This window comes from Variovorax sp. Varisp36, assembly GCF_047304235.1.
In the GTDB taxonomy this organism is placed as follows: Bacteria; Pseudomonadota; Gammaproteobacteria; order Burkholderiales; family Burkholderiaceae_C; genus Variovorax.
This window is the reverse complement of record NZ_JBGLYU010000020.1, coordinates 1-56,871: the sequence shown is the minus strand read 5'-3', so window position 1 is coordinate 56,871 and position 56,871 is coordinate 1. Positions and strand designations below refer to the sequence as shown.

Sequence of the window (56,871 nt, the reverse complement as noted above, 5' to 3'; positions counted from 1 at the left end):
AGGACGTGACGTTCATCGTGCGCGGCGCCAACCTCGAAGCCATCGGCAGGAACGGCATCAAGCTGGTCTCGGCCGAGGGCGAAGAACAGGTGGCGCGCAACGTCAAGGCCACCGACCGCTACGACGAGGCGGGTCCGCAGGACATCGTCGTGCTCGCCATGAAGGCCCACCAGGTCGAGGCGGTGGCGAACGACGTGCCCAAGCTGTTCGGGCCCGACACGGTGGTCGTGACGATGCAGAACGGCATCCCGTACTGGTACTTCCACCAGCACGGCGGCGCGCTCGCAGGCACGCCGGTGCGCAGCGTCGATCCCTCGGGGCTCGTCGCCACGAAGATCCCCGCGCAGCGCGTGATCGGCTGCGTGGTCTACCCGGCCTCGGAGCTGATCGCGCCCGGCGTGGTCAAGCACATCGAAGGCGACCGCTTCCCGGTCGGCGAGCTCGACGGCTCGGCGAGCGAACGCGTGAACCGCGTTGCCGCCTGCTTCACCGGCGCCGGCTTCAAGGCGCCCGTGCTCGACAACATCCGTGCCGAGATCTGGCTCAAGCTCTGGGGCAACCTGACCTTCAACCCGATCAGCAGCCTCTCGCACTCGACGCTGGTCGACATCTGCCAGTACCCGCCCTCGCGCGATCTCGCCGCTGCGATGATGCGTGAGGCGCAGGCCGTCGCGCACAAGCTCGGCATCGAGTTTCGCGTGACGCTCGAAAAGCGCATCGCGGGCGCAGAGAAGGTCGGCAAGCACAAGACCTCGATGCTGCAGGACGTGGAAGCAGGGCGTGCACCCGAGATCGACGCGCTGGTGGGTGCCGTGGTCGAGCTGGCCCGGCTCACCGAGACCCCGACGCCGCACATCGACACCGTTTACAGCCTGGTCAAGCTGCTCGCGCGGACCATGGAAGACCAGCGCGGCCGCGTCAAGCTCCATGAAATGACGACAGCATGAGACGCACACGCAGCGCAAAGATCGTCGCCACGCTCGGCCCGGCCACCACCGGCGAGCCGGCCATCCGTGCGCTGTTCGAGCGTGGCGTGGACGTGTTCCGGCTCAACTTCAGCCACGGCACGCAGCACGACCACGCGCGGCGTCTCGAAACCATCCGCCGCCTCGAGAAGGAATTCGGCCGGCCCATCGGCATCCTGCTGGACCTGCAGGGGCCGAAGCTGCGGCTGGGCACCTTCGAAGGCGGCCGCGCGCAGCTCGAGGCGGGCGCGCGCTTCCGGCTCGACATGGACAGCAAGACCAGCGGCAGCGCACGCCGCGCGCCGCTGCCGCATCCGGAAATCTTCGCCGCGCTGCAGGAAGGCACCGAGCTGCTGCTCGACGACGGCAAGCTGCGGCTGCGCGTGGACAGTCGCGGCGCCGACTTTGCCGAGACCACGGTGCTGGTCGGCGGGCCGATCTCGGACCGCAAGGGTGTCAACGTGCCCAGCGTGCTGCTGCCGATCTCGCCGCTGACGCCGAAGGACCGCGACGACCTGGCCTTCGGCCTGTCGATCGGTGTCGACTGGGTTGCGCTCTCGTTCGTGCAGCGTCCCGAGGACATCGAGGAGGCGCGCGCCATCATTGGCACGCGCGCCTGGATCATGGCCAAGCTCGAGAAGCCCGCGGCCATCGAGCATCTCGACGCCATCGTCGCGCTGTGCGACGGCATCATGGTGGCGCGCGGCGATCTCGGCGTGGAGCTGCCGCCCGAGCAGGTGCCCGAGCTGCAGCGCCTGATCGTGCGCGCCTGCCGCAAGGGCGGCAAGCCGGTGGTGGTGGCGACGCAGATGCTCGAATCGATGATCGCCTCGCCGGTGCCCACGCGCGCCGAGGTGTCCGACGTCGCGACGGCCATCTACGACGGCGTCGATGCGGTGATGCTCTCGGCCGAATCGGCCTCGGGCAGGTACCCGCTCGAAGCGGTCGCGATGATGGACCGCATCATCGCGCGCGTCGAGGCCGATCCCTCGTACCGTGCGGGCATCGACGCCACGCATGACGCGGCGCTGTCGACCACGGCCGACGCGGTCTGCGCCTCGCTGCGCCAGGTGGCCGCGCTGCTCGCGCCGGCCGCCACCGTGACGTATACCTCCTCGGGCTTCACAAGCCTGCGCGCTGCGCGCGAGCGTCCGGCGGTGCCCATCCTGAGCCTCACGCCCGACACCGCCGCAGCACGCCGCATGGCGATGGTCTGGGGCGTGCATGCGGTGCTCGTCGAGGACGTGCACGATGTGGCCGAGATGATCGAGTGCGCCTGCCGCACGGCGCGCGCCGAGGGTTTTGCGAAGGCGGGCGACGACGTGGTGGTGGTGGCGGGCCTGCCCTTCGGTCAATCGGGCACGACGAACCTGCTGCACGTCGCGCGGATACCCGGCTGAGCGCGCGCCATCGGCGCAGGCGCGCTGTACGATGCCGCTCGACCGCAGCCACCTGTTCTCACCCGATGAAGCATGCGACCCTGCGCCAGTTGAAGGTCTTCGAAGCCGTGGCGCGGCTGCTGAGTTTTTCGCGGGCGGCCGAGGAGCTCCACCTCACGCAGCCCGCCGTCTCCACGCAGGTGCGCAAGCTCGAGGAACACGCCGGCAACGTGCTGTTCGAGCAGTTCGGCAAGAAGATCTACCTCACGCCCGCCGGCACCGAGCTGCTGCAGATCAGCCGCGCCATCATCCAGCAGTTCGAGGCGGCCGAGAACGCGATGATGCAGTTCAAGGGCGTCTCCGGCGGCAAGCTCAACGTGGGCGTGATCAGCGCGGGCGACTACTTCTTTCCGCGCCTGCTGGTCGAGTTCGCGAGCCGGCACCAGGGCGTGACGCTGAACTTCACGGTCCACAACCGCGCGCAGCTGCTGACGCACATCGCCGAGAACCTCACCGACCTTGCGATCATGGTGCGTCCGCCGACCGATCTCGACACCGTCAACCAGCCGTTCGCTCCGCACCCCTACGTGATCGTCGCGGCGCCGGGCCATCCGCTGGTGGGCGTGAAGAAGATCCCGCTCCAGCGGCTGATGCGCGAGCCCTTCGTGGTGCGCGAGAAAGCCTCCGACACCTGGCATTCGATGGAAGACGGCTTCGGCGGCGATCTCAGCGGCATCAACATCGCGATGGAAATCCGCAGCACCGAGACCATCAAGCAGGCCGTGATCGCAGGCATGGGCGTGAGCTTCGTGTCGGCGCACACGGTGAGCCAGGAGCTGCGCGCCGGCAGCCTTTGCGTGCTCGATGTCGAGGGCTTTCCGCTGATGCTCAACTGGTACGTGGTGCACCGTCGCAGCAAGCGCCTGCCGCCGGTGGCGCAGGCCTTCAAGGACTTCCTGCTGAGTGACGGACCGTCGCTGATCGCGCAGATCGTTCCATTCGAAAGCCCCAAAGGCAAAGAGCGCGGCGAGTAACTCGCGCGCGCTCTTCGGGGAGGATCGGTTCGGTGTGGAAGCTCAACGCCGTGCAGCCGGCGAACGCTGCATCAGCGCGGCACGCGCGGCCTTGTAGAAGATCACGATGGGCATGGCGGCGATCAGGTCGCGCAGCGCATCGTTGGCGGTGGACGAAGAGGCGGGAGTGCGCAGGGCGCTGGAATTCAGGGTGGTGTGGCTCATTGAGGGCTCCAAAGGATTGAAACTGAAAGACCGAAGGGATTACCCTGAATTTTAGGGTTTACCCTAGACGAGAGCAAACGCCATTTTCGCGTTTCTTGACCTGGGTCAATTTTTTCGACGACAGGCGGGTTCTTGCACAAGCGTGCAGCGTGGCCATACGAGCGCTTCGCAAAGCGGGCCTGCATCAGCGCAACGCGCATCGCGAAAGTCATTGCACGAACCGTCGAAGTTCCGCGAAGACCTTTGCGATCCAGCTGGGCAATTTTTCTTCCATTCACACCATGCCGCGGCATCGCGAGATGCATGTCGGATGCAGCGCAATGCGCGCGTGCGAAGAGGCCTCCTGCTAGGGATATCACGGGGGTCTTGCGAGTCCGCGATTCGTGTGAACTTGACTGAGGTCAAGAGTTTTTGAGTCGCTCCGACCGACAGTCATTCACGCGCAAAACCAGGTGATCTTCATGCGGTGTATCGATGTCAAGGAAGCCTCGTTGCCTGTCGATGCGTACCGATCGCGTGGCGTGTGTGGCGCATGGCGCAGCACCCCGTTTTATTTCCGCTGTTTGCACCGATCGCTCGATTGATTTATCTGCATTCGAAGTCTGTCGGACCTCACCGAAAAACCAAGGACAACACCATGAATCGGCCCACCTCAACGATCGCAGGTTCCACCCCCGCGATGTTCCCTCCATCCGAAACCCATGGCGCCACCGCGAGCCGATCCGAGGCATACCGATGGGGCCAGCTGCTGATCGGCATCGTCTGCATGGCGATGATCGCCAACCTGCAATACGGCTGGACGCTCTTCGTCAATCCGATCGCCGAGAAGCACGGCTGGAGCCGCGCCGCGATCCAGGTGGCGTTCACCATCTTCGTGCTCACCGAGACATGGCTGGTGCCGATCGAAGGCTACCTCGTCGACCGCTTCGGACCGCGTCCCGTGGTGCTGGTGGGCGGCTTGCTGTGCGGCCTCGGCTGGGTGCTCAACTCGGAGGCCGATTCGCTCACGTTGCTCTACATCGCGGCGGCCGTCGGCGGCATCGGCGCGGGCGCGGTCTACGGCACCTGTGTGGGCAATGCGCTCAAGTGGTTCCCCGATCGCCGGGGGCTTGCCGCGGGCATGACCGCCGCGGGCTTCGGCGCGGGCTCGGCGCTCACGATCATCCCGATCTCCGCGATGATCAAGTCGAGCGGCTACGAAGCGGCCTTCCTGTATTTTGGGATCGGGCAGGGACTCATCGTGTTCCTGCTCGCATGGATGCTGACCCGTGCGCCCCACCATGCCAAGGCGTCGAACAGCCGCAACGTGCAGCAGGCAGGCCGCGACTACGCACCTGCCGAGGTGCTGCGCTCGCCCGTGTTCTGGGTGATGTACGCGATGTTCGTGATGGTGGCCGCCGGCGGCCTGATGGCCACGGCGCAGCTCGCGCCGATCGCCAAGGACTTCAAGATCATCGACGTGCCGGTCAACATCATGGGCCTGGTGCTGCCCGCGCTGACCTTCGCGCTCGCCATCGATCGCGTGCTCAACGGCCTCACGCGGCCCTTCTTCGGCTGGGTGTCCGACAAGATCGGCCGCGAGCAGACGATGTTCATCGCCTTCGCGATGGAGTCGGTCGGCATCCTGCTGCTCTACCACTACGGCCAGAACCCGATCCTCTTCGTCGTCCTGACCGGCATCGTGTTCTTCGCCTGGGGCGAGATCTACAGCCTGTTCCCCTCGACCTGCGCCGATACCTTCGGCTCGAGGTATGCGGCATCGAACGCCGGCATGCTCTACACCGCGAAAGGCACCGCCTCGCTGCTGGTGCCGCTGTCGAGCGTGCTCGCCGCCGCCACCGGCAGCTGGCAGGCCGTCTTCATCGCCGCCAGCGCGGTCAATGCGCTGGCTGCGCTGATGGCGTGGTTCGTGTTGCGGCCGATGCGCCGCAGGCACATCGAGGCGAGCCGCGCCACCACCATCGAGTAAGCCGTCGGCTCTTCCGATACACGCGGCCCTGCCATGAAGATGGCAGGGCTTTTTGCCGCTGGGCCGCAGGGTTTGTGCGCATTGGCACCGCGCTTGTTTCCGCGGAAATTGACTTGCGTCAAGGCCCCTGTCGCTCGATTCATCGACATTGATCCTCAAGCGGATGAGCGCGGGATTCACGTCGGATTTCATGACGGCGGCCCGCGACGAAACCACGATGAAAACAGCTCCGCCGGCAGCAAGACAACGGCGGCGCAGGCGGCAACGGACCAGACCGGACGGGATCATGAAACTACAACAGGTGCAGCAGGGACACGAGGTACCGCATCCGGCCTCAGCTCCCATCGACAAGGACAGGGAGCTCGCCGCCGTGCAGCGCAGCCTGCTGCAGCATGCGGACGAACCCGGCGCGCTGCTGCCGATCCTGCACGACGTGCAGGACGCGCTGGGCTACATCCCCGCGCACACCGTGCCGGCGATTGCCGACGCACTGAACCTCTCGCGTGCGGAGGTCCATGGCGTCGTCACCTACTACCACCACTTCCGTGCCGAGCCCGCTGGCCGCCACGTGATCCAGATCTGCCGCGCCGAGGCCTGCCAGTCGATGGGTGCCGATGCGCTGCTCGCCCACGCGGAGTTGCGTCTCGGATGCAGCGCGCACGGCACCTCGAAGGACGGCGCGTTCACGCTGGAGCCCGCGTTCTGCCTCGGCCTGTGCGCCTCGTCGCCCGCGATGACGTTCGACGACCAGCCGCATGCACGCATGACACCCAGGGCATTCGACGCGCTGATCGCGCAGGACAACAACCCATGAGCACCATCACCGTCTACGTCCCGCGCGACTCGGCTGCGCTCGCAGCCGGCGCCGACCGCGTGGCCCAGCGCATCGCGAAGGAAGCCACGGCGCGCGGCATCATGCTCGAGCTTGTGCGCAACGGTTCGCGCGGCATGTTCTGGCTCGAACCGCTGGTCGAGGTGAACACACCGACCGGCCGCATCGCCTATGGGCCCGTGACGCACGACGACGTGGCCGGCCTGTTCGACGCCGGCTTTCTCACGGGCGGCAAGCACCCGCTCGCGCTCGGCCCGACCGAAGACATTCCCTATCTCAAGAAGCAGGAACGCCTGACCTTCGCGCGCATGGGCATCACCGACCCGGTGTCGCTGACCGACTACCAGGCCTACGAAGGCTTCGCCGGCCTGCGCCGTGCGCTGGCGCTCGCGCCCGAGGAGATCGTGCAGCAGGTGCTCGACTCGGGCCTGCGCGGGCGCGGCGGTGCGGCCTTTCCGGCCGGCATCAAGTGGAAGACGGTGCTGGGCACGGCCGCCGCGCAGAAGTACATCGTCTGCAATGCGGACGAAGGCGACTCGGGCACGTACTCCGACCGCATGACGATGGAGGGTGACCCCTTCATGCTGATCGAGGGCATGACCATCGCGGGCCTTGCCACGGGCGCGACGCAGGGCTACATCTACGTGCGCTCCGAGTACCCGCACGCGATCGCGGCCATGAACGAGGCCATCCGCGTCGCCGAGGCGGCGGGCTTCCTCGGTGACAACATCCTGCGTTCGGGCAAGCGCTTCTCGCTCGCGGTGCGCAAGGGCGCGGGCTCGTATGTGTGCGGCGAGGAAACGGCGCTGCTCGAAAGCCTCGAGGGCAAGCGCGGCATCGTGCGCGCCAAGCCACCGCTGCCGGCCATCGAGGGGCTGTTCGGCCAGCCCACGCTGATCAACAACGTGATCACGCTGGCCAGCGTGCCGCTGATCCTGGCGCGCGGCGCAGCTTTCTACCGCGACTACGGCGTGGGCCGTTCGCGCGGCACGCTGCCGATGCAGCTGGCCGGCAACATCAAGTACGGCGGCCTGGTCGAGAAGGCCTTCGGCGTCACGCTGCGCGAGTTGCTGTACGACTACGGTGGCGGCTCGGCGTCGGGACGGCCGATCAAGGCGGTGCAGGTGGGCGGGCCGCTGGGCGCCTACCTGCCCGAGTCGCAATGGGACCTGCCGCTCGACTACGAGGCCTATGCGGCCGTCGGCGGCACGGTGGGCCACGGCGGCATCGTGGTGCACGACGACACGGCCGACCTGTCGAAGCTCGCGCGTTATGCCATGGAGTTCTGCGCGCTCGAATCCTGCGGCAAGTGCACGCCGTGCCGCATCGGATCGACGCGCGGTGTCGAGGTGATCGACAAGATCCGCGCGAACCAGAACCGCGCACAGCAGGTGATCCTGCTGCGCGACCTGTGCGACGCCATGGTCCACGGATCGCTGTGCGCCATGGGCGGCATGACGCCGTTCCCGGTGCTTTCCGCGCTCGACCACTTTCCGCAGGACTTCGGTCTTGCGGTCCCCGATCGCAAGGCTGCTTGAGATGACGCCTTGCTTTCTGATTCTTCACGGTGAAGGTTATTCGGGGCGCGCTCACGCCGACGGGGTGCCTTGCTCCGCGAATGTCCCCCGGCCTGCGGCCTCCTCCTTTATTTCGCTGCGCAAGGCACCCCGCCAGCGTGATCGATCAGAGCACTTGTTGATCAGCCAGCACAAGCGCCGCGCTCATCGTGCACACGGCGCCGGGTGCTCCCCGCAGCGAAATAAAGGAGGAGCCGAAGGCGGGGGACATTCGCGGAGGGGAGTACCCGGTGGCCTGTGCACGCGCGCCGAACGCAAATGCTCCGAACGCCAGCCCACTGAATAAAAGCCCACCGAGGCACAGAGAGAAAGCAAAAGACATGTTGGACCATCTGAAAGAAACCGACTACGGCACCCCCAAGCGCGAATCCACGCGCGAGGTCACGCTGGAAATCGACGGTACCGAAGTCACCGTGCCCGCCGGCACCTCGCTGATGCGCGCCGCGGTGGATGCCGGCATCAACGTGCCCAAGCTCTGCGCCACCGACAGCCTCGAGCCCTTCGGCTCATGCCGCCTGTGCCTCGTCGAGATCGAGGGCCGCAAGGGTTTTCCGGCCTCGTGCACCACGCCCGCCGAGGCCGGCATGAAGGTGCGCACCCAGACGCCGAAGCTGCAGGATCTGCGCAAGGGCGTGATGGAGCTCTACATCTCCGACCATCCGCTCGATTGCCTCACCTGCTCGGCCAATGGCAACTGCGAACTGCAGGACATGGCGGGCGTCACCGGCCTGCGCAACGTGCGCTACGGCTTCGACGGCGCCAACCACCTGAAGGACCAGAAGGACGAGTCCAACCCGTACTTCAGCTACGACCCCTCCAAGTGCATCGTGTGCAACCGCTGCGTGCGCGCCTGCGAGGAAACGCAGGGCACCTTCGCGCTGACCATCAGCGGCCGCGGCTTCGAGTCGCGCGTGTCGCCGGGCCAGGACGAGGCCTTCATGGATTCGGAATGCGTGAGCTGCGGCGCCTGCGTCGAAGCCTGCCCCACAGCCACGCTGCAGGAAAAATCGGTGATCTGGCTCGGCCAGCCCGAGCACAGCGTGATCACCACCTGCGCCTACTGCGGCGTGGGCTGCGCCTTCAAGGCCGAGATGAAGGGCAACGAGGTCGTGCGCATGGTGCCCTGGAAGGACGGCAAGGCCAACGAAGGCCACTCCTGCGTCAAGGGCCGCTTCGCCTGGGGCTATGCGACGCACCAGGACCGCATGCTCAAGCCGATGATCCGCAAGAAGATCAGCGACCCATGGCAGGAGGTGAGCTGGGACACCGCGCTGAACTACGCCGCGGGCGAGTTCAAGCGCCTGCAGGCCAAGTACGGCAAGGACTCGATCGGCGGCATCACCTCCTCGCGCTGCACCAACGAAGAGACTTACCTCGTGCAGAAGCTGGTACGCGCCGCCTTCGGCAACAACAACGTCGACACCTGCGCGCGCGTGTGCCATTCGCCCACGGGCTACGGCCTGAAGCAGACGCTGGGCGAATCGGCCGGCACGCAGACCTTCGCCTCGGTCGACAAGGCCGACGTCATCATGGTGATCGGCGCGAACCCGACCGACGGGCACCCGGTGTTCGCCTCGCGCATGAAGAAGCGGCTGCGCCAGGGCGCGAAGCTGATCGTGGTCGATCCGCGCCGCATCGACATCGTGAAGTCGCCGCACGTCAAGGCCGCGCACCACCTGCAGCTGCGGCCCGGCACCAACGTGGCGGTGGTCACGGCGCTGGCGCACGTCATCGTCACCGAAGGCCTGATGGCCGACGACTTCGTGGCCGAGCGCTGCGACACGGCCTCGTTCAAGGAGTGGAAGTCGTACGTCGAGCGCCCGGAGCAATCGCCCGAAGCCACCGAGCAGGCCACGGGCGTGCCCGCGGCCGAGCTGCGCGCCGCCGCGCGCCTGTTCGCCACGGCCGGCAACGGCGCCATCTACTACGGCCTGGGCGTGACCGAGCACAGCCAGGGTTCGACCACCGTGATGGGCATCGCCAACCTCGCGATGGTCACCGGCAACGTCGGCCGCGAAGGCGTGGGCGTGAACCCGCTGCGCGGCCAGAACAACGTGCAGGGCGCCTGTGACATGGGCTCGTTCCCGCACGAGCTGCCGGGCTATCGGCATGTGTCCGACAGCACCACGCGCGCCTCGTTCGAGGCCGCCTGGGGCGTGCAGATCGACCCCGAGCCGGGCCTGCGCATTCCCAACATGTTCGAGGCCGCGATCGGCGGCAGCTTCAAGGGCCTTTACTGCGAGGGCGAGGACATCGTTCAGTCCGACCCGAACACGCAGCACGTGGCGGCCGCGATGATGGGCATGGAGTGCGTGGTGGTGCAGGACATGTTCCTCAACGAAACCGCCAAGTACGCACACGTGTTCCTGCCGGGCTCCTCGTTCCTGGAGAAGGACGGCACCTTCACCAACGCCGAGCGCCGCATCTCGCGCGTGCGCAAGGTGATGCCGCCGAAGGCCGGCTATGCCGACTGGGAAGTGACCGTGAAGCTTGCGCAGGCCCTCGGCTATCCGATGGACTACAGCAGCCCCGAAGAGATCATGGACGAGATCGCCGCGCTGACGCCGACCTTCCACGGCGTGAGCTACCAGCGCCTCGACGAGCTCGGCAGCATCCAGTGGCCCTGCAACGATGCCGCGCCCGAGGGCACGCCCACCATGCACATCGACCGCTTCGTGCGCGGCAAGGGCAAGTTCATCGTCACGCAGTACGTGGCGACCGACGAGAAGGTCACGCGCAAGTTCCCGCTGCTGCTGACCACGGGGCGCATCCTCTCGCAGTACAACGTGGGCGCGCAGACCCGGCGCACCGAGAACAACCAGTGGCACAGCGAGGACCGGCTGGAGATCCATCCGCACGATGCCGAGGAGCGCGGCGTGAAGGACGGCGACTGGGTCGGCATCCAGAGCCGCGCGGGCGAGACGGTGCTGCGCGCCACGGTGTCCGGGCGGATGCAGCCCGGCGTGGTCTACACCACCTTCCACTTCCCCGAATCGGGCGCCAACGTCATCACCACCGACAACTCCGACTGGGCCACCAACTGCCCGGAGTACAAGGTGACGGCCGTGCAGGTGGCGCCGGTGATGCAGCCCTCCGCCTGGCAGCAGGAGTACAGCCGCTTCAACAAGGTCCAGCTGGACCTTGCGACGGCCGGTTCGGCGCAGGCTCCGCGCAACGAGACGATCCCCGCCAAGTAGCGCAATGGCCATGGACATCGCCACCTTGCCGGCCGCGGACGGTGCCGACACCTTCTGCGAGGGCGCGCGCCTGCTGCCCGTGCACGGCGTGCGCGGCGGCGAGGCCTATGCGGTGCAGGACTGGGTGGCCGAGGAAGTGCCGGTGGCGCTGGAGTTCAACGGCATCTCGCATGCGGTGATGCTCGCGACGCCGCTGGACCTCGAGGACTTCGCGCTCGGCTTCTCGCTCAGCGAGGGCATCCTCGACCACGCGCACGAACTCTATGCGGTGGAGACGGGCGAATCGGAGCTCGGCATCACGGTGCGCCTGCAGGTGGCGAGCGTCGCCTTCGCGCGCCTGAAGCAGAGGCGCCGCACGATCGCGGGCCGCACCGGCTGCGGCCTGTGCGGCACCGAGAGCCTGGCGCACGTCTCGCGCGAGCTGCCGTTGCTCGCCGATCCGGCAGGGCCGCTCGAACGGCAGGCCATCGCGCGCGCGATGCTGCAGGTCCAGTCGCTGCAGACGCTGCAGCAGGCCACCGGAGCGGTGCACGCCGCGGCCTGGTGCTCGGCCGATGGCGAGGTGCAGTGGCTGCGCGAGGACGTGGGCCGCCACAACGCACTCGACAAGCTGATCGGCGCGCTCGCGAACAACGATGTCGACGCATCCGGCGGCTTCATCGCCGTGACCAGCCGCGCTAGCTTCGAGATGGTGCAGAAGACGGCGATGGCAGGCGTGCCGCTGCTGGCCGCGGTGTCCGCGCCGACTTCGTTCGCGGTGGCCACGGCCGAGCGCGCGCGGCTCACGCTGGTCGGTTTCGCGCGCAAGGACGACCTGGCGGTCTACAGCCACCCGGGGCGCCTGGCAGCGGCCGGGTACGGCGCGCACTGAAGCAGTCATCCATTCATTCCAAAGGCAGTGCATGCACGATCACGATCCGACGGCGCAACTGGTCAAGATGGCCAACCAGATCGGCACCTTCTTCCAGGCGCAATCGCCGAGCGACGCCACCATGGCCACGAACGCGATCGCCGCGCACCTGAAATCGTTCTGGGCGCCGAGCATGCGCGTGCAGCTGATCCGCGCGCTCGAAGCGGGCGCCGCCACGGGACTGCTGCCGATCGTTGCGTCCGCGGTTCGCAGCCACCGCGCGAATCTGCTGCCCGGTGGGGCGCGAGAGGCCGGCGAGGCGAGGGAGCAGTTTCCGCAGGGCGGCGGCGATGCGGGTTGAGCGCGAGGCCTAGACGCCCCAGCTGCGGCCGGCCTTGCGTTCTGCCTGCGACTTGAGCAGCGCCTCGTAGCAAAGGCACAGCGGCATGGCGACGAACACCATGCCCGCGACGTAGATCACCAGGCTCATCACGGGGAACTCGTTGCCGCCCCAATGAGGGATCGACGCGGCCAGTGCCGCGAGGGCGACGGCTGCGATCACCGCATGCATCGCGCTGCGCACGAGCGTGATCCTCGCAGACGCCGGCGGGCTGGATGTCTGACGGTCCGCTGCCGGGCTGTGGTCGCCCTTGTCTCCATCGTTGTTCATCGTCGCTCCTCGGTGAAGGCGTCGGCGATTCTTGATCGCGGTTGGGGCCGGGTCAAGATCGAAGTCCCTTGCCTGGCCGCTCGCGGCAGGCTCGGCCGTCAGTCGTACTTCACCGTGTAGATCAGGTCCAACCCGCTCGTCTGTCCCGCCTGGCCCCGCAGCGTGAGCCGGGTCGTCAGGTCGTAGAAGATGAAGAGCGTGCCGAAGGTCCCGCCGATGCTGCGTTCGTAGGTGAGGTAGAAATCCTTCGACAGCCGCTTGCCCAGCGTCACGGCCGACTCGCGCAGGTCGCCCCCGCTGCCCGGTCCCTTGAAGCCGAGTTCGTCCAGCCCGAAGCGGCTGGCCAGGCTGCCGCCGCTGCTGCTGCTGCCGATCTTGCCGATGAGCGAAAGCGCGGCCTGCTGCAGCAGCGCCGATTCGCCGCCGCTGGTGGCCGAGGCCCGGCCCAGGATCACCCACGACAGCGTCTCGGCGTCGGACAGCGCGGGCTCCGAGTAGAGCTTCACGCGCGGCGATTGCGCGGTGCCGGTGATTTGCACGCCCGCGCGCTGCGACAGGTTCGGGCGGATCGCCAGGATGTCCAGCGCCGGATTGTCGAACGGTCCGTTGAAGCGCGCGAGGCCGGTCTCCACGTCGAGCTGCTGGCCGTAGGCGCGGTATTGGCCCTTCACCGTCTTGACCTCGCCCGTGATGCGCGGCGGCGCATTGAGCCTGGTGCTGCGGATCTCCAGGTTGCCTTCGAGCCGCGTGGTGATGCCGCGGCCCTGCACGGCGAAGTCATCGCCCAGGTCGAAGTCGACGGCGATGTCCGGCGGCTTGGCGGTCTGCGGCTTGGCAGCCTGTGCGTTGGCGCTGGCGGATTCGCGCTGCGCCGCCTCGGCGGCCTCGCGGTCCTTGGCGGCGGAGCGTACGACGACGTCGCTGCCCAGGCTGGGCGCGGTCTCGTCGGGCAGGATGATGACGGCGCGGTCGGTCTTGAGCTTGCCGCGCACGCTGAACTGGCCGTTGTCGAGCTGCGCCTGCAGGTCGCCCGAGAGCGTGACCTGCCGGTCGGTGCGCACCAGCACGCGCAGCGCGCGCAGCTGGCCCTGCAGGGCCATGCGGATGCCCGAGGCCGAGCCGCTCGCCGGGCCCCAGCCGAGGTTGCCGCTGGCCGAGAGGGTGCCGCCGTCGGTGCGGGCCTCGCTGGCGGCGGTGCTGCGGTTGCCGCTCTGGCCGCCGATGCGCACGGAGCTGCCGGCGCCGCCCTTGAGCGTGAATTCGATGATGTCGACGCGCTCGCCCGAGAGCGTGGCGCGCAGGCGGCCGTCGTGCAGGTCCAGTCCTTCGACCGGCGCGCGCAGTGCAAGCTTGTCGGCGCCCAGCGTGCCGTTCCAGCGCGGCACGGCGCGGTTGCCCGACAGCCTGGCGCTGGCGTCGAGCGTGCCCGCGATGCGCCAGCCCGGCGGCGCGAGCATCGACCACACGCCGAGGTTGGGCAGCGCGGCCTTGATGGTGCCGCCCAGCGGTGCGTCGGGGGCCCACTGCCAGCCGCCGGCGCGCTGCTGCACGCGGGTGTCGATGGCGGCGTCGATCTTGCCGGCGCGTTCGCTGTCCCAAGCGAGGACGGCGCGCACGGCGTCGCCTTCGGCATCGAGCCGCAGCTCGGCCTGGCGCAGGCCAGCCGGCGTGCTGGGCGCGTCGCCGCTCGCGGAAGCCGCGTTCATCGTGCGCTCGCTTGCGGTGCCCGTGCCGGTGCTGGTGATGCGCGTGACGAGCGCAGCCTCGCCGGCCTGCACGCGGATGTCGCCGCTCTGGCGCGCGAGGCGGGCCTTGGCGCGCAGCGTGTCGCCGGCGTCGATGTCCCAGTCGCCGTTGAACAACAGGTCGCCGCTGATGCCGTATTCGCCCAGCGTGGCGTTCGCGCCGAACGCGCCGGCCCAGGCCATCGGCAGGCCCTGCAGCTGGCCCTTCGACTGCACGCGGAACACGCGGTTGGGCGCGGCGCCGCTCTGGCTGAAGCGCAGCGGCTGCCAGTCGATGCGCACGGTGCCGGGCACGGGGCCGCGCAGCGTGGCCGCGGCGGCGGAGGCTTCGACGTCGAGGCGGGGTGACGCATTGCCGGTGCTGCTGCGGATGGTCGCGGTCACTTCGCGGCTCAGTTCCAGCACCCAGGGGGCACCGGGGCGGGCGCTGTCCTGCGCCTGCAGCTTCAGGCTGGCGAGTGCCGCGCGCCATTGGCCGGCGCCTGCGATGCCGCCGCTGGCGCGGGTGTCGATGGCGAACTTCTGCGTGCCGGTGGCGGCTTCGCCCTTCAGCGTGAGCGTGGCCTGCGCGAGGCTGCCGGCGAGGTCGGCGTGCAGGTCGCGCAGCTGCACGGTGGTGGTGGCGCCGCCGGGTTGCTCGGAGGGCAGGCTCAGGTCGAGCCGCGGCACGCCGAGCACGGCCTTGATGCTGGGTTCGATGCCGCCGCGCGGCGCAGGCGCGTTGGGGCTCTGCAGCCGGCGCTGGAACGTTCGCCAGCCGCCCTGCCAGCTCGCATCGAGCTTCGCGGAGCCCTTGGCGCCCGCATTCGCGAACACGGCTGAGAGCCCCGGCAGGCTCTGCACCCAGCGCTGCACGGCGTCGGCGTCGTCGATGGCGGCCTGGATCTCGCCGCCGCCCGAATCGGGCGCAATGCGGCCTTCGACCTGCGCGCTGCCGCCGGGCAGCGCGAGGGCCAGCTTGCCGCTCGCGGCCTGCTCGGCCACGCGCACCTGCAAGCGGCCGTTGACGCTGGCACGCTGGGCCTCGATGCGCAGCGTGCGCAGGTCAAGCACCTGGTCTTTCCACTGGCCCTGGGCCAGCGCGCGGTCGAGCGCGAAGCCGGGCAGGGCCTTGCTGCCCGCGCCGCCTTCGGCGCGCAGGGCTGCGTCGAAGGTGATGGTGCTTTCCTTCTGCTCGGCCTTGAGCGTGCCGCTCACGGGCGCGCCCGAGAGTTCGCTGTACAGCGCGCCCGGCCGCACACCGCGTACGGTGGCCTGGGCCTGCCAGGGCGAGGGAGCGGGGCTCCATTTGCCGGCCGCGTCGATGCGGCCGCCGCCCGCGCGCACGGTGGCTTCGGGCAGGGACCAGTTGTTGCCGTCGAAGCCGACGCGCGCCTGCACCTGTTCGAGCGGCAGCTTTTTTTTGTCCCACGGGCCGGGCACGGCGTTGCGGATGTCGGCCGAGGCCTTCCACGCGGCGGGGCCGGTGTCGGCGTCGGGCTGCAGTTCGACCATGCCGGTGAGCCGCGTCTCGGGCGCACCGGGCCACAGGCTCGATGTGTCGACGTTGCGCAGGTCGGCCTTCGCGTCGATCACCGGCTGGGGCAGCCAGGGCGCGATCTGTGCCTGCAGTTTGGCTTCCATCGGCGCATCGGCGTTCTCTTCGGCGGGCTTCAGTTCGGCAGCCACCTGCAGCCGCGCGGCCGTGCCGGCGAGCGTGCCTTTCACCGCGGCGGCAGCCAGCACGTCGATGCCGCGGTCTTCGGCCAGCGGCGCCTTCACGCGGCCATCGAGCGCCGCGTCGATGGCCATGGGCGCGGGGCCCTGCAGTTTCACGCGGGCGCCGTAGTGGCCGTCGGCAACGTCGACGCCCTTGATCTCCAGCGCGTGCTCGGCGGCCTTGTTGTAGCTGTAGCTGCCCGACAGGTTGAGCGCCCGCAGCACGGGTGGGCCGGCCCAGCGCACTTCGTCGATGCGAAAGGGCAGTTCGACCTCGACCGGCAGCACGAGCTGCTCGAGCGGCTTGGTGGGCTCCTCGCTCGGCGGGCCGCGCTTTTCGATCAGCACCTGCTTCGCGTGCACCTCGCCGAGGTGCACCTTGCGCTGGAACAGCGGGGCCAGTGTCCAGCCGATGGTGGCGTCATTCACCTCGACGGCGATGCTCTCGCTCTGGTACTTGAGCCAGCCGATGTGGCCGCCGGTGCGCAGCGAACCGGTGACGTCGCGGCTCTCCAGGGTCTGTCCGGCCGGCAGCCGCTGCGCGGCCTGCGCGAGCGCGAAGGCGAGCGACTTGTCGGAGCCGATGTACCACCAGGCGCCGGCAGCAAGCAGCATCACGACCATCACCAGGCCGGCCACGGTCCAGGCCAGGGCACGCGCGGCGCGCCGTGCGCGCGAGCGCCGCACGGCGGGAGGCATGGGCGTCGGCGTAGGTTCGGTGTCGGTCTGCATCGGAAGCATCAGAAGGTGAAGCCGAGGCGAAAGTGCAGGCGGAACTTCTTCGAGTCCACGCCGTAGGCCAGGTCGGCCTGCACCGGCCCGACCGGGCTGCGCCAGCGCGCACCCACGCCCACGCCCACCTTGGGCTTGAGCTCGCCGGGCTTGTCGGCCACGGCGCCCGCATCGACGAACACCACGCTCTCCCAGTCGGTGAGCTTGTCGTTGTAGACGAAGGGACGCTGCCACTCCACGCTGGCCACGCCGAGGTAGCGGCCCGCAACGGTCTGGCCGTCGGCGCGCACGGTGCCGATCTGCTTGTAGCTGTAGCCGCGCACGGTGGTGTCGCCACCGGTCAGGAACATCAGCGTCGACGGGATCTGTGCGTTCTCCTTGGCTGACACCGCGCCGGCCTCGACGCGCAGCTGCAGCCGGCTGCGGCGCGCGCGCGTTTCCTTGTCCTCGGCCGAGCCCAGCGGCAGCACGCCGAGCCAGCGTGCGTAGGTGCGCGTGAAGGGCATCTGCTCGCCGGTGAGCGTGTAGCCCGCGGCCACTTCGAGCGCGAGGCCGAAGCCGCGCGAAGGCGCTGCGTTGTCATCGAAGTAGCGCCCCGTCCAGCCCCAGTTGGCCGTCACGGCCGAGGCCGAGGGCGGTGCGTTGGTGCCGCGGTTCTGCGCGTAGTCGTACTGCAGGAAGTAGCTGCGGTCGATGTGGTCGCCCGACTTGCTGCGCCCGCCGCGCAGCCGGCCGCTGTCGACCACGTAGCTGCCCGACTGCTCGCTCTTGAGCTCGGCGCCCGAGAACCAGCGCCAGCCGCGGTCGTCGGGAATCGCCTTCCATTCGGTGCCCAGCGACTTGATGTCGCGGTCGACCGACAGCCGCGAGACGGCGCGCCAGCCCAGCAGCGGGATCTGGTTGTGGATGTGGTCGATCGACAGGCGCGGGCCGTTGTCGGTGGTGAAGCCCACGCCGAGTACCACCTTCTGCAGCGGCGCTTCGCGCAGTTGCGCGATGACGGGCGCGGCCAGCGGGTTGCCGCTCTCGGTGTCGAGCGTGAGGAAGACCGAGTCGTAATAGCCGCTGCTGGCCAAGCGCTGCTGGGCATCGAGCAGCTTCTGCTGGTCGTAGTCGGTGCCGCTGGGCAGGCGCGCGATGCGGCGCGCGCCGTCGGGGTCGTAGCGCTGGATGCCGTTCAGCACCAGCGGGCCGAACTTGTAGGCCGGACCCGACTGGTAAGTGACGCTCAGGCGGGCCTCGCTGCGGTCGGCGTCCACTTCGGCACGGCTGATCTCGATGCTGCCGGTGGGAAAGCGGCTGGCCGTGAGGCTGCGCAGCGCGGTGGTCTTGGCGCTGTCCCAGGCTTGCTGCGTGAAGGGCTGGCCGGCGCGCAGGCCCCAGTTGGTGCGGATCGAGTCGCGCTGCGGCTCGGCGGCCGCGTCGTCGGCGATCGGGCCGCCGTAGCTGATCTGCACGTTGCTCACCTTGGTGGGCTCGCCCGGCGACACGGTGATGACGATCTCGCGCGGGGCCTTGGTGCTCTCGGGCGTCTCGTTGAGTTCGAGCGTCAGCGTGGGCGTGAAGTAGCCGAGGGTGCCGAGCAGTTCGCGGGCGTTGGCCTCGGCGGCCACCATGAGGCGCGAGATCTCGGTCGCGCCGAGGTCGTCGAGCTCGCGGTAGCGCTGGATCTCGAGGTGGAGCCTGAGGTAGTCGCGCACGGCCTCGGGACCGCGCACGTCGACGGTGAAGGCGTCGCGCTTGTCGGCCTTGGCCTTGTCGTCTTTTTCCTTGTCCTCTTGTGTAGTGGCGCTGCCGCTGCGCACGAGGCCGGCCGCAGGCTTGCTTTCGGTGCTTTCCTTTTTCGGCAGCAGGCTGCAGCCTTGCAGAAGCAGGACGCCGGAAAAAAGCAAAGCCGGCCACCACGCCGGCGAGGAAGCTGGAACCACCCTGACCATGGGCGGATTCTGACAGCAAGCTCTGCCGGTTCCCGAGGGCCCCGGCGACAGGCGGTTTCGTCCTACTTCGAGAGCATGCGCATGGCCTCTTCAAGGCCGCGCAGGGTCAGGGGGTACATGCGGTTGGACATCAGCTGCTGCATCACCGCGATGCTTTGGCGGTACTGCCACACGCCCTGCGGCTCGGGGTTGATCCACGCGAACTTCGGGAAGGTGTGCGTGAGGCGCTGGATCCACTCGGCGCCGGCCTCCTCGTTGTTGTATTCGACGCTGCCGCCGGGCTGCAGGATCTCGTAGGGGCTCATGGTCGCGTCGCCGACGAAGATGAGCTTGTAGTCCTTGTTGTACTTGCGCAGGATGTCCCAGGTGGCGAACTTCTCGGAGAAGCGGCGCTTGTTGTTCTTCCACATGAAGTCGTACACGCAGTTGTGGAAGTAGAAGAACTCCAGGTGCTTGAACTCGGTCTTCACGGCCGAGAACAGCTCTTCCACGCGCTGGATGTGCTCGTCCATCGTGCCGCCCACGTCCATCAGCAGCAGCACCTTGACGTTGTTGTGGCGCTCCGGCCGCATCTTGATGTCGAGGAAGCCCGCATTGGCCGCGGTGGAGTGGATGGTGTCGTCGAGGTCCAGTTCTTCGTCGTGGCCCTCGCGCGCGAACTTGCGCAGCCGCCGCAGCGCGACCTTGATGTTGCGCGTGCCGAGTTCCTGCGTGTCGTCGTAGTCCTTGTAGGCGCGCTGGTCCCACACCTTCACGGCGCTCTTGTTCTTGCCCGCGCCGCCGATGCGGATGCCCTGCGGGTTGTAGCCGCCGTGGCCGAAGGGCGAGGTGCCACCGGTGCCGATCCACTTGCTGCCGCCCTCGTGGCGTTCCTTCTGCTCCTCGAAGCGCTTCTTGAGCGTTTCCATGAGCTCGTCCCAGCCCATCTTCTCGATCTTGGCTTTTTCTTCGGCGGTGAATTCGCGCTCGAGCGTTTTCTTGAGCCAGTCGAGCGGCACTTCCTTGGTGAAGTCGGTGAGCATCTCCACGCCCTTGAAATAGGCGGCGAAGGCGCGGTCGAACTTGTCGTAGTGCTTCTCGTCCTTCACGAGCGCGGTGCGCGAGAGGTAGTAGAAGTCGTCGATGCCGTAGGCGCCGTCGGAGTTGGGCCCCACCACGTCGGCCTGCAGGGCTTCGAGCAGCGTGAGGTATTCCTTGACCGACACCGGCAGCTTGGCTGAGCGCAGCGTGTAGAAGAAGTCGATGAGCATGGGGCGCTCCTTGTGTGTCAGCCGCGTGGCTTGTCGAGCAGGTACAGCAGCTGGGCCTTCACCTCGGGCCATTCGCCCGCGCGCAGGCTGTACATGACGGTGTCGCGGATGGTGCCGTCGCGGCGCATCGCATGGCCGCGGATCACGCCGTCTTTTTTCGCGCCGAGCCGCTCGATGGCGCGCTGCGAGGCGAAGTTGAAATTGTCGGTGCGCCAGCCCACCACGTTGCAGCCGAGTGCGTCGAAGGCATGCGTGAGCATCAGCAGCTTGCAGGTGGTGTTGACGTGCGTGCGTTGGCAGCGCGCGGCGTACCACGTGTAGCCGATCTCCACGCGCTTCACGCCCGGCAGGATGTCATGGAAGCTGGTGGTGCCGAGCACGGTGCCGGTGGCCTCGTCGGTCACGGCGAAGGCGAAGCGGTCGGCGGTCTTGAGCGCGGTCTCGATGTAGGCGCGCGTGTCCTGCGGCTCGGGCACGGAGGTGACGCGCAGCTTCCACAGCTCGCCGTCCGCGGCTGCGGCGCGCAGGCCTTCTTCGTGGGCCAGCGACAACGGCACCAGCGCGATGCCGCGGGCCTTCAGCGTGGCAGGTTCGATGAACGCCATGGCGAAGCCTGTGCAGTTATCTGTTGTTGCGCTGCATGAAGACGAGCTTCTCGAACAAGGTCACGTCCTGTTCGTTCTTGAGCAGCGCGCCCACCAGCGGCGGCACGGCGACCTTGTCGTCCTTGCTCTGCAGCGCTTCGAGTGGAATGTCCTCGGCCACCAGCAGCTTGAGCCAGTCGAGCAGCTCGGAGGTCGAGGGCTTCTTCTTCAGGCCGGGCAGGTTGCGCACGTCGTAGAAGGTCTTCATCGCGGACGTGAGCAGCTCCTGCTTGAGGCCGGGGAAGTGCACGGCGACGATGTGTTTCATCGTCTCGGCATCGGGGAACTTGATGTAGTGGAAGAAGCAGCGGCGCAGGAAGGCGTCGGGCAGTTCCTTCTCGTTGTTCGAGGTGATGAACACCACCGGCCGGTGCTTGGCGCGGATGAGTTCGCGCGTCTCGTAGCAGTAGAACTCCATGCGGTCGATTTCGCGCAGCAGGTCGTTCGGGAATTCGATGTCGGCCTTGTCGATCTCGTCGATCAGCAATGCCACCGGCTGGTCGGCCGTGAAGGCCTGCCAGAGCACGCCCTTGACGATGTAGTTGTTGATGTCGCTCACGCGCTCGCCGCCGTCGAGGTCCTTGAGCTGCGAGTCGCGCAGGCGGCTCACGGCGTCGTATTCATACAGGCCCTGCTGCGCCTTGGTGGTCGACTTGATGTGCCATTGCAGCAGCGGCAGGCCGAGCGACTGGGCCACTTCCTCGGCCAGCATGGTCTTGCCGGTGCCGGGCTCGCCCTTGACGAGCAGCGGACGCTTCAGGGTGATGGCCGCGTTGACCGCGAGCATCAGGTCTTGCGTGGCGACGTAGTTGTCTGAGCCCTGGAATTTCATGAGTGAGATGAGTGAGGCGGAGGCTGGGGTGGAGAAAAGAACACACTCGACACGCGTTGTGCAGCCTCAGGGTTGGCCTGCACAGGGTTCCGGGGGACCCCTGCATATAATCGAATGTTGATTCGAAAAACTGTACTCTCCACGAGATTGTGCGCGCAAAATGAACAAGTTGTTGACCACGATGTTTGCCCTTGCTGTCGCTTGCGTGACGCTCTCGGCACAGGCCCAGCAAGTCACTGGCAAGGCCCAGGACGGCGCAAAGAAGGTTGCGATGTGCGTGGGCTGCCACGGCATCATCGGCTACCAGGCCAGCTTCCCTGAAATCCACAAGGTGCCAATGATCGCCGGCCAGAGCGCCACGTACATCACGGCAGCGCTCACCGCGTACAAGGGCGGCGACCGCAAGCATCCCACCATGCGCGCCATCGCCGACACGCTCACCGAGCAGGACATCGCCGACGTCGCCGCCTACTACAGCCAGCTGGGCGTGAAGCAGGACGATGCACCACCGGCCACGCTCGCCAAGGCCACGCCCGAGAACATCCAGGCGCTGATCTCTCGCGACAAGGACAACAACTGCACCAAGTGCCACGGCGCCAACTTCAACACGCCGAACGACGGTACCGTGCCCAAGCTGGCCGGCCAGCATGCCGACTACCTGTTCGTCGCGCTCAAGTCCTACCGCGTGAAGAACAACCCGCACCTCGGCCGCTCCAACGCGGTGATGGGCCAGCAGGTCGAACCCAAGAAGTTCACCAACGCCGAACTCAAGACGCTGGCCAGCTACATCAGCTCGCTGCCCGGCGAACTGAAGACGGTGCCCGAGTCGCGCATTCACCACGGCGCCGAATAAGCGCTTCGAAGCCGGCAATAAAAAAACCCGCTGCGAGCGGGTTTTTTTGTGTTCGGGATTTCCCTGAGATCAGACGTCGAAGAACGCCGTCTCGTCCGTGCCCTGCATGCGGATGTCGAAGCGGTACGTCACCGCGCCGCCTTGCTCCACGCGCTCGGCGATCAGCGTGTGGCGGCGCTCGGCGGGCACGCTCTGCAGCACCGCGTCCTTCGCGTTGGCCTCGGCCTCGTCGCTGAAGTACGCGCGCGTGAACGCGTGCAGCAGCAGCCCGCGCATCAGCACGATCACGTTGATGTGCGGCGCTTCGCCGGGCGCCTGCGCGCCGGGCTTCACGGTGTGGAACACGAAGCGGTTGCCCTCGGCGGTGCCGGTGCCGACACGGCCGAAAGCGCGAAAGCCCATGGCGCGCGCTTCTTCGGGCGTCTGCGGATAGCGGCCTTCGCCGTCGGGCTGGCTGATCTCCACCAGCGCGTCGTTGATCGGGTTGCCGTCGCCGTCGATCACGCGGCCCTCGAGGCGAATGCGCTGGCCGGCGGCGGCGTCGAGCGCCAGCACGGCGTCGAAGGGCTGGTCGAAGTCGTAGCCGTACTGCGTGGCGGTGAGGCCGTAGGCGAAGTAGGGGCCCACGGTTTGCGAGGGGGTCTGGCCGTAGTCGGCTTCCTGTGCGGTCATCAGCATGGTGTGTGTCTCCTGGCTCAGCGGTTCTCGAAGGGCGTCTCGTCGGCGCCGCGCAGCACGATGTCGAACTGGTAGCCCAGTGCGTAGCCTTCTTCGGTGATGTCGAGGCTGAAGTCGGCAATGAGGCGGTTGCGGTAGCGCTCGGGCGTGCCGGTGATCATCGGGTCGTACTGCAGCAGCGGGTCGCCGGGGAAGTACATCTGCGTGACCAGGCGGCTCGCAAAGCTCTGGCCGAACAGCGACATGTGGATGTGCTGCGGACGCCAGGCGTTCGGGTGGTTGCCCCAGGGATAGGCGCCGGGCTTGATGGTGAGGAAGCGATAGCGGCCTTCGCTGTCGGTCAGGCAGCGGCCCGCGCCGAGGAAGTTGGGGTCCAGCGGCGCGTCGTGCTGGTCGACCTTGTGCACGTAGCGGCCGGCGGCGTTGGCCTGCCACAGCTCGACCAGCGTGTTGGCCACCGGGCGGCGTCGCTCGTCGAGCACCTGGCCGGTGAGGATCATGCGTTCGCCCAGCGGCTCGCCGTTGCGGCGCGCGTTGCGCGTGAGGTCGTGGTCGAACTCGCCGATGCTGTCGTGGCCGTACACCGGCTGCTGCAGCTCGCCGAGCGAGGCCTTGAGCGGGATCAACGGCTTCTGGGGCCCGCGCTTCACGGTGGACTTGTAGCCCGGATAGACGTAGCTGGGATGGGCTTTCCAGTCGCGCGGGGTGAGGGTGGGCTGGGGCCCTTGGGTCTTGGTCGACATGTGCGTTGTCTCCTGCTGTCGTGGGACGAATCGGGAAGCCGCCACTTTAGAAGCGCCATCCGATGATGTAAATTGAAGAATTCTCCGTTCTCAATAACCAACAGGAATTGAAAGACTCCGCCGATCTTCGACAGGATTTCGTGCGCAGCGTGCAGCTGCGGCACCTGCGCTGCCTCGTGGCCGTGGCGCAGGAGCGCCATCTCGCGCGTGCGGCCGAGCGGTTGGCGCTGAGCCAGCCGGCGGTGTCCAAGACGCTGTCGGAGCTGGAGGCGATCGTCGGCACGCGGCTGGTCGAGCGCAGCAAGGCCGGCCGGCGCGGCGTGCAGGGGCTCACGGCGGCCGGCGAGCAACTGCTGGCGCATGCCCTGCGCGTGCTGGAGGCGCTCGACGCCAGCGCGCAGGCGGTGGCGCCGGCGTCGGGCGGGCGCATCGAGCGGCTGCGCATCGGCGCGTTGCCGAGCGTGGCGCCGGCGCTGCTGCCAGTCGCGCTGGCGCGGCTGCGCGACAGCCGGCCATCGGTGCAGATCGTGGTGAAGAGCGCCGCCAACGCCGTGCTGCTCGACGAACTGCGCGCCGGCGAGCTCGACCTGGTGGTCGGCCGCATGAGCGATCCGCGCCTGATGGGCGGCCTGAGCTTCGAGTTGCTGCACACCGAGCCGCTGGTGTTCGCCGTGCGCGCCGGCCACCCGCTCGCATCGAAGGCGGTGTCGGTGCAGGCGGTGCTGGCCTATCCGCTGGTGGTGTACGGCGAGGGCACGATCCCGCGCCACAACACCGAGAGCTTTCTGTCGGCGCGCGGCCTCGTGCTGCCGTCCAATGCATTGCAGACGCTCGACGTGGCGGTGGCGCGCGCGCTGGTGGCGGTGTCCGATGCGGTGTGGATCACGCCGCTGGGTGCCGCGCGCGGCGAGCTGGCGGACGGGCGCCTCGTGCGGCTGCGCATCGAGACCGCCGGCACCGAGGAGCCGGTCGGGCTGCTGCAGCGCAGCGATGCCGAGCCTTCGGCCCTGCGCGGCGCCATGGCCGCGCTGTTGCGCGAGGCAGCCAAGGAGCAGGGGGCGGTCCCCCCAGCGGCCCGGCGCAGGCGCGGCGGTTAGCCGGCTTTCACCAGGAACGCCGCGGAACCGGCTTTGCCGGGCCGCAGGTGTTGCCCCCTGCAAGGGGGTTGGCAAAGCGACACGAAGTGCGCCAAGCCTGGGGGTTAGTCCTTGGTCGCTCGCCGCTGCACGCAGGCGACGTAGCCCTCGCCGTCCGGCGGCCTGCCCGCCCGCTGGCTCTCCCACATCATCTGGCCCAGGCAGTCCATTGCCTCGTGATGCGCATGCAGCAGCGAGCCGCGGCGCGCAGCCAGCAGCTCGACGGCCTGGCGGATGCCGCGCGGCTGGTCGATGGAGCACTGCTCGCTGATCGACAAATGCATCGACAGATGAAGGAACGGGTTTTCGCGCCCGTTCGATCCGTCGTAGACCCGTGCCACCGCCGCGTCGGCATCGGCGAGATCCTCGTGGTACTCGGGATGCTCGTCGATCCAGCCGGCGGCGATGGTCTCGAGCGCTTCCATCGGCAAGCCCTGCCGGTGCTTGGCGTACACGTCGCAGAAGAAGCGGCGCACGTCTTCCTGGGAGGGATTGAACATATCTATAGAAGAGGAAGAAAGAAATAGAAGGAAGTGGGTCCCGCGCAAGAGCCGGTACGCAAGCCCGGAGCAAGACCTCGGATGTGCCGGACGTTCCGGGTACAGGGGGTTACGTCGTTACGTAACGAATCGCTGAATGACCTTCCTGCGGGCTGATTCCGAACTCCATCGGCAGGCCGGTTCAAAGAAAAATTTCCATACGAATCAACAAGTTGCGGTGCCTGAAGGCGGTTTGGCAAGGGGCGAGCAAAAAGCGGCACGCTAGTTGCCCCTGAGTAGGCATCTTTTGTCACAGAGGCTGCCATGACCGCTCAACAAGCATCGACGAATTCGACCGAAGGACTTGCCGCCGCAGGCGGTGCTCCCGTGGTCATTGCCCAGGCCACCGTTACTCCGCTAGGCGCTCCTGCCATGGCGAGTTCGGCGGCGCCCGCTGCAGCTGGCCCGTCCAGCATCGGCACATTATCGAATGCCACGCCGGGTGTCGCCGTGATGCGCGACGGTGTCCGCATTCCGGTCGATGGCAATCAGACACTGGTGGCCGGCGACCGCGTGATCGTTCCGCAGGACGGCCACGCCAACGTTCTCTTTCCCGGCTCGGCGACCAACAAGGCTCCGCTGGCCGGCGTGTTCACCGGCGGCACCGATGCCACCATCGGCTCGACCAAGCTGCCGGGCGGCCTCGAACAAGTGAATGTGGACGTCGCTTCGGGCGACCTGCAAGTGACCCCGCCGGACAGCGATGCGGATGCCGCTGCCCTGGCCGTGACCAAGAAGCTCGCAGCCGGCAGCGGCATCGGGCTGGGTGAATTCGCACTCGGTGCCCTGGGCGCCGCCGCACTCGGCGCCGCGCTCGGCGGCGGTGGCGGCGGCAGCGACAGCACGGTCCCGCTGCTCCTTTCGGGCGTGGGCGACTCCGATGCGGATGCCGACGCCGATGCGGACGCTGATGCGGATGCGGACGGTGATGCCGACGCCGACGCCGATGCGGATGCTGACGCCGATGCAGATGCAGATGCAGATGCCGATGCAGACGCAGATGCAGATGCCGATGCCGATGCAGATGCCGATGCCGATGCCGATGCCGATGCAGATGCCGATGCCGATGCCGATGCAGATGCCGATGCCGATGCCGATGCCGATGCCGACGCAGACGCCGATGCCGACGCAGATGCCGACGCAGATGCAGACGCCGATGCCGACGCAGATGCAGATGCCGACGCAGATGCAGACGGCGATCACCTGCTCGATCCGGGCGACGGCCTCGTCGGTGGCGCGGTCGGCGCGGTCGATAGCACTGCTGGCCTGGGCGGCGCGCTCGCTCCCGTGGCCCCGGTGGTCGACGGCGTGACCGACGTGGTCGACAGCGTGCTGGCACCGCTGCTCGGCTCCGAGTTCACCCGCGATGATCCCAACGCGCTGGACCCGGTCGACGAGGTCGTCGGCAACATCACCGACCCGCTCGGCAACAGCCTGAGTCCCATCGTGGACACCCTGCTCGGCGAGGGCGTGACCGATGCGCTGATCGGTCATCTGAACGGCCAGGTGGACTACCTGACCGACGGCCTGAACAACCTCCTTTCCAATGAAGGCCCGCTCGGTGGCCTGACCTCCAGCCTGGGCCTCGACAGCCTGCTGGCTGACGGCGGTGTGGTCGGCAACACGCTCGACGGCCTGCTCGGCGACAACGGGTTGGTCGGCAACCTGCTGGCAGACGATGGCCTGGTTGGAGGCCTGCTCGGTGAAGGCAGCCTCGTCGGCGACCTGATCGGCCAGGGCAGCGCCCTCGACGGCCTGCTTGGCGGAGTGGTCGGCGACGGCGGAGCCCTGGGTGGCGTGCTCGGCAACGACGGTCTTTCCGGTGGCTTGCTCGGCGGCGTTCTGGGTGAGGACGGCCTGGTCGGAAGCCTGCTCGGCGAAGGCACGCCCCTGGGTGGCTTGCTGGGTCCGGACGGCGCAGTTGGCTCGCTGCTCGGCACGAACGGCACGCTCTCCGACGTGCTGGGCGAAGACGGCCTCGCGGGCGGCCTGCTCGGTACCACCGGCCTGCTCGGCAGCTTGCTCGGCGAAAACGGCGTGCTGGGCGGCGTGCTCGGCGAAGAAGGCCCGTTGGGCGGCGTTCTCGGCGGCGAAGGTGGCCTGCTCGGCGGTGTGCTCGGCGACGGCGGCACCCCGGGCACGGGCGCTGGCCTGTTCGACCCGGCCGACGGCATGGCCGGCAACCTGGTCGATGGCCTGAACACCGGCCTGGTGGGCGAGCTTGGTCTCGCGAACACGCTCGGATCGGTGGTCGGCCTCGCGGACGGTCTGACCGACGCTGCCGGCGGCCTGCTGGCTCCGGTGCTCGGCAGCAGCTTCTCGGAGAACAACCCCAACGTGCTCGACCCGGTCGATGGCGTCGTGGGCGAAGTGGCGGCCGGCGCCGGTGGCCTGCTGAGCCCGCTGACCGATCAACTGCTCGGTGAGGGCACGACGACAGCACTGCTGAACGGTGTCACGGCGCAGGTCGACTACCTGACCGACGGCGTGGCCCACCTCGTGTCCGGCGACGGCCTGCTCGGCGGCGTGACCGATGGCGGCACGGGCGGCCTGCTCGATGGCGTGCTCGGCAGCGATGGCCTTCTGGGCGGCGTCCTTGGCGGCGTGACCGATGGCGGCACGGGCGGCCTGCTCGACGGCGTGCTCGGCAGCGACGGTCTTCTGGGCGGCGTTCTCGGCGGCGTGACCGATGGCGGCACAGGCGGCCTGCTCGACGGCGTGCTCGGCAGCGACGGTCTTCTGGGCGGCGTCCTCGGCGGCGTGACCGATGGCGGCACCGGCGGCCTGCTCGACGGCGTGCTCGGCAGCGACGGTCTTCTGGGCGGCGTCCTTGGCGGCGTGACCGATGGCGGCACAGGCGGCCTGCTCGACGGCGTGCTCGGCAGCGACGGCCTTCTGGGCAGTGTCCTCGGCGGCGCGACCGGTGGCGGCACCGGCGGCCTGCTCGATGGTGTGGTCGGCAACGACGGCCTCGTCGGCAGCCTCCTGGGCCAGGACGGCCTGGTGGGCAGCCTGCTCGGCGGCTTGTCGGGTGGCAGCAGCCCGGTGGCAAACATCCTGGAGCCCGTCACCAGCGTGGTGAGCGGCGTGACCGATGCTGCTCCGGTGGCATCGAACCCGACGAGCGCGGTTTCCGACCTGCTCGCCCCGGTGACCGACATCCTGGCCGGTTCGGGGGCCGCTTCCCCGGCCGGCGACCTGGTGGGCAGCGTCACGCACGCGGCCACTCCGCTGGTGACCGACGTCGTGACCCCGATCACCAGCCTGGTCGATCACAGCCCGACCGGCACCGCCCTGTCGCCCGTGACGAACGTGCTGCACGGCCTGCTGGGCTGAACGGCAACAAGAACGCAGAAGGAGCAGTGGGGGAGCGCAGCACCAGGGACAGGCCGCCACCGGCCTGTCCCCCGAAAGGATCGATATGAAGAAGAATTTCCAGACACTGGCCATCGTCGCCCTCGGCGCAGTCCTCGTGGGCTGCGCGGCCCCGAAGACGGGCCGCGACGACGCAACCTACTACTACTCGAACAAGGGCGCGGCCGCCCCGGTGGCGAAGGTGGAGCCGCCCCCTCCGCCGCCGGTGCAGAACGGACCGGCCGGCGTGGCGAAGATCGTCTATTTCGACTTCGACAGGTACAACATCCGGCCCGGCGACCGCAACGTCGTCGAGGCACACGCGGGCTTCATGCGCAACCGGCCGGCGAGCCGGATCGTGATCGAAGGCCACACCGACCAGCGCGGCGGGCGCGAATACAACCTCGCGCTCGGACAGCGCCGCGCCGACTCCGTGCAGCGCACGCTCACGCAACTGGGCGTGCCCGCCGAGCGCATCGAGGCCATCAGCTGGGGCGTGGAGAAACCCGCGTCCACCGAAACCACCGAGGAGGGCTATCAGCTCAATCGCCGAGCCGAATTCAGCTACCGCTGAAGCCGGATCACCGCGATGACTTCGACGGCAGTTCCCGGTCTGCGCACACGCCATCGAAGCGAGAGCAGATGACGGGCGCGGCCGGTCTCCCGCATTGGATCGGGGCCGAATGATGTCCTTCACAGACCAGCTCCACGCCTGCCACGAACGCCTGGCTTCGCTGTGCGCGGCGCTGCCGGCCCCCTATCCGGCGTTCACGCTGTTCTTCTCCGTGAGCGATGGCGCGCAGCGCGCACACGTCGTGCACGCGCGGGCCGCCGAATTCGAAACCGCCTGGCGCGAAGGCGCCGGGCGCGTCGAGCGCTGGGTGCGCGAGCGCGGCGTCGTGTCGCCGTGGCTGCGCATCGACTGGGTCGAGGGCGCGAGCCCGATGGAGTGGGTGCAGTTCAAGACGCAGCTCACCGCCGTCAAGCGCAACTACTTCCGCCTCGGCCTGGCCTTCGACCAGGACTTCGCGCTCGCCTTCACCGAGCAGGAGCTCAATGCCAACGCCATGCTGTGCGGCGACTCGACCATTGCGCATTCGGTGGTGAACCCGCGCAACTTCGAGGTCTACGGCCAGGAGCGCTTCCAGTGTTCGCCGCCGCTGGACAGCATGCCCTCGGAGCAGCCGGTCTACCTGCTGGCGACGGTGGGCGTGTTCTGCCAGCCCGACGGCGTGGTGCACAAGCTCGTGGGTACGGGGCTCGATGCGGGCCGCCGGCAGCTGCCGGCGCTGAACCCGCAGTCGGTGCTCGACCTCGTGCGCAGCGGCTCTTCGTATCTCGCGCGCCAGGTGCAGAGCGATGGCCTCTTCGTGTACGGCTATTTCCCGTGCTTCGATCGCCGCATCCCGACCTACGACGCGGCGCGCCATGCGAGCGCGCTCCACGCCATGCTCGAGGCGTGGGAGCTCACGCGCGACGAAACGCTGCGCGCGGCCATCGACCGCTCGCTCGACCATCTCACGGCCTCGCTGATCCGCGACTACACGCTGGCGGATGGGCGCGCGGTGGCGTTCCTGGTCGACACCGGCGGCGAGATCAAGCTCGGCGGCAATGCGGCCTGCGTGCTCGCGCTGGTGAAGTACAGCGAGCTGATGGACACGCGCCACTGGCTGCCGCTGCTGGAAAAGCTCGCGCTCGGCATCGTGTCGCTGCAAGATGTGTCCACCGGCCGCTTCAACCACGTGCTGCACGCGGCCGACCTCACGCTCAAGCAGGCCTCGCGCATCGTCTGCTACGACGGCGAGGCGGCCTACGGCCTCATGCGCCTGTACGGCCTCACACGCGAGCCGCAATGGCTGGCCGCGGTCGAGAAGGCCTTCGACCATTTCATTGCCAGCCAGCATTGGCAGGTGCATGACCACTGGCTCAGCCGCTGCGTCCACGAACTCACGCACTGGAGCCCGCAGGAGAAGTACTTCCGCTTTGGCCTGCAGAACGTGGCGGGGTATCTCGACTTCGTGCTCGACCGGAAGACCACCTTCCCGACGCTGCTCGAGCTCATGCTGGCCGCGCAGCAGATGCTCCAGCGGCTCGAAGGCATGCCCGCGATGCGGCACCTGCTCGACGAGCTCGACACCGAGAAGTTCTATCGCGCGCTCGACTACCGCGCGCACTACCTGCTCAACGGCTTCTTCTGGCCCGAGATGGCGATGTACTTTCGCCGGCCGTCGAGCATCGTCGGCTCGTTCTTCATCCGCCATCACTCGTTTCGTGTGCGCATCGACGACGTGGAGCACTACCTTTCGGGCTTCGCCGCCTACCACCGCTACCTGGTGGAGCGGCGCACCTTGCCCGGTGCGGGCGGCGGCGGGAGTGCCGGCGTGGGCGGCGTGCGCGACGACGGCGCCGCCTGGACCGCGAGCGAGATGGCGCACGTCACCGGCGGCGAATGGGTCGTCAAGCCCGAGGACGGCTGGCGCGCCACCGGCGTGGCGCAGCGCTCGTTCATGCGCAAGGGCCGCGTGGTGTTCGACCACCAGGCGCGGCCGTCGAAGACGCCGCTGGCCGCCGTCACGCTCAAGGGCGTGCTGCAGCCGGCCGCCGCCGTGCTGTGCACCGACCCCAAGCCGCACCTCGACAAGCGCGTGCCCGTGCTCAAGGTGCCGAACGTGCTGCAGGCCGTGCTGGAGCTGGGCGATCATGCGCGCGCCGAGTTCACCGGCCGCGTGTGCGGCGTGCTCGGCAGCGGCGCGGCGAACGGCGTCGCCAGTGGCACCGTGGCCGCCATGCTGGCCGGCGCGCTCACCGTGTGGGGCGAGGTCGGCCAGCCCGAGGGCAACGTCAGCCTGCCATCGGGCATCGCCTGGAACATGACCTGCATGCCACGGCACGCCGCCTACTGGGTGCTGGAGATGGGCACCTCGCACATGCCGGCCTCGGCGCAGCTGGTGCGGCCTTCGCTGCTGGTCGTGACGGGGCTCTCGGCTGCGTCGCAGAAGCACCGCGGCCCGACCGAAGCCGCCGCGCGGCTCGACAGCCGGATCCTGCAGGCCATGGCGCCGGGCGGCAGCGTGGTGCTCAACCGCGACATGCCCGAGTTCGCGACCTTCGCCGAAGCGGCAACGGCGCGGCAGCTGCAGATCGTCACCTGCGGCGAGCACGAGGATGCCGACGTGCGCCTGCTCGCCTTCGACCACGGCGAGGTGCAGGCGCTGGTGGCGGGCGAGCCCTTCCAGCTGCGGCTCAATGCACCGGGGCGCCACATGGGCGCAAGCGCCATCGCCGCGCTTGCGGCCCTGCAGGCCATGCGCCTGCCGCTGGCCGCGGCGGTCGAGCCCTTCGCGCATTTCGAGCCGCCGGGCGGCCGCGGTGCGCTGCACACCATTCACATCGGCGGCGGCAGCTTCAAGCTGATCGACGAGACCTACGACGCCAACCCGAGCTCCATGCGCGCGGCGCTCGAGATGCTGTCGCAGGCCCCCTGCGAGCCGGCACGGCGCGTGGCGATCCTCGGCGACATGCAGGAGCTCGGCCCCGCCGCGCAACGCCACCACCTCGACCTCGAGGCCGAGCTGCTGGCCTCGCAGCCCGACCGCGTGCTGCTGTGCGGCCCGCTGATGCGGGCACTGCACGCGCGCATTCGTACAAAGGTTCGCTCGCACTGGTTCGTCGATGTGTCCGACCTGTCGACCGCGCTCGGCGGGCTGCTGCAGCCCGGCGACTGGGTGTTGGCGAAGAGTTCCGCAGGCGTAGGCCTGTCCCGGTTGGCCCGGGTTTTGAAAGCACTGCCATGAGCACGAGATGGGATGTACTTCCGCAATCGCCCTTCGACCATGAGGCGCCGCCGCCGCGGCGGCCGCCGATGCGCCGCTGGTGGCTGGGCTGGGCGCAGCTGCTATGCGCCTGGGTGCTCTGCATGCTGCTGTGCGCCAACATCGCACTGGTGCTGGCCGGAGCGTGAATTATTGCCTTGTAACAGTGAGGTAACAGTTGATAATGGCTCAGGCGTCATTGCACGACGGATCGGCTTTTTCCCATGATCAAGTTTCTCTTGCCCAGCCAGCTGGTTGCCGAAACGCCGGACGAGCCGGGTGCCAGTCCTTATGCCGGGGCACTGAACGCCGCGTTCCGCGCGGCCTACCCGCTCGTGAAGAGCGCGGCATGGCGTTCGCTTCCCATCAGCCTGTTCGGGCTGCTGCCCTCCATCTTCCTGCTGCAGGTCTATGACCGCGTGCTGTCGCGCAGCGGCTTCTCGACGCTCGCTGCGCTGGTGAGCGGCATCCTGTTCTTCCTGTGCGTCGAGTTCTGGCTGCGCACACGCCGTTCGCGCCTGTTGCGCAACGCGGGCGCCATCATCGACCACGGCGTTTCCGGTGCCCTGCTGCAATCGATGCTGGCCCGGCCGCTGCGCGCGCTCGAGGCACGTCCCGCCTCGGTGTGGCAGCAATACTTTCGCGATGTGGGCTCGGTGCGCGGCACTGTCACCGGCGGCCTCGCGCAATCGATCTTCGACCTGCCGATGGCGATCTTCGCGCTCGCCGTGATCGGCATCGTCGCCTTGCCGGTGCTGCCCGTGGTGGCGGCGTTTCTCGCCATCATGTCGTTCCTGGCCTGGTGGTGGGCCGACGAGGTCCGCGCCGGCCGCGTGGAAGAAGTGCAGCGCGGCCGCGGCCTCGACCGCATGACCGCCGAGATCTGCCATGCGCGCGAAACGCTGAAGACGCAGGCCAACGACGGCCCCATCAGCGACATGTGGCGCCAGACCTACAACGCCTGGCTCACCGAGAGCTTCAGCAAGAACGGCCAGATCGAGACCGCGCGCGACGGCACCACCGTGCTGCTCACGGTGTTCTCGGTCATCGTGGTGACCGTGGGCGCCGTCTCGGTGATGGAGCAGTGGATGACGGTGGGCGGCCTCGTCGCCTCGAACATGCTGGCGCTCAAGGCGCTGCAGCCGGTGGCCGGGCTGGTGTCGAACTGGCGTTCGCTGGCCACCGCCAAGGAAGCCGCCAAGCGGCTCGAGAGCGTGCTGTGCGAACCGGTCGAGAAACCGCCCACGGGCATGACCCTGCCGCAGCCGCTCGGTCGCATCACCCTGAAGGACGTGAGCTTCAGCTTCACCGACACCGCGCAGCAGCCGGTGCTGGAAAACGTCGACCTCGACATCGGCCCGGGCGGGCTGCACGTGATCGTCGGGCGCAACGGCGCGGGCAAGTCGACCATGGTGAAGCTGCTGTCGGGCCTGTACACGCCCACGCGCGGCATCGTCAGCATCGGCGAGTACGACCTCTCGCAGTTCGGCCGTGAAGAGCTGTCGCGCTGGATCAGCTACCTCTCGCAGGAGGTCTACTGGTTCGGCGGCTCGCTGATCGACGTGATGCGCCGCACGGCGCCCGGCCAGAGCGACGAGCAGATCGTCGCGGCCTGCAAGCTCTCGGGCGCGCACGACTTCATCTCGCGGCTGCCTGACGGCTACCGCACCATGATCGGCGAAGGCGGCACCGGCGTGTCGGTGGGCGAGCGGCGCAAGCTCGCGCTGGCCATGAGCTTCCTGCGCAAACCTTCGGTGCTGGTGCTCGACGAGCCCAGCAACGACCTCGACTTTCAGAGCGAGCGCAACCTGCTCGCCACGCTGCTCGCGGTGGCCAAGGTGCGCACCGTGGTGGTGGTCACGCATTCGCTGCGCATCGTCTCCGCCGCCAACGTGGTCTATCACGTCACGGGGCAGGGCAACGTGGAGCAGGGCGCGGCGGCGGTGATGGTGCCGAAGCTGTTCGGCGTGAAGAAGCCGCTGGTGGCGCTGGGCGATGCGGAAGACGGCGCGGGCGCCGCTGCCTCCCGTTCGATGGCGTGACGAACAACGAACGAAGAGCGAATGACGAGTGATCGGGGACGCGACTTGAAATCAGATTTGCCGCAGATTCTTCAGGACGAGAACGACAGGCGCGCGGCCCAGGCCTCGCCGCAGGGGCGGCGGCGGCAATGGATCATCGGCGGCGCAATCGGCGTGCTGGCGCTGGTCGGCCTCGGTTTTCCGATGGAAACCGTGGTCGTCGCACCTGGTCGCGTGATCCCCTCGGACCGCGTCAAGTCGATCCAGCATCTGGAAGGCGGCATCGTCAGCAACGTGCTGGTGAAGGAAGGCGAGAAGGTCAAGCAGGGCCAGTCGCTGGTCGAGATCGATCTTGGCGGCAGCGGCCTCAACTTCGAGGAGCTCTCGGCCCGCTACGCGGCCACGCAGGCCACGCGCGTGCGGCTCATGGCCGAGAGCCGCGGCCAGCCGCTCAAGCGTGAATCCTTCGCCGCCGACATCGACGAAAGCGTGTTCGAAGGCGAGACCGGCGCCTACCAGGCGCGCGCGCTCGAACAGCGCGGTGTCATGGCCGGCGCCGTGTCGGGCCTGGAGCAGGCGCGCAGCAAGCAGCTGGAGCAGCAGGCCAAGGTCAAGGGCCTGAGCGACCGGCTGGCGCTGATGCAGAAGGAGCTCGAAATCTCCGAGCAGCTGTTCAGCGAGAAACTGGTCGGCCAGGTCGAGGTGCTGGAGAAGCGCCGGCAGGCCGAAGGCGTGCGCAGCGAACTCGCCGTGGCGCGCCAGGGCGTGATCTCCGCCAACGCGTCCATCACCGAGGCGCAGGCCAAGATGGCCGAGGCCGAAGGGCGCTTTCGCCGGCGCGCGTCGGACGAACTGGCCACGGTGGAGCGACAGTTCGCGAGCCTGAGCGAAGACCTGGCGCGCGCGCGCACCCAGCGCTCGCGCACCGTGGTGAAGGCGCCGTCGGACGGCATCGTCAAGGGCCTGCGCAACTCCAGCCCCGGCTGGGTCGTGAAGCCCGGCGAATCCATCCTCGAGGTGGTGCCCGACGAGGACGAGATCATGGTCGAGGCGCGGCTCAACCCCAACGACCGCGGCTTCATCGAAGTGGGCCAGCCGGCGCGCGTGAAGATCACCGCCTACGACTACCTGCGCTACGGTGCCGTCGACGGCAAGGTCAAGCTGGTGGCGGCCGACGCCGACCGCGACCCCGCCATCGCCAGCGGCGCGCCGTACTACCGGCTGCTCATCAGCATGTCGCAGTCCCATGTGGGCCGCGACGAGAACCGCATCACGCCCGGCATGGAGTCCGAAGTGGACTTGCGTGTGGGCACCGATCCGTTCATCTGGTACATCCTGCGACCTGTGCTCAAGCTGCGGCGCGAAGCCTTCCGCGAACCATGAAGTACCGCCAACCGGCCGACCGACGCCGCATGGGCGCCGGCGTTGTCTGTGCAGCGTTGTGCGCGAGCTTCGTCCTGCCACCCGTTGCCTTCGCGCAGGAGCAGCAGGAGGCGGGTGCCAGGCTGTTGCTCGCGCGCCGGCTGTCTCCACCCTCGCTCGGCGCCGCGAGCTACACCCAGCAGGTGAAGCAGGCCCTGGTCGCGCTGTCGCAGGACTACCCCGAAGTGCAGACCGCGCAGGCCGCGGCCAACACCAGCAGCTACGGCGTGGATGCGGCCAGGCAGGCGCGCTACCCGCGCTTCAAGTTCGGCACCTCGTCCGGCAACTACAACAGCGGCGCGGCCAACGCCAAGACGCAGAGCTACACCGTGCTCACCGCCGAGGCGCGCGTGAGCCTCCTCGACGGCGGCGCAATGAGCGCGGCGCAGCGCGCCGCCGAAGCGGCCAACCAGGCAGACGACGAGGCCGTCGTCACCACCTCGCAGAAGGTGGTGCTGGATGCGCTCACCGCCTACCTGCAGGTGCAGCGCTTCGACCTGAAGAAGCAGATCGCGCACAAGGCCACCGAGGTGGTGGCCGAAATCTCCAAGGCCGAAGCCCGCCGCGTGGCATTGGGCGTGAGCGGCGACAACGACCTCAACATGGCGGCCTCGCGGCGCGCGCTGGTGGCCGCGCGCGAGTCCGACTTCGAGGCGCAGCGCGACGAGGCCCTTGCCAAGTTCCGCAACTACTTCAAGTTCTCGCCCAATGCCGAGTCGCTGCCCGTGCTCGCGGCGCCGGCGCAGTGGCGCATCTCCTCGCAGGAAGAGGCGCTGCGCCGCGCCGAGTCGCGCAGCACCGAGATCGCCGAGGCGCAGGGCCGCATCGACCGCGCCAAGGCGCTGGCCGACCAGCAGGACGCGAGCCTCTACCCCTCGCTCGACGCCGTGCTCGTGAAAAGCAAGGACCCGCGCGGCGTGTCGCCGCAGGACCCGACGCGCGCCGCCTTCGAACTCAACTGGAACTTCGGCAACGGCTTCGACCGGCAGCTGCGCCTGAAGTCGGCGCTGGCCGAAGTCGCCAACCAGGAAGCCAAGCTCGAAAGCGTGAAGCTCAACCTGTTCGAGCTCACATCGGCATCGTGGGCGCGCACCGTGTCGGGCCGCGAGCGCGAGCGCCAGCTGATGGAAGCCGTGAGCACGGCCGGCCAGGCCTTCCGCGGCCGCCGCCGCCTCATGGAGTTCGGCCGCGAGACCCTGCCCAAGGTGCTCGACGCGCAGCTTGACTACTACACCCTGCTGTTCGACTACATCGATGGCGTGTTCGACCTGCGCATCTCCGAGCTGCGCCTGGCGCGCACCACCGGCGAACTGCGCATCGACCCGGCCGGCCCCAACGGCTGGATCGACCGCCTCTTCGGCGCGCCGAGGCGGCAGGTGCTGACGGAAGACGGGCTGCTGGGTGCGCTGTGCATCTCGAGCAACACGGCGTGTGCGAGCGAGCCCGTTGCCGAACGCACCGTGGGCACGGCAGGAGCGAACCCGCCGCTGCGCAAGGCCTCGCGCCTGTCGACGCGCTGAGAGATCAGGCGTCCTCGGGGATGCCTGGCTCGCCGTCCAGGATCTGGTACTTGCGCATCTTCTCCCACAGCACCTTGCGGCTGATGCCCAGGTGCTGCGCGGTGTCCTGGCGCTTCCAGTCGTTGATCTCCAGCGCCGCGATGATGCGGTTGCGCTCGCTGCTGTTCCAGCCCTTGCGGTCGCTGCTGCCATCGAGCGAGCCGTTGCCGTTGCCCATGCCGTTGCGCTCGCTCGGGGTCGCCGGTGCCGGCGTGCCGCGCGTGAGCGCAATCGCGCGCTGGATCAGGTTCTGGTCCCAGCCGTGCAGCTGCCGCGCGATCACGCCCACGCGCTCCGCGAGGTTGCGCAGCTGCCGCACGTTGCCTGGAAAGTAGGTCTCGGCCACCGCATCGCTGAGCCAGTGCGGCGTTTCGCCGAGCGCTTCGAGCTCGTCGCCGAGCACGTTGCCCAGCAGCGCCTTGAAGATCGCGATCTTGTCGACCTCGCCGCGCTCCTCGAGGCTGGGCACGTGCAGCTCGATCACCGCGAGCCGGTAGAACAGGTCGGCGCGAAACTCGCCGCTCGCCACCATCTCGCGCAGGTTGCGGTTGGTGGCCGCCACCAGCCGGAAGTCGACCCGCACCGGCGCCGTCGCGCCCAGGCGCGTGACCGCGCTGTCTTCCAGCACGCGCAGCAGCTTCACCTGCTGGTAGCGCGGCAGGTCGCCGATCTCGTCGAGAAACAGCGTGCCGCCCGTGGCCTGCTCGAAGTAGCCGCGGTGCGCGTGCACCGCGCCCGTGAACGAGCCCTTGGTGTGGCCGAAGAACAGCGACTCGAAAAGCCCGTCGGGAATCGCGCCGCAGTTCACCGCCACGAACGCGCCCTTGCTGTAGTGCTGGTGCCCGAGGTGCAGCTGCTGCGCGATGCGCTCCTTGCCCACGCCCGTTTCGCCGCGCACCAGCACGCTGTGGTTGCAGTCGGCAAAGGCGCCCACCTCGGCCAGCAGCGCCTTCATCGCCTCCGAGTGCGCAACAAGCACGTCGGGCGCCTGCGGCGCCACTTCGCGCGCGCGCAGCTGCCGCACCAGCTTCGCGACCATCGTGCGCAGCTCGGCGCAGGTGAAGTCGTAGGGCAGCACGTGCAGGTACTCGGGCGGATAGGTGCGCGAGTCGCGCTCGCGCGACCCCGCCGCGACCCAGATCACCGGCATGCCCTGCAGCAGCTCGGTCGCATGCGCCAGCCCGCCGCTGTCGATGACGGTGACGCTGATGATCGCCACCGACGGGCGCAGCGCCGTGCCGCGGTCCTGCGGCGGAGGCGGCATGCCGTCGGCCCGGATCACCTCCACGTCGAAGCTCGCCATGCACCGCGCGATGCGGTCGAGGATGTCGGCTTTGCCTTCCCAGACAAAGAGGTCGAGTTCGTCGAAGTTGGGGGCACTCATGAGAATCGATTCAATAAACCAGTTGTGCGCCGCCCTGACACGACAGCCGTGCTCCAACTTCGGTCTTTGCGAGATCGATGCCGAGCGCAGTAAGCAGGGTGTTCACCAAGGGGTCGATGAGAGGCGAGAGAACCGCGGAGATCGCCTGCCGAAGCAAACCGGCGACTACGTCGATGGTGTTTCCCACGCCCGCAAGAAGGTCGCCCAGGGGGCTGTCGACCGATGGCTTGTACATGTGGATGTCGAGCTGTGCCAAGGTTTGGCTGAGGCCACCTACGAGATTGCTCGCGGCGACGGGTTGGTACGGCGTGGGTAGCTGCGTGGCCGAGATGTCGGGCAGGTTGGCATCCGTAGGCGCTGCGAACTCGAGCGTGTCGCTCGAGCCCAGGACAGGCGTGTTGGTCATCAGGCCGATGCCGCCACCGGCGAAAGCCTGGCGATCCGCGATGTTCTTGTCTGCGACCCAGGTATTTCCCTTTTTCCAGGAGTAGGAGCAGAGCACCACGCAAGTCTTCTTGACAGTCATCGAGCCAATATCGACCAGGGGAACGGGTTCCACATTCGGAGGATCCTTACTGGCGAAGGCTTGTGCGGCGGCATCAGCGGCACTGTTGCCGATCTTGCCCACACGTAGCGTGGCGGCCGAGGTGTCTGCAATCACGGAAAGCGTCTTGCTCCCGTCCGCAGGGCAGCCGTACTTGTCGACGCGCGCCTTGCCCGCCGCAATATCGAGGTTGATGTCGATGCGAAACGGCGATGAAACCAGGCGCAGGTCCGTCACATTGCTTTCGCATCCGATGCAGATCACGTTGCTCAACGCGCCGACCAGGTCCAGATGAAGAAGGTTATTGAGCAGATCGGTCACCGGCTGCGTCAGTTTGAAGACCTCATTGGCTAGGTTGAAGACGCCGGTAAGTGCGGTCGTGAAGTCCACCGATATCAAAGCACGCACCTGTGCCGTCCGAACGCGAATGCCGTTTTCCCCCAAGGGGTCCAGCATGGCCAATTCGGGGTTTCCGATGGCCGAGGTTTGCGGCGGTTCGATGACTTTGACGGTGGTGACCACGTTGGCAAGGCCAAGCAGGTTTGACGGGGCACTGAGGGACACTGCACTCTGGCTATTGGCCAGCTGAACGAAGGCCTGCGTCAGCTGGAAGGCCTGCAGATTGAGGTCCAGTGCGCTGCTGGGCGTACCCGTGGCAACCCCGAGAATCTCGGCAACGCTGAGCTGGACATTGGAAACCTGTGTCGTCAGCCCGGTCATGTCGTTGAAGCCGTTGAGCGCTATCCCCGTCAGCGCGCCATTTTTCTCGAGAACCGTGGCCAGCGCCTTCAACATCTTTCCCGCGGTGATGTTCGAGTTGAGCACCTGCTCGTACTGACCGGCCTGCAAGCCGACCTGAAGCGCGATGGCATCCAGGAATGACAGCAGGTTGATCTGCGTGGTCACGAGACCTTGCCAGCCGACTGCTGTGAGGGCCACATTGCCGCCCAGGAGCTTTCCGAAGACCGTGTCCAGCAGCGCGGACTGGGTCGAGTCGACGGAAAGCAGCGTGCTCCGGATGCTGAGCACCGCCTGCGGTATCGACTGGTACGCGATGGCGGAAACGACGATCGAATGCTGGGTGTTTCCGGTGAACGAGAGCGGCAGCATCGAAGGGCTCCGCGTGATGGAAACGCGCACTGCATTCAACTTCTCCCCGGCATTCGGCGCGCCGAAGTAAAGCGGGGGGGCGCGAAACACCGGGTCCCAGTTGCCGCATACCACCTCGGCGTCCGTCAGCGGGTCGATGCCGGCCGGAAAGTTCTTTGCGGCGTTGTCCTTTGCAGCCTGCTGAGCAACGCCGCATGCGGACGGCTTGAGTGCCTGGGCGCCTGCCAGTGCGGCTAAATCCACCGTCTTCTGAAGCTCCCGCTTCATGAAGAACAGGTAGCCGAGTTCCGTACCGATCAGAACGATCAGTATCAGACTCATTGCGATGGCCGTGTTGACCATGATCGATCCGCGATGCCGTTGGCGAGATGATTTCGATGCGTTTCTCATGATGCCTTTCAGGACGGAAGCACGGCGGTTGTCTGGCCCGTCAGCGTGTCCGGCATCCAGCGGCTGGTGTCCAGAAGAGGCAGCGTAGGCAGCAGACGGTTGGCGCTGTAGGGATAGGCCACGGTCACGACCGCTCCCGTGGCAGGCGCGGAGCCGCCTGCACCCGTCAACACCACATTCACGTTCACGTGGCTCTTGATCCAGCCTAGGCGGCTCGCCATGTCTGCACTGCTGGCTTCCGGCACGACCAGCGAACCCGCCAGGGATTCGTGGATGGCGTCCTGGACCCTCTGCCTGCGCAGGGCGTCATCCGAAAGACCCATCATGGAAGGCTGCGATAGCGCGCGTGCGCCGTCTTCGGCGGCTCGCGACACGGTCTGCTGGACGTACAGGACCGCCCCGAACGTAGCGATGCCGTAGATGGCAAGGAACAGGAATGTGAAGACGAATGCGAACTCGATCGCTGCAATGCCACGCTGGCGGCATCGGTGGCCGGCAGCGGACCGGAGCCGTTCCCGCGCCGTTGCGATGCGCTTCGTCATGGTGTTCTCCCGTCGAGCAGCATGCTCGCCTTGGCAACCAGGGTGTCGGGCACGGCAAAAGCGGGCAGCGGCGGCAGCATGTCCTTGAGGCCCGATGCGGTGATCGTGACCACGATCTGGCACCGCTGTTCCCACAGGATGCTGCACACGCGGGTGGCCGAGCAATCGTTGCTGGCCACTTGGCAGATCTTCGCATCCACGGTGGGCGCGACAGGCAGCAGGCCGCTGGCCTGGTCGCGCGCGACGTCGTGCGCTTTGGCAGCCCTGGTGGTCGCGCCGACCGGATACCGAAGCGCTGCCCGTGCACCATCCTCGGCGGCATTCTGCAATCCGAAGCGGATGGCGAAGAGAACGCCGTAGCAGATGATGGCGTAGAGCAGGGTGAAGAAGAGCAGGAACGCGATGGCGAACTCGAGCGCATAGACGCCACGTTGGGTACGCGGATTCGTCCTGGAGCGCGAGAGCTTCATGGTGTGCCGTCGTTCGAAAAGCGAAGCCCGGCGGCTACCTGCCGCCGCCTGCGCTGCTGCCGGTCTTGACTGTCGAGTTCAGGCGCTCGGGAATCGGATACTCGAAGCTCTTCAGATAGCGTTCATAGCTTCGGCGTGCGACATCACCCGCAATGGGGCGCGCCGTGGGCGATGCGAAGCTGCCGTCTCGCTGCCTTGCGAGCAGGCTCGTCGCGGCATCGCCAACTTGCAGGGGCGGTGCTTCGTCGTACTCGGCCTCTTCCTGCGGTGCGGCTTTGGCCGTGTCGTCTTGTGCGGGCGCGTTCTGTGCAGAGGCGATGGCGGCGGCCAGTGAGAGAGAAAGGCCGACCATCGGCCCGGCGGCCCTCAGGCGGGAAAAAGGGTTCTTCATTCTGTGCCTCGTGAGATCGAACTGCGGGAAGTCATTGCGCCTGCATTGGCCTGCTGGCCGCCCATGCCGGGCCAGCGCGCCGCCTTGAGCTTGAGCGGCGCCGTGCTGTCGTCGTAGATCGATGTCCCCATGGTCGCCGCTCGGGGGAGCGGCTGCACGGCAGAGAGCGGCGCACTGCCCAGTTGCCGTGCACTCTCGCGAATCGCTTCGCGCGTCGCGGGCGACATGCGGTGGGCTTCCATCAACGCGTCGGCTTGCGCTCTTTGCTGCGTGACTTCGAGGTACAGCGCAAGGTTGGCTTGTGCCTGGGGGTTGTCGGAGCGCAGTTGCAGTGCCTGCATCAGCGGCAGGCGCGCCTGCGAGATGAGCCCTGCGCGGAGGCTGGCGTAACCCAGGTCGCTCAGGAGCACCGCATCGGTCGGATTGCGCCGTTGTGCTTCCTTCAGCAGCGCAACGGCTGTGGGATAGTCGCTGCGCCCGCCCGCCAGCAGTCCGAGGCCGTGGTAGCCGGCGCCCTCCAGCGGCGTGCCGATCAGGCGCTTGTAAGCTGCCTCGCTCCCTGCAGTCTCGCCCGTCTGGCGCAGCGCGTCGGCGCGCATGCGGCTCGAATCAGGAGAGGCACCCCAGCGCTGTTCGAGCGCATCGATGTGTGCAAGCGAAGCGAACCACAGGCCGTCCGTCTGCATCTGCTCGACGAGCTTCATGTACGTTGCGGCGGTGTCGATGTTCGCCGCGTTCTTTTGCGTCGCGGCAGCCTCTGCGGCCATCCGCTGTTGCGCATCGGCCGCAGCCGGATACAGGCCCTTGGGCCCGCCGCAGCCGGCCAGCATCATCAGAGACGCAAGCAGCGCGCAGGCGCACTTCGAGTCATGCAAGGCGATGTTCATTTGGACATGGCTCCCAGGGAACGGATGATGGCGATGAAGCCTGGGCCGGCGGTCACGATCACGAGCGCCGGCAGGAGCGTGCTGACCATCACACCGGTCATCTTCACGGTGATCTTGCCGATGCGCGCTTTCATCTCCGACTTGCGGTGTTCGCGCAACCGGTCGCTGAATATGCGCAGGGGTTCCTGGACGGCGCCGCCGTGGCGATCGACCTGCACGAGCAGGGAAACCATGCCCGCGAGGTTGTCGTTCGCATGCAATGTGCCCAGGCGTGCCAGCGAATGCTCGCGTGTGCGGCCGCGGCTGTATTGGCTGTTGGCGAGATTCAGCTCGTAACCCAGCACCGGCATGACGTGCGAGAAGTCGTTGGCCATGATCTGCAGGCTCTGGTCGAGGCTCAAGCCCACACCCTGAAGAAGCCGCAGGAGATCGATGAAGAGCGGCAGCTCATGCGCCACGCGTTCGCGCCGTTTGGCGGCCAGTCGGCCGAGCAGCCACTTCGGAACCATGAAGCCGATGCCGATGGCCGACGCCGCGATGATGGTGAGCTTTCTCGTCGAGACCGCTCCGGGCCAGAACAGCAGCGCCAGCGTGGGCAACAGAATGGCCAGCGCGAGCCGTGTGACCAGAAAGACGAGCTGCGCCCGCGCCGAGGAAAATCCGCACTGGTCGATCAGCCGCCGGTCTTCGTCGGCCACCAGGGCCTTGCCGATCCGGGTGTTGAGCCAATGCAGCGGGAGGTCGGCACCGGCGCGCCTTGCGGCCTCGACTTCCGACAGGCCATCGACGACCGGCGAGACGACCGCATCGTCGCGATGGAGTGCGCGGCCGATGGCCTTGCCGCGCCGCGCGCGCCGCGCTTCGTTGACCATCAGGCCCGCCGCCGCGGTGCAAAGACCGAGCGCCAGCAGCGCGAGGCTCCATGCGGCGAGCTGCGTGGGAGTGAACGTCATGTCAACCTCGCCAGGCGATAGAGCAAAACGGTGCCGAGCAGCTGCAGGCCCACCGCGCCGAAAATCATCATCTGGCCGGTGGAGTCGTGCCACATCCGCAGGAAGTAGCCCGGGTTGGAAATGATGATGAAGCCGCCCACGCCCAATGGCAGGAGACCGAGGATCCACGCCGACAGCCGTGTTTCGGCCGACATTGCGACGAGTTCGTGTTGGGCCTGCTCCCGGTCGCGCATGAAGTTCGCAACGCGCTCCAGCAGCAGGTCCGCGCGCCCTCCGTAGCGCACGCCCAGCCCGAGGATGGATGCCAGGAGATACATCTCCTCGACGCGCACGCTGGCTGCCGTCTGGTGCAGCGCACGGTCGAGGTCCACACCGGCGCGCACCAGGTTGGCCGCGCGCTCGAGATAGTTTTGCAGCGGCGCCTGCGTGGATGAAATCGCCAGTTGAAACGCGGCCTGCGTGGAGTTGCCGATGGTGATGAGGCGCACCATCGAATCGATGAATGCGGGAAGCTGCCCGACCAGTTGGCGGCGAAACTTCTGAAGGCGCAGCCACAGCCCGAACAGAGACAGGGCCAGTAGCACGACGAACGTCCCAGCGGCGCTGATCCAGCCGGCGAACAGGCCGGCCACCGCGCTAAGTGCCACGATCGCGAAAGCGCACAGCGCGATCGCCTGTACCGAAACGGCGCCTTCCAGCCAGGAGGGCAACAGCGCCTGCAGGCGTGCCTTGTGCGTCGGCTCCGGTGGCGGCTCGCCGCCAGCATTCATCCACGGGTCTGCCGCGATGCCGCTGCCAGGCGTGTCGATGAACGAGGTGCGCGGCGAAGCTGATAGCGAAGCTTCCACGGCGACAGCCACGGCCTTGGCCTCGAGTTGCTGTGCCAGGTGGCGGTAGGCGGCTCGCCGCTCCTGGCGCCCGCGCGCCCATTGCCAAAGCAGGATGCCTGCCGCCGCGAGCAGCAGCGCAAGACACGCCATGCCCAGCAGGATCTCATCCACGGCGGTCCCCTTGCGCACGCGTCATCATCTGACGGAAGCGGGTGATCTTGGGCGAGTGAGGCGCGATGCCGAGGGATATCCATCGGTCGCGTTCTTCGCCGTCGGGCGACACGATCGGGTCGTAGCGGTAGAGCTCCTGCATCGCCACGACGTTGTCGTTGACGCCTGTGATCTCGCTCAGCGAGACGATGCGCCGCTGACCGCCCGACATGCGCCCGATCTGCACGATGAAATCGATGGCATTGGCAATCTGGCGGCGCAAGCTCACTTCGCTGCCCTGGTAGCCCGCAAAGCCAGCGAGCATCTCGAGACGGTAGAGGCATTCGCGCGGGGAACTGGCGTGGATGGTGCCCATCGAGCCTTCGTGGCCGGTGTTCATTGCCTGCAGCATCTCGATCACCTCGGCGCCCCGGACTTCACCGACGATGATGCGGTCCGGCCGCATGCGCAGGCTGTTGCGCAGCAGGTCGCGGATCGAAACCACGCCGGTGCCGTCGAAGCCGCCGGGGCGGCTTTCGAGGCGCACCACATGAGTGTGGCCGAGCGAGAGTTCCGCCGTGTCTTCGATCGTGATCACCCGTTCGGCGGGCGGAATGAAGCTCGCGAGGGCGTTGAGCAGCGAGGTCTTGCCGGAGCTCGTGCCGCCGCTGACGAGAATGTTGCAGCGCGCGCGCACGGCGATCTCGAGCAACTGGGCCATGCCTGCGTCGAAGGTACCGAGCTTGACCAGGTCTGCCGGTGTGAGCGGCTCCTTGCGGAATTTCCGGATCGATACAGAAAGCCCGTCGATGGCCAGCGGTTCGATGATGACGTTGATGCGTCCCCCGTCGGGCAGCCGCGCATCGACCATCGGGTTGGCTTCGTCAAGCCGACGGCCCAGCGGTGCGAGGATGCGGCGCACGATGCGCATCACGTGCTCGGTGTCGGCGAAGCGCAGCGTCTCGCGTTCGAGCACGCCATTGCGCGATACGTAAACGTTCGTGTGCCCGTTGATGAGGATGTCTTCCACCGCGGGATCGTTGAGCAGGTCTTCCAGCGGCCCGAATCCCGCCAGTTCCTTGGTGAGCGCATCGGAGATGAGCTGCATCTCGCGGTCGTTGATCGGCACCCGCCGCAGCCGTACGAAGCTGTCGACTTCCAGCTCGACGAACTGCTGGATCGATGCGCGCGACCAGCGGCCGAATTCCGCGCCGAGCTCCTCGATGCGGCTGAGCAGATGGTCGTGCGTCCAGCTCTTGATGTCCTGGAACTGCTGCGAATTGATGAATGCCTGATCGTCGTCGGCAAATTCGATTTCGGTGGACATTGGCTCAACTTTCGTTTGAACTCTTCCAGAGCCCGGTGATTTGCGACATCAGTGCAACCCAGCGCTGATCTTTGGCCGGCGGTCGGCCCGACACGGACATGTACTGCTGATGGAGGCTTCGAGCGAGGCCTGTGACAGCTTGCGAATAGGGATCGCTGCGCGCGGTGCGTACCAGCATTTCCCCGCGGCTTGCCGCGGCCAGCAGCGCAGCGCTGCGCGCAGGCAGCACGTGCAGCAGCGGCAATTCGAGACGTTCGGCAATGTCCTTCGCCGACAGGCCGACATGGCTGTCGAACTTGTTCACGACCAGGGAAAGATGCTCGGTCTCGATGCCTCGCGCGCGGAGCTCTTTCAGCAGGTTGGCAGTGGAGACGATGGCGCCGATGCTCTGGTCGCACACGACCCAGGTCTGCTGTGCTTCGTGCAGGGTTTGAGCGATGAAGTCGATGGTCGAGAAGCCGCCGAGGTCTGCGATCTGAAAGTCGAAGAAGTCGGAGAGTCTCCTGATCAGCGCTACGGAATCGGCGTGCGAGATCTCGCGCACCTGCGACAGGCTCGCGGGCAGCGGCAGCACGGCGACGCCGCTGGTGTGGTGTGCAAGAGCCGTGTGCAGCAGCGTCTGGTCCAGGCGTCGCAGGTTGCGTACGCCGTCGACGAAGCTGAAGCCGCTCTGGGTGTCCAGGTAAAGCAGTCCGTCGCGCGCAGGAAGACCGAGATCGAGCAAGGCCACGCCGTGTCGCGTTGCGCGCGATTGCGGTCTCGCGGGTGCGTTGGACAACTGGGTGTGCAGCATCAGGGCCAGGCTGGTCGCAAGTGTGGTCACTCCCAACCCGGCACGCGCGCCAAGCAGCGCAAGGGTGCTGCCGCGGGTACCGCCTTGCAGGCTGCTGCGGCGCTCGAGCAGTGTTTTCAATGTGGTCACTGCCTCGGTCGGCGCCGCCGCGACGTCGACGAAATCGTCGACACCTGCGCGCAGTGCCGCAAGCATCGCGGCGGGCTCCGCGGACGTTCCCATGGCAAGCACTGGCAAGGCGGGCCAATCTCTCTTCAAGCGCTGGTGAAGCTGGCTCGCACCAGTCACCTGGTCGGATGAGAAGTCGATGAATATCGCGGCCGGGCCGAGCAGGGCGATGCGCTCGTCGATTGACTTCGCGTCCGGAGCAAGCACGACTACGGAGCCCACCCGCCCGAGCGCATCGGTCAACCACGTGATGTGGCTGCCGTTGCTCGATGCGAACAGGTAGGTTTCCGCGCCTGTTTCGGGAATGCCGTCGCGTGGTGCGTTCATGAGGTCAGCATTTTTCTGGCGTTCACACTGCTGTTTCTTCAACGCGAGAAGCCGGGAAGCGCGGTGTTGGCTGCGCCGCCCAGGAAGATCGAGCGCCACACCGCGCCGTCGCGTTGTTCGGCGGTGCCCGGCAGGAACGGGGCGAGATCGGTGTTGCGTGCGATCGGCTTGACCAGATGCGGCGTCACCATGATCACCAGCTCCTTCTCGCTCATCTGGTACTTGTTCTGCCTGAAGAAGGAGCCGAGAACGGGGATGTCGCCGAGCAGCGGCACCTTGTCGACGTTGGACGACGTGGTGCGGCTCACCAGACCGCCGATGACGAAGCTCTCGCCATCGCCGAGTTCGACGGTCGTGTCCGCGCGGCGCGTCGTGATCGCGGGAACCGCGACGCCGTCGATGCTCAAGGCGTTGGTGTAGTCGAGGTCGCTCGCCTCCGGAGCGACCTTCAGGACGATGCGGTCGTTCGACAGGACCGTAGGGGTCACCGACAGGCCGATGCCGAAAGGCTTGTACTCGATGGTTGTTGCCCCAAGGCTTTGCGGTACTGGAATCGGCAACTCCCCACCAGCAAGGAAGCTAGCGCTCTGGCCCGACATGGCCACCAGCGTCGGCTCTGCAAGTACTCGCGCGAGGCCGTTGCCTTCGAGCAGGTTCAGCGTCAGCTTCATGCCGCGGCCCTTGTTGGCATTGCCAAAACCCAAGGCAAGACCGAATGCATCCGCCAGAACGCCGCCCGGCGTGGTGTTGCTGAAGCTGAAGCCATGGCTGTTGGGGCCATAGGAGGAAAGGTTGAATCCCGCTTCCTTCAACACGCTCCGGCTGAACTCGACGACCTTGACTTCGACCTGGACGGTGTGGCTTCGGACGTTCACGACCGACCGGTCCTGCAGCGCAGTCTTTTCATCGGCGCTTGAAAGGGCGATATCCGTGGCCTGCTGGTGCGCGGGGAGACTGTCGGTGGAGCCGGTCAGCACCGCCGCGCGGCGACGGACTTCCACGGCATACGTGGTGGCTGCGGGGCTGCCCTTTTCCCAAACCATCAAGGTCGTGCGTCCTGCCGCCTTACCCGTCATGATGAGGCGCGCACCGGGCGATCCCGCGGCCTTGCGGGTCAGCGTGACGCCGACCACGGCCTCGTCGGCGATGGCCATGCGATCGATGCCCTTGTCGACCAGCAGTTCCTGCTGGGTTCCCGCCTGCATCACGAGCGCAATGGGCTGCCGCGCGGGAGGTGTCTTTGTCTCCGGGCCAGCTGCCTGCGAAGCGGGCGGCACGATACCGAGCGAGACCAGGCACAGCGCGACGAGCGCAAGGCGAAATGGAGGCCGCCGATTCCTTGTGAACTGGCAGGGCAAATGCGGCATGTGTCTTCTTTCTTGAACTTGGACGGTCATTGGCTTGGCCGATCAATAGCGCATGGTTTCGCTTCGCTCGCCGCGGATCACTTCAACTTCGTTGCCTCCCCGCGCGGTCGGTGGGCCGCTGCGGGAGATTGCGTTTCCAGCCGGCGCATTGCGTGCCACTGCGTTCGCGCGGCGGGTGTTGTCGGTCGTGCCGCCAGAAACGAAATCCACCGCGGTCAAGCCTGCTTGAGCCTTGTCCAGCCCTTCGAGCGGGGCTCGACGCGGCGCGCCGGGCTTGGCCGGCGCGGGTTGCAATGCGGTCGGAAGTTCTGCGAAGAGCTTGGGATCGGGCTCGGCCGAGTCAGTCGGATTGCGCAGCGCCAGCAACAGCCGCCCACTGGATTCGCCCACCGTCAGGCGATTGATTTCGTCGACCGCGACCGCCAGAACAGCGGTTCTCGCCGCTTCCGCGCGTTGGGCCTGCGGCTGTCCCGTTCCGGCCTTGCCGTCCGCCCCCTTGGGTGGCAAACCGTCGACGGAGGCACTGCCGAATGCCAGCACGCGCTTGCGTGCGAGCAGCAGCCGCGCCTGGCTCCGGTCGACGTCCTTGTTGTCCGACTTGAACATCACGAAGACATCGACGAAGTCGCCTGGCTGGACCTTGTTTCCGACGCCCATGAGCTCGTCGGCCTTGACCGCCACCGCACGTTCGCCCTCCGCCACGCGCAATGCGAGTCCTGAGACGAGCTGGCCTTGAAGCAGCGGAGTGCCTTCGCCGAGGTCCATCACCGGCACACGTCCGATGGCATCCGCCGTTTCCTGGAACGCGCCCGCGGGGTTGATGGGCAGGCGCTCGACGCGAATCGCGTCGGCGGAAATGGCTTGTCCTGCCGGCAAGGGCTTCGATGCGACCACCACCGCATACGTCATCACCACCGGCGCCTTTGCTGGCGCGGCTATCGGAGCGGTGGCTGCTTTTGCAGGGGGAGCCTGCCTGCTGAGCATCCATGCATAGCCACCGAGCGCAATGGCAAGCAGCACGAGAATGGCGGCGACTATCTTGGTGAGATGGATCATGGGCGGCATTTAGAAGAAGGAATGTGCGCAACCGGAAAATCGACGACTGGCGGCTTCGCCGCCATGTGTGCGATCAACTCTGTCGCCCCCAGATCAGCCATACCGCGGTGGCCAGTGCCAGATAGGCTGCATAGGGAACAACACGAGGCCGGCGTCCGGACGGCGCCATGCCGTCGGCAGCAGAGCGTTGGTGCGCAAGCATCAACGCGAGCCGGGGAAGCACGGGCCAGCGCAGCAGCGCCAGCCAAAGAATGCCGTGGAGGGCGGCGAGCAGACTGCCGCCGATCCAGATGGGGAGGAGTGCCATGGGGCCGACCCATAGACCGAGAGCGCCAGCGAACTTCACGTCGCCCGCTCCCATGACGCCTGTGGCATAGAAAAGCAGGAGTGCGCCGAATCCGGCGGCAAAGCCAAGCAACGCTTCCGACCAGCCGATTCCCACGGGTTGAAGCCCGAGGGCGAGTTGTACGAGCGCGGTGGCGGCGCCCGACAAGACCAGCCAGTTGGAGACGGTGCGCCTGCGGAAGTCATGGACGGCAATCAAGGCCAGCCAGAAGAGCAGGAGGGATTCCAAACGCAAACCGAAGACCTCAGGGAGTCGCCTTGGGCAACTTGCCGCCGATGTAATTGAACATGTCGATCAGTGCCTTGCCGATGCCAGTTGTCTCGGAAAAGATGCCGATCAAGATAATTGCCATCAACCCCGCAATAATTCCATATTCAATTGCGGTAGCACCTTCTTCATCGCGCAGAAAACGAGCAATAGATCCAAGCATGATTTCCCTTTCCAGGAGTGTTAACAAAGACTTGCAGGTGAATGTTATACAGCGTAACTCTGTGTATCAACCAGGAAGTAGCTAGTACTTTTGTCTAACGGGTACTGAGCGAAAGAGATAAAGCAGGATGGCGGCCAGCCTTCCGCCGCCCGGAATCAGAAACGGCCTGCCCAACCGATTGACAGTTTGGAAACGAATATTTCCCTCTGTACGACACATGTGACCTCCCATAAAGATGGGATGTGTCGTTACGTCGCCGGGAACGCGCGAATGGGAAACGTTACGGGAACAAATGCGTTACGTGTTACGTAGCGCAGGCCCTCGGTGGGTCAGATGTAACATTGAAAAAAGGACAATCTCGTGAGCAAAAAGTCACGAGATCACGGGGTGGCCTCGCCGCCGGGAGGGCTTCAACCGGGCCTCAGCCCAGGATTTCTTCGTGAAATAGCTTCCAGTCGGTACCCTGGCGTAACCAGTACTGGCGCCGGGAGCGTCCACTCTTTTCGCCTTCGAACACCTCGCCGAAGGTAACAATCATGGTGTCGTCACCGTCCCGCCAGTGGAGGTAAGACATGTCCTTGAGCTGTACGCGCTTGCCCTGCGCGTATTTCACTTCGTCGTCGACAGCCGAAATTCCTTCGGTGGATTTCTTGCTGCTGCGCTGGAAATCGGGCAAATAGAATTTCTTCAATTGCGCTTCATTTCCATTGGCCCGCGCATCTTTCCAGCCATTGATTGCGCCGGTAATCGATTGCGACTCTTTTTCCGCCTGAGGCTGCGTTATCCATTGCAGGCTGCGCGCGGTCACCACCGGGGTGGCGCCGATCTGCACTTTCCGCAAAAGCTGCTTCAGGTCGGGATTGGCCATGACCACGCAGCCGTCGCTCGCCAGCGGCGCCCGCGCGAACTGCTGGGGTGGGGTGCCGTGCAGCCAGATGCCGCCGCCAGTCTTGCCGCGCCGCAGGTCGTATGGGTTGGGGTAGTTGATGGGCAGGGCGCCCGCGCCGTAGAAGTCCTTCAGCGACTTCGGGTCGAGGCTGCTGGTGATGTAGTACACGCCCAGCGGAGTGCGCGCATCGCCTTCGGTGGCCTTGTCGGTGCCTGACTTGCCGACCGAGATGTAGTAGTCGGCCGTGAGCCTCAGGCCCTTGTCGGAGTTCTCGAACAGGTACAGCCGCGAGCGCGAGGCGTCGACGGCAATGGCATAGCGGCTGCGGGTGGAGAGCGCCAGGAACTGCGACGGCACGGTGTTGGCCGGCGGCCGCTCGCGCAGGGCCTGCAGGCGGCGCTTCGATTCCTCGTGCAGCTCGGCCATGGCCGGGCTGCCGCGCATCTTCGCGATGCTGGCGGTGTCGGGCAGCGCGTTCGACGGGGGCACCTGCGCCGCGAGCAGGTCGCCGTAGACGAGCTGCGCGAGCTGGAAGTTCGGATAGTCGCGCACCAGGTCGCGGGCCTTGGCCAGCGCGGGGCGGGCCTGGCCGCGGCCGAACATTTCGTAGACCGCGATCAGGCGTGCCTCTGCGTTGCCGGCTTCCTGGATGGGGGCCGCGTTGGAGGCGGGCTTTCGTGCGGGCCTTGCCGTGGCACCAGCCGTTCGGGCTTCTGCTGCAACCGCGCCCTTCCTGCTTTTGGGCTGTGCCTTGGCCGAAGACCGGCCGGCGGAGCGGTTGCCTGCGTGGCCGCCTGCCGTGGCCTTGGCCTTGGCGCTGCTGCCTGTCTTGGTGTTGTTCGACGCCAGTGCCGCACCGGGCGCTGCAAGCATCAGCGCGGAAGCGGTCATCAGGGCTGCGAGCAGCTGTCCGCTGCGCAGACGGAACGGGGGATTCTGAAGCCGGCCGTGCCGGACGATGTCTGCCACTAGCCGCCGACGCTTTCCTTGCGAATGTGCCAATGATTGCCGGAGCGCTGCATGTCCAGCGTCTTGCGGCTCGAGACGTTGAGGTTGTCCGCGCGATAGATCTGGCGGAACTTGGCGGTCGCGGTCTGTCCGTCGACCTTGATCGCGAGGTTCTCGATGTTCACGCTGATGCTCGTCTTGCCGACGATGCGGGCGCGGCGGTCTTCTTCCCAGCTCTTGCGGCTCTGGCCGCCCGCGGGGGCGAAGTCGGGGCCGTAGGCCGCGAGGTAGCGCTCCATGTCCTGGCTGGCCCAGGCCGAAGCCCAGGCACGCACGGCCGACTCGACTTCGGCATTGGACGCGGTGCTGGCCGCAGGCGCCGGTGCGGGCGCTGGCGCCGGCGTTGCCTCGGGCGCCTTGGGCGCGGCGGCTACCGGCGCAGGAGCGGCCGCGACCTTGGCCGGCGGCGGGGCGGCAGGGGCTGGCGCGGGAGCAGGTGCCTTGGCCACGGGTGCCGGTGCTGGCGCCGCCGAAGCGACCACGGCCGTAGGCTTGCCACCCACCGGCGTCGGCGTGAAGAGCGTGCGGATCACCGCCAGCTTGGGCTGCACGGCGGTGTTGTTCTGGTCGAGCTGCAGCGCCTTGCTGTAGGCCTGGCTGGCCAGCCGCGCATACACGTCGCCGAGGTTTTCCTGGGCGGTGGCGTAGCTGGGATTGGTGCGGATCGCACTTTCGAGCGCGCCGCGTGCCTTGTCGAACTGGTTCTGGCTCGCGTAGATCACCGCGAGGTTGTTGTACGGCTCGGGCAGTTCGGGCGCATCTTGCGTGAGCTGCGTGAAGGCGGCGATGGCCTCTGCACGCTTGCCGGTGTCGAGCTGGATCACGCCCTTGAGGAAGCGCATCTGCGGGTCGCGCGGCTTGTCCTTGAGGAAGGCGTCGGCCTTTGTCATGGCCTCGTCGAGCTTGCCGGCCTGCATGAGCTTGTCGACTTCCTCGTGCTCGGGGGCGGCCAGTGCCGGCAGCACGGCGCCGCAGGTTGCCGCAGCCAGGAACAGGGCGCGAACGGCGGGAGAGAAGCTGAAACGGGCGCGTGGCCGGGGGCTCTTGGGCATTGCGGACAAGACCTCGTAGGGGTGGGGGATGCGGCAGGCATTGTAAGTGGGTGGTTAACCTTCAGACACAGTGATGACAGTCTTTCGACCTGGCCGCAACACCGGGCTCGCGCAGTACAGTGCGGCCGTGGACCGTCTCCAAAGCATTGAAACCTTCGTTCGCGTCGCGCAGACCCAGAGCTTCGCGGAAGCCGCTCGGCAACTGCGCGTGGCCAACTCGGTCGTCACCACGCGGGTCAAGCAGCTGGAAGAGTTCCTGGGCGCGCCGCTGTTCCACCGCAGTACGCGCGTGGTGCGGCTCAGCGACATGGGCCAGGCCTTTCTGCGCGACTGCACGGAGCTGGTCGTGCGTGCCGAGAGCATCGTCGACCAGATGCGCGAAGCGCGCGGCACGCCCTCGGGCACGCTGCGCGTGCATGCGCTGACGGGCATGGTGCTGGGCCGCTTTGCCTCGCTGCTGCGCGAGTTCCAGACGACCTATCCCGACATCCACCTCGAACTGATCGTGAGCGATGCGGTGGCCGACCCGGTGAAAGCCGGCGTCGACTGCGCCCTGCAGATTTTTCCCGCCGCCTCGCAGGAGCTGGTGTCGCGGCCGCTGTTTCCGGTGCGGCGGGTGCTTTGCGCCACGCCGGCGTACCTCGAGGCGCACGGCATGCCCGCCACGCCGCGCGAACTGCATCGCCACAAGCTGGGCCTGTATTCGGGCTACCCCACGCGCGACCGCTGGACTTTTCACCACCAGGGCGAGCAGACCACCATCTACCTGTCCGCCGCGCTGCTGACCAACAGCGTGCATCTGCTGCGCGAATACGCACTGGAGCATGCGGGCATCGTCTGCCTGCCGACGCTGGTGGCGGGCGATGCCATTGCGCGCGGCGAGCTGTGCGTGGTGCTGGCCGAGCACCAGCTGTCGTCCTTTTCGCTCAGCGCGGTGTATGCGGGCACCTCGCGCAATGCGCTGAAACTGCGCCTGTTCATCGAGCACATCGCCACCCGCTTCACGCGCGTGCCGCCGTGGGACGCGGCGCTGATCGAGCGCGGGCTCATCCCGGCGGAACTCATCGAGTTCAGCCGGGCCAGCGGTTAGGGGGTAAACCCCAGCGATTATTCGGAAGCGCCGAATAATCCTCTTCCAAACTGATCCCTACCGGCGGCGTCGGTTGACTCCTAGAGTTCGCTCATCACAGGAGACACCCCGCCATGACCGCAACCGCCTACCAAACCCGCTTCGGGTCGCTCAAGCACTTCGAGAAGGGCCACGTCGAACCGATCGACGACGACGTGCGCCACTACGCGTTTTCCAACTGCTTCGAGATCGCGAGCATCAGCCAGCCCTACGAGAAGGTCGTGTTCGGCCAGAACCAGATCTACGTGCTGGAGACGCTGCGCGCCGAAGGCACCTCGCCCTGGTACACCTGCGCGCACGACGAGTTCGCGCTCGTGATGGACGGCGATGTCGAAGTGCACCTGGTGCAGCTCGACGCCGCGCAGGCGGTGGCTGACAAGGACAAGAACGGCGCAGTGCTGGTCAAGGGCGAACCGCAGGGCAGGAAGATGGGTTGGATGAAGCTCTCGCGCGGCCACCAGGGCCTGCTGCCGAAGAACACCGCCTACCAGTTCCGCAGTGCCGGCGAGCCGGGCGTGATCGTGCTGCAGAGCTGCAAGGGCGATCTCTCCGTGGAAAAGTGGGCTGACATCTGCCAAACCCATTGAATAGGAGCCACACCATGAACGCACCCGCAGAACTCGCCAAGGTGATCGCGTCGCAGCCCGACGCCACACTCGGCTACAAGGACTTTTCGCTCGGCAGCTTCAGCTTCCACCGCGACGAATACTTCGTGCACATCGGCTGGAAGACCCGCGACGGCCGCCCGATGAGCCACACCATGGACGCCGGCAGCTACCTGCGTGCGCTGATGCGCGACGTGGCCTGGGGCTTCTTCTACGGCTGGGTCAACTTCGACGACGTGTTCGGCACCGTCAACCACTACGAGTCGGTCGACCTGTACGCCGGCAGCTTCAACGGCACCATGAAGGATGCGGGCATCGACCTGCTCGAGAACTTCCCGACCGCGCAGATCCGCGCCACCTTCGAGGCCATGCTCGACGACTGGACCAACGAGGCTTTCGACCCGTTCGCAGCGCCGCAGGAAACCGGCTCGCCCTACGGCCGCAAGAAGGGCAACAACACCGCCAAGATCACGAGGGCGCGCGAACTGGCCAAACGCTGCGTGGGCCTGAAGGGCGACCTCGACCTGCGCAGCGACGAACGCGGCGCACCGGTCAACCGCGCCTTTGCCGACGTGCCGCAGGGCCAGCCCGAGCTGCACCCCGAGCCCGGCTTCGAGAACGAGGTGCATGCCTTCAATCTCTTCGGCTTCCTGAGCCGTTCGCAGGTCACGTGGAACCCGAGCTTCACCTCGGTGGTGAAGCACAGCTACATGTGCCCGACGACCGAGGAGCACATCCTGCCGATCATCCATGGCAACGACCGCGTCGAGTGGTTCTTCCAGATGACCGACGAGATCCACTGGGACTGCGGCGACAAGAACACCGGCAAGCCCATGGCCCGCGTGATCATGAAGGCGGGCGACATGGCGGCCATGCCAGCGTACTGCCGCCACCAGGGCTTCAGCCCCAAGCGGTCGATGCTGCTGGTGTGGGAGAACGGGTCGCCGAGCCTGGTCTTCGAGATCCAGAAGGGCGAGTCGCCCGAGATCCCTGTGCAGTTCTGAACTGTCTTGCTCCCTCCCCCTCCGGGGGAGGACAGGGGTGGGGGCTCTGCGAGCCCGCGCCCTCTTTGAAGAAGCCCCCACCCCAAC

At 67.2% G+C, this 56,871-nt stretch carries 49 protein-coding genes (1 of these 49 only partly in view); 22 read left to right on the top strand and 27 right to left on the bottom strand.

Translation table 11 applies throughout. The annotated features are described in order from the left end of the window. From ACCD11_RS14160 to ACCD11_RS14150, 3 genes are all read left to right on the top strand, one after another. On the top strand, nt 1–947 hold the 3' portion of the coding sequence (locus tag ACCD11_RS14160) for a 2-dehydropantoate 2-reductase (protein WP_007834176.1). Its footprint begins 70 nt before the window's first position; the window shows 947 of its 1,017 coding nt (coding positions 71–1,017); its start codon lies off the left edge, out of view; it ends in the stop codon at nt 945–947. Next, nucleotides 944–2,365: a pyruvate kinase gene (pyk, locus tag ACCD11_RS14155; protein WP_413314346.1), complete on the top strand. Its 1,422-nt coding sequence runs from the start codon at nt 944–946 to the stop codon at nt 2,363–2,365. The genes ACCD11_RS14160 and pyk overlap by 4 nt, the downstream gene beginning before the upstream one ends. Nucleotides 2,366–2,430: 65 nt before the next feature. Then, on the top strand, nt 2,431–3,378 hold the full coding sequence (locus ACCD11_RS14150) for a LysR family transcriptional regulator (protein WP_007834180.1): 948 nt from the start codon (nt 2,431–2,433) through the stop codon (nt 3,376–3,378). A gap of 42 nt (nt 3,379–3,420) precedes the next feature. On the opposite strand, the gene ACCD11_RS14145 is transcribed toward ACCD11_RS14150, so the two are convergent. Both ACCD11_RS14145 and ACCD11_RS14140 read right to left on the bottom strand, forming a co-directional pair. Further along, nucleotides 3,421–3,582, bottom strand: coding sequence for a hypothetical protein (locus ACCD11_RS14145; RefSeq protein WP_007834182.1), 162 nt, complete (start codon nt 3,580–3,582; stop codon nt 3,421–3,423). Next, the gene (locus ACCD11_RS14140; RefSeq protein ID WP_413314345.1) at nt 3,579–3,887 is read right to left on the bottom strand and encodes a hypothetical protein; all 309 of its coding nucleotides are present in this window, start codon (nt 3,885–3,887) and stop codon (nt 3,579–3,581) included. Before ACCD11_RS14140 ends, ACCD11_RS14145 begins: the two co-directional genes overlap by 4 nt. Before the next feature lie 374 nt (nt 3,888–4,261). Here ACCD11_RS14140 and oxlT point away from each other — a divergent pair, with 374 nt between their 5' ends. From oxlT to ACCD11_RS14110, 6 genes are all read left to right on the top strand, one after another. After that, the gene (oxlT, locus tag ACCD11_RS14135) at nt 4,262–5,551 is read left to right on the top strand and encodes an oxalate/formate MFS antiporter (protein ID WP_413314371.1); all 1,290 of its coding nucleotides are present in this window, start codon (nt 4,262–4,264) and stop codon (nt 5,549–5,551) included. A 286-nt stretch (nt 5,552–5,837) separates the two neighbouring features. Further along, entirely contained in the window at nt 5,838–6,365 is a 528-nt protein-coding gene (locus ACCD11_RS14130) for a formate dehydrogenase subunit gamma (protein WP_413314344.1), read from the top strand. After that, nucleotides 6,362–7,921, top strand: a complete 1,560-nt coding sequence (locus ACCD11_RS14125; protein WP_413314342.1) for a formate dehydrogenase beta subunit — start codon at nt 6,362–6,364, stop codon at nt 7,919–7,921. The genes ACCD11_RS14130 and ACCD11_RS14125 overlap by 4 nt, the downstream gene beginning before the upstream one ends. A 359-nt stretch (nt 7,922–8,280) precedes the next feature. Further along, the gene (gene fdhF, locus ACCD11_RS14120) at nt 8,281–11,157 is read left to right on the top strand and encodes a formate dehydrogenase subunit alpha (protein WP_413314341.1); all 2,877 of its coding nucleotides are present in this window, start codon (nt 8,281–8,283) and stop codon (nt 11,155–11,157) included. Between the two features lie 10 nt (nt 11,158–11,167). Next, nucleotides 11,168–12,028 (top strand): formate dehydrogenase accessory sulfurtransferase FdhD, encoded by an 861-nt coding sequence (gene fdhD / locus ACCD11_RS14115; RefSeq protein WP_413314340.1) that lies wholly within the window; start codon nt 11,168–11,170, stop codon nt 12,026–12,028. Nucleotides 12,029–12,059: 31 nt separating this feature from the next. Further along, nucleotides 12,060–12,368 (top strand): formate dehydrogenase subunit delta, encoded by a 309-nt coding sequence (locus tag ACCD11_RS14110; protein ID WP_007835015.1) that lies wholly within the window; start codon nt 12,060–12,062, stop codon nt 12,366–12,368. 9 nt (nt 12,369–12,377) lie between these two features. Here ACCD11_RS14110 and ACCD11_RS14105 read toward each other — a convergent pair whose 3' ends face one another. The 6 genes from ACCD11_RS14105 to ACCD11_RS14080 all read right to left on the bottom strand — a co-directional run bounded on the left by ACCD11_RS14105 (nt 12,378) and on the right by ACCD11_RS14080 (nt 21,515). Further along, entirely contained in the window at nt 12,378–12,677 is a 300-nt protein-coding gene (locus ACCD11_RS14105; RefSeq protein ID WP_007835014.1) for a hypothetical protein, read from the bottom strand. 98 nt (nt 12,678–12,775) lie between these two features. Beyond that, complete coding sequence (locus ACCD11_RS14100) at nt 12,776–16,852, bottom strand: translocation/assembly module TamB domain-containing protein (protein WP_413314339.1); 4,077 nt, start codon at nt 16,850–16,852, stop codon at nt 12,776–12,778. 8 nt (nt 16,853–16,860) lie between these two features. Beyond that, nucleotides 16,861–18,789: an autotransporter assembly complex protein TamA gene (locus tag ACCD11_RS14095; RefSeq protein ID WP_413314338.1), complete on the bottom strand. Its 1,929-nt coding sequence runs from the start codon at nt 18,787–18,789 to the stop codon at nt 16,861–16,863. Between the two features lie 62 nt (nt 18,790–18,851). Then, on the bottom strand, nt 18,852–20,039 hold the full coding sequence (locus ACCD11_RS14090; RefSeq protein ID WP_007835011.1) for a vWA domain-containing protein: 1,188 nt from the start codon (nt 20,037–20,039) through the stop codon (nt 18,852–18,854). A gap of 17 nt (nt 20,040–20,056) precedes the next feature. Continuing rightward, nucleotides 20,057–20,644 (bottom strand): GNAT family N-acetyltransferase, encoded by a 588-nt coding sequence (locus tag ACCD11_RS14085; RefSeq protein ID WP_007835010.1) that lies wholly within the window; start codon nt 20,642–20,644, stop codon nt 20,057–20,059. 16 nt (nt 20,645–20,660) lie between these two features. Further along, entirely contained in the window at nt 20,661–21,515 is an 855-nt protein-coding gene (locus ACCD11_RS14080) for an AAA family ATPase (protein WP_007835007.1), read from the bottom strand. Between the two features lie 160 nt (nt 21,516–21,675). On the opposite strand from ACCD11_RS14080, the gene ACCD11_RS14075 reads away from it, so the two are divergent. Next, a complete protein-coding gene (locus ACCD11_RS14075; RefSeq protein WP_007835005.1) occupies nt 21,676–22,368 on the top strand; it encodes a c-type cytochrome in 693 nt (230 codons plus the stop codon). Between the two features lie 69 nt (nt 22,369–22,437). On the opposite strand, the gene pcaG is transcribed toward ACCD11_RS14075, so the two are convergent. Both pcaG and pcaH read right to left on the bottom strand, forming a co-directional pair. Continuing rightward, the gene (gene pcaG / locus ACCD11_RS14070) at nt 22,438–23,046 is read right to left on the bottom strand and encodes a protocatechuate 3,4-dioxygenase subunit alpha (protein ID WP_413314335.1); all 609 of its coding nucleotides are present in this window, start codon (nt 23,044–23,046) and stop codon (nt 22,438–22,440) included. 17 nt (nt 23,047–23,063) lie between these two features. After that, the gene (gene pcaH / locus ACCD11_RS14065) at nt 23,064–23,789 is read right to left on the bottom strand and encodes a protocatechuate 3,4-dioxygenase subunit beta (protein ID WP_413314333.1); all 726 of its coding nucleotides are present in this window, start codon (nt 23,787–23,789) and stop codon (nt 23,064–23,066) included. A gap of 107 nt (nt 23,790–23,896) precedes the next feature. On the opposite strand from pcaH, the gene ACCD11_RS14060 reads away from it, so the two are divergent. Then, the gene (locus ACCD11_RS14060) at nt 23,897–24,886 is read left to right on the top strand and encodes a LysR substrate-binding domain-containing protein (protein ID WP_042673628.1); all 990 of its coding nucleotides are present in this window, start codon (nt 23,897–23,899) and stop codon (nt 24,884–24,886) included. 104 nt (nt 24,887–24,990) lie between these two features. Here the strand turns inward: ACCD11_RS14060 and ACCD11_RS14055 are convergent, their stop codons facing one another. Then, nucleotides 24,991–25,425: a DUF1841 family protein gene (locus tag ACCD11_RS14055; protein WP_007838777.1), complete on the bottom strand. Its 435-nt coding sequence runs from the start codon at nt 25,423–25,425 to the stop codon at nt 24,991–24,993. A gap of 136 nt (nt 25,426–25,561) precedes the next feature. Between ACCD11_RS14055 and ACCD11_RS14050 the strand changes: the two genes are divergently transcribed. From ACCD11_RS14050 to ACCD11_RS14015, 8 genes are all read left to right on the top strand, one after another. After that, a complete protein-coding gene (locus tag ACCD11_RS14050) occupies nt 25,562–25,690 on the top strand; it encodes a hypothetical protein (RefSeq protein ID WP_413314332.1) in 129 nt (42 codons plus the stop codon). 38 nt (nt 25,691–25,728) lie between these two features. Further along, on the top strand, nt 25,729–28,800 hold the full coding sequence (locus tag ACCD11_RS14045) for a hypothetical protein (protein ID WP_413314331.1): 3,072 nt from the start codon (nt 25,729–25,731) through the stop codon (nt 28,798–28,800). A gap of 85 nt (nt 28,801–28,885) precedes the next feature. Continuing rightward, the gene (locus ACCD11_RS14040) at nt 28,886–29,392 is read left to right on the top strand and encodes an OmpA family protein (RefSeq protein ID WP_007838288.1); all 507 of its coding nucleotides are present in this window, start codon (nt 28,886–28,888) and stop codon (nt 29,390–29,392) included. Between the two features lie 109 nt (nt 29,393–29,501). Further along, nucleotides 29,502–32,612 carry a glutamate ligase domain-containing protein gene (locus ACCD11_RS14035; protein WP_413314329.1) on the top strand — a complete coding sequence of 1,037 codons (3,111 nt, stop codon included), beginning with the start codon at nt 29,502–29,504 and terminating at the stop codon, nt 32,610–32,612. Next, nucleotides 32,609–32,779, top strand: a complete 171-nt coding sequence (locus ACCD11_RS14030; protein ID WP_413314328.1) for a hypothetical protein — start codon at nt 32,609–32,611, stop codon at nt 32,777–32,779. The genes ACCD11_RS14035 and ACCD11_RS14030 overlap by 4 nt, the downstream gene beginning before the upstream one ends. Nucleotides 32,780–32,854: 75 nt before the next feature. Continuing rightward, nucleotides 32,855–34,672, top strand: a complete 1,818-nt coding sequence (locus ACCD11_RS14025; RefSeq protein WP_413314327.1) for a peptidase domain-containing ABC transporter — start codon at nt 32,855–32,857, stop codon at nt 34,670–34,672. 45 nt (nt 34,673–34,717) lie between these two features. Next, complete coding sequence (locus ACCD11_RS14020) at nt 34,718–36,034, top strand: HlyD family type I secretion periplasmic adaptor subunit (RefSeq protein WP_007838298.1); 1,317 nt, start codon at nt 34,718–34,720, stop codon at nt 36,032–36,034. Then, on the top strand, nt 36,031–37,593 hold the full coding sequence (locus ACCD11_RS14015) for a TolC family protein (RefSeq protein ID WP_413314326.1): 1,563 nt from the start codon (nt 36,031–36,033) through the stop codon (nt 37,591–37,593). The genes ACCD11_RS14020 and ACCD11_RS14015 overlap by 4 nt, the downstream gene beginning before the upstream one ends. A 4-nt stretch (nt 37,594–37,597) precedes the next feature. Here the strand turns inward: ACCD11_RS14015 and ACCD11_RS14010 are convergent, their stop codons facing one another. The 16 genes from ACCD11_RS14010 to ACCD11_RS13935 form a co-directional block, all read right to left on the bottom strand. Continuing rightward, a complete protein-coding gene (locus ACCD11_RS14010; protein WP_413314325.1) occupies nt 37,598–39,016 on the bottom strand; it encodes a sigma 54-interacting transcriptional regulator in 1,419 nt (472 codons plus the stop codon). A 10-nt stretch (nt 39,017–39,026) separates the two neighbouring features. Then, the gene (locus ACCD11_RS14005) at nt 39,027–41,012 is read right to left on the bottom strand and encodes a TadG family pilus assembly protein (RefSeq protein ID WP_413314324.1); all 1,986 of its coding nucleotides are present in this window, start codon (nt 41,010–41,012) and stop codon (nt 39,027–39,029) included. 56 nt (nt 41,013–41,068) lie between these two features. Then, the gene (locus ACCD11_RS14000; RefSeq protein WP_413314323.1) at nt 41,069–41,602 is read right to left on the bottom strand and encodes a TadE family protein; all 534 of its coding nucleotides are present in this window, start codon (nt 41,600–41,602) and stop codon (nt 41,069–41,071) included. After that, nucleotides 41,599–42,072, bottom strand: coding sequence for a TadE/TadG family type IV pilus assembly protein (locus ACCD11_RS13995; RefSeq protein WP_413314322.1), 474 nt, complete (start codon nt 42,070–42,072; stop codon nt 41,599–41,601). Before ACCD11_RS13995 ends, ACCD11_RS14000 begins: the two co-directional genes overlap by 4 nt. Before the next feature lie 34 nt (nt 42,073–42,106). Next, nucleotides 42,107–42,463, bottom strand: coding sequence for a DUF3613 domain-containing protein (locus tag ACCD11_RS13990; protein ID WP_413314321.1), 357 nt, complete (start codon nt 42,461–42,463; stop codon nt 42,107–42,109). Then, on the bottom strand, nt 42,460–43,350 hold the full coding sequence (locus ACCD11_RS13985; protein WP_413314320.1) for a hypothetical protein: 891 nt from the start codon (nt 43,348–43,350) through the stop codon (nt 42,460–42,462). The genes ACCD11_RS13990 and ACCD11_RS13985 overlap by 4 nt, the downstream gene beginning before the upstream one ends. Further along, nucleotides 43,347–44,303 (bottom strand): type II secretion system F family protein, encoded by a 957-nt coding sequence (locus tag ACCD11_RS13980; RefSeq protein ID WP_413314318.1) that lies wholly within the window; start codon nt 44,301–44,303, stop codon nt 43,347–43,349. The genes ACCD11_RS13985 and ACCD11_RS13980 overlap by 4 nt, the downstream gene beginning before the upstream one ends. Next, entirely contained in the window at nt 44,300–45,304 is a 1,005-nt protein-coding gene (locus ACCD11_RS13975) for a type II secretion system F family protein (protein WP_413314316.1), read from the bottom strand. The genes ACCD11_RS13980 and ACCD11_RS13975 overlap by 4 nt, the downstream gene beginning before the upstream one ends. Further along, a complete protein-coding gene (locus ACCD11_RS13970; protein ID WP_413314314.1) occupies nt 45,297–46,610 on the bottom strand; it encodes a CpaF family protein in 1,314 nt (437 codons plus the stop codon). Before ACCD11_RS13970 ends, ACCD11_RS13975 begins: the two co-directional genes overlap by 8 nt. Before the next feature lie 4 nt (nt 46,611–46,614). After that, nucleotides 46,615–47,898 carry a histidine kinase gene (locus tag ACCD11_RS13965; protein ID WP_413314313.1) on the bottom strand — a complete coding sequence of 428 codons (1,284 nt, stop codon included), beginning with the start codon at nt 47,896–47,898 and terminating at the stop codon, nt 46,615–46,617. 38 nt (nt 47,899–47,936) lie between these two features. After that, complete coding sequence (locus ACCD11_RS13960) at nt 47,937–49,265, bottom strand: type II and III secretion system protein family protein (RefSeq protein ID WP_413314312.1); 1,329 nt, start codon at nt 49,263–49,265, stop codon at nt 47,937–47,939. Between the two features lie 42 nt (nt 49,266–49,307). Further along, the gene (gene cpaB, locus ACCD11_RS13955) at nt 49,308–50,321 is read right to left on the bottom strand and encodes a Flp pilus assembly protein CpaB (protein ID WP_413314311.1); all 1,014 of its coding nucleotides are present in this window, start codon (nt 50,319–50,321) and stop codon (nt 49,308–49,310) included. A gap of 73 nt (nt 50,322–50,394) precedes the next feature. Then, entirely contained in the window at nt 50,395–50,895 is a 501-nt protein-coding gene (locus tag ACCD11_RS13950; RefSeq protein WP_413314310.1) for a prepilin peptidase, read from the bottom strand. 16 nt (nt 50,896–50,911) lie between these two features. After that, the gene (locus ACCD11_RS13945; RefSeq protein WP_413314309.1) at nt 50,912–51,097 is read right to left on the bottom strand and encodes a Flp family type IVb pilin; all 186 of its coding nucleotides are present in this window, start codon (nt 51,095–51,097) and stop codon (nt 50,912–50,914) included. Nucleotides 51,098–51,518: 421 nt separating this feature from the next. Beyond that, a complete protein-coding gene (locus tag ACCD11_RS13940) occupies nt 51,519–52,955 on the bottom strand; it encodes a L,D-transpeptidase family protein (protein WP_413314308.1) in 1,437 nt (478 codons plus the stop codon). Further along, nucleotides 52,955–54,046, bottom strand: coding sequence for a nuclear transport factor 2 family protein (locus ACCD11_RS13935; protein WP_007836233.1), 1,092 nt, complete (start codon nt 54,044–54,046; stop codon nt 52,955–52,957). The genes ACCD11_RS13940 and ACCD11_RS13935 overlap by 1 nt, the downstream gene beginning before the upstream one ends. Before the next feature lie 127 nt (nt 54,047–54,173). Between ACCD11_RS13935 and ACCD11_RS13930 the strand changes: the two genes are divergently transcribed. The 3 genes from ACCD11_RS13930 to ACCD11_RS13920 all read left to right on the top strand — a co-directional run bounded on the left by ACCD11_RS13930 (nt 54,174) and on the right by ACCD11_RS13920 (nt 56,784). Beyond that, nucleotides 54,174–55,136: a LysR family transcriptional regulator gene (locus ACCD11_RS13930; protein ID WP_042673880.1), complete on the top strand. Its 963-nt coding sequence runs from the start codon at nt 54,174–54,176 to the stop codon at nt 55,134–55,136. 113 nt (nt 55,137–55,249) lie between these two features. Beyond that, nucleotides 55,250–55,762, top strand: a complete 513-nt coding sequence (locus ACCD11_RS13925) for a hydroxyquinol 1,2-dioxygenase (protein WP_413314307.1) — start codon at nt 55,250–55,252, stop codon at nt 55,760–55,762. 14 nt (nt 55,763–55,776) lie between these two features. Continuing rightward, nucleotides 55,777–56,784: a hydroxyquinol 1,2-dioxygenase gene (locus ACCD11_RS13920; RefSeq protein WP_413314306.1), complete on the top strand. Its 1,008-nt coding sequence runs from the start codon at nt 55,777–55,779 to the stop codon at nt 56,782–56,784. Nucleotides 56,785–56,871: the final 87 nt, after the last annotated feature.

Excerpts from the sequence above, each read along its gene's own strand:
- pyk (WP_413314346.1), top strand. The coding sequence starts at position 944 with ATGAGACGCACACGCAGCGCAAAGATCGTCGCCACGCTCGGCCCGGCC.
- ACCD11_RS14150 (WP_007834180.1), top strand. The coding sequence starts at position 2,431 with ATGAAGCATGCGACCCTGCGCCAGTTGAAGGTCTTCGAAGCCGTGGCG.
- ACCD11_RS14145 (WP_007834182.1), bottom strand. The coding sequence starts at position 3,582 with ATGAGCCACACCACCCTGAATTCCAGCGCCCTGCGCACTCCCGCCTCT.
- ACCD11_RS14140 (WP_413314345.1), bottom strand. The coding sequence starts at position 3,887 with ATGCATCTCGCGATGCCGCGGCATGGTGTGAATGGAAGAAAAATTGCC.
- oxlT (WP_413314371.1), top strand. The coding sequence starts at position 4,262 with ATGTTCCCTCCATCCGAAACCCATGGCGCCACCGCGAGCCGATCCGAG.
- ACCD11_RS14130 (WP_413314344.1), top strand. The coding sequence starts at position 5,838 with ATGAAACTACAACAGGTGCAGCAGGGACACGAGGTACCGCATCCGGCC.
- ACCD11_RS14125 (WP_413314342.1), top strand. The coding sequence starts at position 6,362 with ATGAGCACCATCACCGTCTACGTCCCGCGCGACTCGGCTGCGCTCGCA.
- fdhF (WP_413314341.1), top strand. The coding sequence starts at position 8,281 with ATGTTGGACCATCTGAAAGAAACCGACTACGGCACCCCCAAGCGCGAA.
- fdhD (WP_413314340.1), top strand. The coding sequence starts at position 11,168 with ATGGACATCGCCACCTTGCCGGCCGCGGACGGTGCCGACACCTTCTGC.
- ACCD11_RS14110 (WP_007835015.1), top strand. The coding sequence starts at position 12,060 with ATGCACGATCACGATCCGACGGCGCAACTGGTCAAGATGGCCAACCAG.
- ACCD11_RS14105 (WP_007835014.1), bottom strand. The coding sequence starts at position 12,677 with ATGAACAACGATGGAGACAAGGGCGACCACAGCCCGGCAGCGGACCGT.
- ACCD11_RS14100 (WP_413314339.1), bottom strand. The coding sequence starts at position 16,852 with ATGCAGACCGACACCGAACCTACGCCGACGCCCATGCCTCCCGCCGTG.
- ACCD11_RS14095 (WP_413314338.1), bottom strand. The coding sequence starts at position 18,789 with ATGGTCAGGGTGGTTCCAGCTTCCTCGCCGGCGTGGTGGCCGGCTTTG.
- ACCD11_RS14090 (WP_007835011.1), bottom strand. The coding sequence starts at position 20,039 with ATGCTCATCGACTTCTTCTACACGCTGCGCTCAGCCAAGCTGCCGGTG.
- ACCD11_RS14085 (WP_007835010.1), bottom strand. The coding sequence starts at position 20,644 with ATGGCGTTCATCGAACCTGCCACGCTGAAGGCCCGCGGCATCGCGCTG.
- ACCD11_RS14080 (WP_007835007.1), bottom strand. The coding sequence starts at position 21,515 with ATGAAATTCCAGGGCTCAGACAACTACGTCGCCACGCAAGACCTGATG.
- ACCD11_RS14075 (WP_007835005.1), top strand. The coding sequence starts at position 21,676 with ATGAACAAGTTGTTGACCACGATGTTTGCCCTTGCTGTCGCTTGCGTG.
- pcaG (WP_413314335.1), bottom strand. The coding sequence starts at position 23,046 with ATGCTGATGACCGCACAGGAAGCCGACTACGGCCAGACCCCCTCGCAA.
- pcaH (WP_413314333.1), bottom strand. The coding sequence starts at position 23,789 with ATGTCGACCAAGACCCAAGGGCCCCAGCCCACCCTCACCCCGCGCGAC.
- ACCD11_RS14055 (WP_007838777.1), bottom strand. The coding sequence starts at position 25,425 with ATGTTCAATCCCTCCCAGGAAGACGTGCGCCGCTTCTTCTGCGACGTG.
- ACCD11_RS14050 (WP_413314332.1), top strand. The coding sequence starts at position 25,562 with ATGACCTTCCTGCGGGCTGATTCCGAACTCCATCGGCAGGCCGGTTCA.
- ACCD11_RS14045 (WP_413314331.1), top strand. The coding sequence starts at position 25,729 with ATGACCGCTCAACAAGCATCGACGAATTCGACCGAAGGACTTGCCGCC.
- ACCD11_RS14040 (WP_007838288.1), top strand. The coding sequence starts at position 28,886 with ATGAAGAAGAATTTCCAGACACTGGCCATCGTCGCCCTCGGCGCAGTC.
- ACCD11_RS14035 (WP_413314329.1), top strand. The coding sequence starts at position 29,502 with ATGATGTCCTTCACAGACCAGCTCCACGCCTGCCACGAACGCCTGGCT.
- ACCD11_RS14030 (WP_413314328.1), top strand. The coding sequence starts at position 32,609 with ATGAGCACGAGATGGGATGTACTTCCGCAATCGCCCTTCGACCATGAG.
- ACCD11_RS14025 (WP_413314327.1), top strand. The coding sequence starts at position 32,855 with ATGATCAAGTTTCTCTTGCCCAGCCAGCTGGTTGCCGAAACGCCGGAC.
- ACCD11_RS14015 (WP_413314326.1), top strand. The coding sequence starts at position 36,031 with ATGAAGTACCGCCAACCGGCCGACCGACGCCGCATGGGCGCCGGCGTT.
- ACCD11_RS14010 (WP_413314325.1), bottom strand. The coding sequence starts at position 39,016 with ATGAGTGCCCCCAACTTCGACGAACTCGACCTCTTTGTCTGGGAAGGC.
- ACCD11_RS14005 (WP_413314324.1), bottom strand. The coding sequence starts at position 41,012 with ATGGTCAACACGGCCATCGCAATGAGTCTGATACTGATCGTTCTGATC.
- ACCD11_RS14000 (WP_413314323.1), bottom strand. The coding sequence starts at position 41,602 with ATGACGAAGCGCATCGCAACGGCGCGGGAACGGCTCCGGTCCGCTGCC.
- ACCD11_RS13995 (WP_413314322.1), bottom strand. The coding sequence starts at position 42,072 with ATGAAGCTCTCGCGCTCCAGGACGAATCCGCGTACCCAACGTGGCGTC.
- ACCD11_RS13990 (WP_413314321.1), bottom strand. The coding sequence starts at position 42,463 with ATGAAGAACCCTTTTTCCCGCCTGAGGGCCGCCGGGCCGATGGTCGGC.
- ACCD11_RS13985 (WP_413314320.1), bottom strand. The coding sequence starts at position 43,350 with ATGAACATCGCCTTGCATGACTCGAAGTGCGCCTGCGCGCTGCTTGCG.
- ACCD11_RS13980 (WP_413314318.1), bottom strand. The coding sequence starts at position 44,303 with ATGACGTTCACTCCCACGCAGCTCGCCGCATGGAGCCTCGCGCTGCTG.
- ACCD11_RS13970 (WP_413314314.1), bottom strand. The coding sequence starts at position 46,610 with ATGTCCACCGAAATCGAATTTGCCGACGACGATCAGGCATTCATCAAT.
- ACCD11_RS13965 (WP_413314313.1), bottom strand. The coding sequence starts at position 47,898 with ATGAACGCACCACGCGACGGCATTCCCGAAACAGGCGCGGAAACCTAC.
- ACCD11_RS13960 (WP_413314312.1), bottom strand. The coding sequence starts at position 49,265 with ATGCCGCATTTGCCCTGCCAGTTCACAAGGAATCGGCGGCCTCCATTT.
- cpaB (WP_413314311.1), bottom strand. The coding sequence starts at position 50,321 with ATGATCCATCTCACCAAGATAGTCGCCGCCATTCTCGTGCTGCTTGCC.
- ACCD11_RS13945 (WP_413314309.1), bottom strand. The coding sequence starts at position 51,097 with ATGCTTGGATCTATTGCTCGTTTTCTGCGCGATGAAGAAGGTGCTACC.
- ACCD11_RS13935 (WP_007836233.1), bottom strand. The coding sequence starts at position 54,046 with ATGCCCAAGAGCCCCCGGCCACGCGCCCGTTTCAGCTTCTCTCCCGCC.
- ACCD11_RS13925 (WP_413314307.1), top strand. The coding sequence starts at position 55,250 with ATGACCGCAACCGCCTACCAAACCCGCTTCGGGTCGCTCAAGCACTTC.
- ACCD11_RS13920 (WP_413314306.1), top strand. The coding sequence starts at position 55,777 with ATGAACGCACCCGCAGAACTCGCCAAGGTGATCGCGTCGCAGCCCGAC.